The sequence below is a fragment of the Oceanospirillum beijerinckii DSM 7166 genome, from assembly GCF_000422425.1.
Lineage (GTDB): Bacteria > Pseudomonadota > Gammaproteobacteria > Pseudomonadales > Halomonadaceae > Oceanospirillum > Oceanospirillum beijerinckii.
The window spans coordinates 57,672-104,116 of the sequence record NZ_AULT01000023.1 but is presented as its reverse complement, the minus strand read 5'-3'; the positions used below and the strand labels follow the sequence as shown (position 1 = coordinate 104,116).

At 47.7% G+C, this 46,445-nt stretch carries 39 protein-coding genes; 20 read left to right on the top strand and 19 right to left on the bottom strand.

Annotated features, from left to right (window positions below; genetic code table 11):
* The 3 genes from H579_RS0108300 to H579_RS0108290 form a co-directional block, all read left to right on the top strand.
* Positions 1-618: RNA-guided endonuclease InsQ/TnpB family protein (locus tag H579_RS0108300; protein WP_028300286.1), on the top strand; the 618-nt coding region annotated here is incomplete at its 5' end.
* The gene (locus H579_RS29855; RefSeq protein WP_084624027.1) at positions 525-830 is read left to right on the top strand and encodes a DinB family protein; all 306 of its coding nucleotides are present in this window, start codon (positions 525-527) and stop codon (positions 828-830) included. The genes H579_RS0108300 and H579_RS29855, both read left to right, overlap by 94 nt.
* A gap of 194 nt (positions 831-1,024) precedes the next feature.
* A complete protein-coding gene (locus H579_RS0108290) occupies positions 1,025-1,795 on the top strand; it encodes a carbon-nitrogen hydrolase family protein (protein ID WP_028300285.1) in 771 nt (256 codons plus the stop codon).
* Between the two features lie 122 nt (positions 1,796-1,917).
* On the opposite strand, the gene H579_RS0108285 is transcribed toward H579_RS0108290, so the two are convergent.
* Together H579_RS0108285 and H579_RS0108280 are read right to left on the bottom strand one after the other, a co-directional pair.
* Positions 1,918-2,658: a sporulation protein gene (locus H579_RS0108285; protein ID WP_028300284.1), complete on the bottom strand. Its 741-nt coding sequence runs from the start codon at positions 2,656-2,658 to the stop codon at positions 1,918-1,920.
* Positions 2,659-3,000: 342 nt separating this feature from the next.
* Complete coding sequence (locus H579_RS0108280; protein ID WP_028300283.1) at positions 3,001-3,834, bottom strand: substrate-binding periplasmic protein; 834 nt, start codon at positions 3,832-3,834, stop codon at positions 3,001-3,003.
* A gap of 210 nt (positions 3,835-4,044) precedes the next feature.
* Here H579_RS0108280 and H579_RS0108275 point away from each other — a divergent pair, with 210 nt between their 5' ends.
* On the top strand, positions 4,045-4,332 hold the full coding sequence (locus H579_RS0108275; protein WP_028300282.1) for an HlyU family transcriptional regulator: 288 nt from the start codon (positions 4,045-4,047) through the stop codon (positions 4,330-4,332).
* A gap of 78 nt (positions 4,333-4,410) precedes the next feature.
* On the opposite strand, the gene H579_RS0108270 is transcribed toward H579_RS0108275, so the two are convergent.
* Complete coding sequence (locus tag H579_RS0108270) at positions 4,411-5,373, bottom strand: DMT family transporter (RefSeq protein WP_028300281.1); 963 nt, start codon at positions 5,371-5,373, stop codon at positions 4,411-4,413.
* Positions 5,374-5,544: 171 nt separating this feature from the next.
* Between H579_RS0108270 and H579_RS0108265 the strand changes: the two genes are divergently transcribed.
* On the top strand, positions 5,545-6,333 hold the full coding sequence (locus H579_RS0108265) for an AraC family transcriptional regulator (protein WP_036565767.1): 789 nt from the start codon (positions 5,545-5,547) through the stop codon (positions 6,331-6,333).
* Between the two features lie 474 nt (positions 6,334-6,807).
* Here H579_RS0108265 and H579_RS0108260 read toward each other — a convergent pair whose 3' ends face one another.
* Entirely contained in the window at positions 6,808-8,085 is a 1,278-nt protein-coding gene (locus H579_RS0108260) for an aromatic ring-hydroxylating oxygenase subunit alpha (RefSeq protein ID WP_028300279.1), read from the bottom strand.
* Between the two features lie 439 nt (positions 8,086-8,524).
* On the opposite strand from H579_RS0108260, the gene H579_RS0108255 reads away from it, so the two are divergent.
* The 4 genes from H579_RS0108255 to gbdR all read left to right on the top strand — a co-directional run bounded on the left by H579_RS0108255 (position 8,525) and on the right by gbdR (position 14,072).
* Positions 8,525-9,655: an FAD-binding oxidoreductase gene (locus tag H579_RS0108255; protein WP_028300278.1), complete on the top strand. Its 1,131-nt coding sequence runs from the start codon at positions 8,525-8,527 to the stop codon at positions 9,653-9,655.
* A 196-nt stretch (positions 9,656-9,851) separates the two neighbouring features.
* Positions 9,852-11,768: a DUF294 nucleotidyltransferase-like domain-containing protein gene (locus tag H579_RS24875; protein WP_051227443.1), complete on the top strand. Its 1,917-nt coding sequence runs from the start codon at positions 9,852-9,854 to the stop codon at positions 11,766-11,768.
* 12 nt (positions 11,769-11,780) lie between these two features.
* Positions 11,781-12,497 (top strand): 3'-5' exonuclease, encoded by a 717-nt coding sequence (locus H579_RS0108245; protein WP_028300277.1) that lies wholly within the window; start codon positions 11,781-11,783, stop codon positions 12,495-12,497.
* A gap of 456 nt (positions 12,498-12,953) precedes the next feature.
* Complete coding sequence (gbdR, locus tag H579_RS0108240) at positions 12,954-14,072, top strand: choline metabolism transcriptional regulator GbdR (RefSeq protein ID WP_028300276.1); 1,119 nt, start codon at positions 12,954-12,956, stop codon at positions 14,070-14,072.
* A 90-nt stretch (positions 14,073-14,162) separates the two neighbouring features.
* Here the strand turns inward: gbdR and H579_RS0108235 are convergent, their stop codons facing one another.
* Together H579_RS0108235 and H579_RS24870 are read right to left on the bottom strand one after the other, a co-directional pair.
* Positions 14,163-15,248: a TRAP transporter substrate-binding protein gene (locus tag H579_RS0108235; protein ID WP_028300275.1), complete on the bottom strand. Its 1,086-nt coding sequence runs from the start codon at positions 15,246-15,248 to the stop codon at positions 14,163-14,165.
* A gap of 178 nt (positions 15,249-15,426) precedes the next feature.
* On the bottom strand, positions 15,427-16,878 hold the full coding sequence (locus H579_RS24870) for an FAD-binding oxidoreductase (protein ID WP_084624026.1): 1,452 nt from the start codon (positions 16,876-16,878) through the stop codon (positions 15,427-15,429).
* Between the two features lie 358 nt (positions 16,879-17,236).
* Between H579_RS24870 and H579_RS24865 the strand changes: the two genes are divergently transcribed.
* The gene (locus H579_RS24865) at positions 17,237-18,220 is read left to right on the top strand and encodes a LysR family transcriptional regulator (protein WP_051227442.1); all 984 of its coding nucleotides are present in this window, start codon (positions 17,237-17,239) and stop codon (positions 18,218-18,220) included.
* Positions 18,217-19,035, top strand: a complete 819-nt coding sequence (locus H579_RS27775) for a helix-turn-helix transcriptional regulator (RefSeq protein WP_028300273.1) — start codon at positions 18,217-18,219, stop codon at positions 19,033-19,035. Before H579_RS24865 ends, H579_RS27775 begins: the two co-directional genes overlap by 4 nt.
* 101 nt (positions 19,036-19,136) lie before the next feature.
* Here the strand turns inward: H579_RS27775 and H579_RS0108210 are convergent, their stop codons facing one another.
* The 3 genes from H579_RS0108210 to H579_RS0108200 form a co-directional block, all read right to left on the bottom strand.
* Complete coding sequence (locus tag H579_RS0108210) at positions 19,137-20,297, bottom strand: alpha-hydroxy acid oxidase (protein WP_036565765.1); 1,161 nt, start codon at positions 20,295-20,297, stop codon at positions 19,137-19,139.
* Positions 20,298-20,445: 148 nt separating this feature from the next.
* Positions 20,446-20,988, bottom strand: a complete 543-nt coding sequence (locus H579_RS0108205) for a hypothetical protein (protein WP_028300271.1) — start codon at positions 20,986-20,988, stop codon at positions 20,446-20,448.
* A gap of 301 nt (positions 20,989-21,289) precedes the next feature.
* On the bottom strand, positions 21,290-22,867 hold the full coding sequence (locus H579_RS0108200; protein WP_028300270.1) for a BCCT family transporter: 1,578 nt from the start codon (positions 22,865-22,867) through the stop codon (positions 21,290-21,292).
* A gap of 733 nt (positions 22,868-23,600) precedes the next feature.
* Here H579_RS0108200 and H579_RS0108195 point away from each other — a divergent pair.
* From H579_RS0108195 to H579_RS0108185, 3 genes are all read left to right on the top strand, one after another.
* Positions 23,601-24,584 carry a TRAP transporter substrate-binding protein gene (locus H579_RS0108195; protein WP_028300269.1) on the top strand — a complete coding sequence of 328 codons (984 nt, stop codon included), beginning with the start codon at positions 23,601-23,603 and terminating at the stop codon, positions 24,582-24,584.
* Between the two features lie 192 nt (positions 24,585-24,776).
* Entirely contained in the window at positions 24,777-25,292 is a 516-nt protein-coding gene (locus H579_RS0108190; RefSeq protein ID WP_028300268.1) for a TRAP transporter small permease, read from the top strand.
* A 3-nt stretch (positions 25,293-25,295) separates the two neighbouring features.
* Positions 25,296-26,600 carry a TRAP transporter large permease gene (locus tag H579_RS0108185; protein ID WP_028300267.1) on the top strand — a complete coding sequence of 435 codons (1,305 nt, stop codon included), beginning with the start codon at positions 25,296-25,298 and terminating at the stop codon, positions 26,598-26,600.
* 350 nt (positions 26,601-26,950) lie between these two features.
* Here the strand turns inward: H579_RS0108185 and H579_RS27770 are convergent, their stop codons facing one another.
* From H579_RS27770 to H579_RS0108145, 8 genes are all read right to left on the bottom strand, one after another.
* Positions 26,951-30,061: an EAL domain-containing protein gene (locus H579_RS27770; RefSeq protein ID WP_028300266.1), complete on the bottom strand. Its 3,111-nt coding sequence runs from the start codon at positions 30,059-30,061 to the stop codon at positions 26,951-26,953.
* A gap of 47 nt (positions 30,062-30,108) precedes the next feature.
* The gene (locus H579_RS0108175) at positions 30,109-31,227 is read right to left on the bottom strand and encodes a substrate-binding domain-containing protein (RefSeq protein WP_028300265.1); all 1,119 of its coding nucleotides are present in this window, start codon (positions 31,225-31,227) and stop codon (positions 30,109-30,111) included.
* Between the two features lie 217 nt (positions 31,228-31,444).
* Positions 31,445-32,422: a 23S rRNA (adenine(1618)-N(6))-methyltransferase RlmF gene (rlmF, locus tag H579_RS0108170; RefSeq protein ID WP_036565761.1), complete on the bottom strand. Its 978-nt coding sequence runs from the start codon at positions 32,420-32,422 to the stop codon at positions 31,445-31,447.
* Between the two features lie 90 nt (positions 32,423-32,512).
* The gene (locus tag H579_RS0108165) at positions 32,513-33,481 is read right to left on the bottom strand and encodes a tyrosine-type recombinase/integrase (RefSeq protein WP_028300263.1); all 969 of its coding nucleotides are present in this window, start codon (positions 33,479-33,481) and stop codon (positions 32,513-32,515) included.
* Between the two features lie 359 nt (positions 33,482-33,840).
* A complete protein-coding gene (locus tag H579_RS24850) occupies positions 33,841-34,242 on the bottom strand; it encodes an NUDIX hydrolase (protein ID WP_051227440.1) in 402 nt (133 codons plus the stop codon).
* A gap of 11 nt (positions 34,243-34,253) precedes the next feature.
* On the bottom strand, positions 34,254-35,003 hold the full coding sequence (locus H579_RS0108155; protein ID WP_028300262.1) for a ParA family protein: 750 nt from the start codon (positions 35,001-35,003) through the stop codon (positions 34,254-34,256).
* Positions 35,000-36,502 carry a CHAD domain-containing protein gene (locus tag H579_RS0108150; RefSeq protein ID WP_028300261.1) on the bottom strand — a complete coding sequence of 501 codons (1,503 nt, stop codon included), beginning with the start codon at positions 36,500-36,502 and terminating at the stop codon, positions 35,000-35,002. Before H579_RS0108150 ends, H579_RS0108155 begins: the two co-directional genes overlap by 4 nt.
* A gap of 5 nt (positions 36,503-36,507) precedes the next feature.
* The gene (locus H579_RS0108145; RefSeq protein WP_028300260.1) at positions 36,508-36,696 is read right to left on the bottom strand and encodes a ribbon-helix-helix protein, CopG family; all 189 of its coding nucleotides are present in this window, start codon (positions 36,694-36,696) and stop codon (positions 36,508-36,510) included.
* Positions 36,697-37,086: 390 nt separating this feature from the next.
* Here H579_RS0108145 and H579_RS24845 point away from each other — a divergent pair, with 390 nt between their 5' ends.
* Positions 37,087-37,533: a bactofilin family protein gene (locus tag H579_RS24845; protein ID WP_051227439.1), complete on the top strand. Its 447-nt coding sequence runs from the start codon at positions 37,087-37,089 to the stop codon at positions 37,531-37,533.
* A 121-nt stretch (positions 37,534-37,654) separates the two neighbouring features.
* Here the strand turns inward: H579_RS24845 and nth are convergent, their stop codons facing one another.
* Positions 37,655-38,290 carry an endonuclease III gene (gene nth / locus H579_RS0108135; protein WP_028300259.1) on the bottom strand — a complete coding sequence of 212 codons (636 nt, stop codon included), beginning with the start codon at positions 38,288-38,290 and terminating at the stop codon, positions 37,655-37,657.
* Between the two features lie 261 nt (positions 38,291-38,551).
* On the opposite strand from nth, the gene H579_RS27765 reads away from it, so the two are divergent.
* The 5 genes from H579_RS27765 (at position 38,552) to H579_RS0108110 (ending at position 42,759) form a co-directional block, all read left to right on the top strand.
* Positions 38,552-39,163: a ZrgA family zinc uptake protein gene (locus H579_RS27765; RefSeq protein ID WP_028300258.1), complete on the top strand. Its 612-nt coding sequence runs from the start codon at positions 38,552-38,554 to the stop codon at positions 39,161-39,163.
* Positions 39,157-39,906, top strand: a complete 750-nt coding sequence (locus H579_RS0108125) for an ABC transporter ATP-binding protein (RefSeq protein WP_028300257.1) — start codon at positions 39,157-39,159, stop codon at positions 39,904-39,906. Before H579_RS27765 ends, H579_RS0108125 begins: the two co-directional genes overlap by 7 nt.
* Positions 39,907-39,918: 12 nt before the next feature.
* Positions 39,919-41,208 carry an ABC transporter permease gene (locus tag H579_RS0108120; RefSeq protein ID WP_036565760.1) on the top strand — a complete coding sequence of 430 codons (1,290 nt, stop codon included), beginning with the start codon at positions 39,919-39,921 and terminating at the stop codon, positions 41,206-41,208.
* A 257-nt stretch (positions 41,209-41,465) separates the two neighbouring features.
* Positions 41,466-42,077, top strand: a complete 612-nt coding sequence (locus H579_RS24835; protein ID WP_051227438.1) for a DUF3299 domain-containing protein — start codon at positions 41,466-41,468, stop codon at positions 42,075-42,077.
* A gap of 142 nt (positions 42,078-42,219) precedes the next feature.
* On the top strand, positions 42,220-42,759 hold the full coding sequence (locus H579_RS0108110) for a DUF924 family protein (protein WP_036565757.1): 540 nt from the start codon (positions 42,220-42,222) through the stop codon (positions 42,757-42,759).
* Between the two features lie 283 nt (positions 42,760-43,042).
* Here the strand turns inward: H579_RS0108110 and H579_RS0108105 are convergent, their stop codons facing one another.
* Positions 43,043-45,838, bottom strand: a complete 2,796-nt coding sequence (locus H579_RS0108105; protein WP_028300254.1) for a bifunctional aconitate hydratase 2/2-methylisocitrate dehydratase — start codon at positions 45,836-45,838, stop codon at positions 43,043-43,045.
* Positions 45,839-46,445 lie beyond the last annotated feature (607 nt).

Genomic DNA, 46,445 nt, shown 5'->3' with positions numbered 1-46,445 from the left:
CGTGGTCGCTGGTATTTCAATGTTGTCGTGGATGCCGAACCAGAGATACCGACAGGCCAGGATAGTATCGGTATCGATCTGGGCCTTAAAGATACGGCGACCTGTTCTGATGGCATCAAGCTGGAGGCGGGTCGGTTCTACCGGGATCTTGAGCCTGAATTGGCCATTGCTCAACGTGCGGGCAACAATAATCGAGTTAAGGCGATCCACGCCAAGATTGCCAACCGTCGCAAAGATGCCTTGCACAAATTCAGTCGCTCACTGGTGAACCGTTCGGGTGAAATTTATGTGGGCAACGTGAAATCCTCCTCATTAGCCAAAACCAAGATGGCCAAGTCTGTACTGGATGCAGGTTGGGCCATGCTGAAAACGATGCTGGATTATAAATGCGTTCACGCAGGTATTGTTTTCAAAGAAGTGAATGAGTCGTACACCACCCAAACCTGTTCGTGCTGCGGTTGTATTTCCGTCAGTAGTCCGAGAGGTAGATCAGGTTTGCGAATAAGAGAATGGACCTGCAGTGAGTGTGGTGTCACTCACGACCGCGATGTGAACGCGGCCAGGAACATTCTTGCGGTCGGGCATGGCCGTCTAGCTGTAGGAATCCCCGTCCTTTAGGGCGGGGAGGATGTCAAAAAGACCTGAGCTACAGCAATACCCAAGGTATTGTGAGCCAGCGAAGCTTTGCCGAACTGGTATCCCACCTGTTCAATCATCAAACACATCATAGAGGACAGGTGAGTACTCTGTTATCTCAAAATGGCATTGATATCGGTATAACCGACTTTCTGATGGAAATTCCCGATAAAAATACTCACTTGGAAAAGTAGATCTATATAGGCCACTTCGAGTGGTTTGAACAACAATCATGCTAATATTTCAAGGCTTTCATAAAAAGGTATTAGCATAGAATATTCCAATATAGATCAGTGAGTTACGGTGTGTTTTTTTAGGACATATTGTGTCTCATGGGTATTTTGACGCTATAATTTAGCGACTATATGCCAACAGAGCAGGAATACCTATGAGCCATTTTAAGTTGGCGGTTGCTCAAATAGCCGTTAAAAAAGGTGCCATAGCCACTAATATTCGTGAGCACTTACGAGTCATTCAACAAGCTTCTGCCCATCAGGTGTCTTATCTGGTATTTCCTGAGTTATCATTAACCGGGTATGAACCTGAGCTGGCCGGGCAGTTAGCGATAACGGACGATGACTCGTGCCTGGAGTTATTCAAAGGCGCCGCAGTTTTGCATCAGATGTTTATTGTAGTAGGCGCTCCTCTGAAAGGAGAAGGGAAGCCCTATATTGGCGCGTTGATCTTTACGCCTGAAGGTAACGTGCTCAGTTATCGCAAAATGAACCTGCATCCGGGTGAAGATCTGTTTTTCCAACCTGGTAAAGACTTACAGATCTTAAATATCAATAAGGTGAAAGTCGGCAACGGGATCTGTGCAGATATGAACTCTGAGCACCATGCGCAGCAATATGCAGTGTTAGGAGCTGATATCTATGTTGCAGGAGTGTTAATCACTGAAGGCGGTTATGCGGATGATACTGCGAAAATGGCAGCAGACGCAGAGCAATTTAATATGCTGGTGGCGATGGCGAACTATAATCACCCAACCGGCGGTTGGTATCCTATCGGATGCAGCGGCATCTGGAGTCCCGAAGGATTGTTGGTCAGTGCCAATGAGATCGATACAGCATTAGTGATTGCAGAAAAAACAGCTCAGGGTTGGCAGGGAGAAGTGCGGATTATACCCGATGCCGCAGTGTTAAACGATATCACCTGATACGCACTTATGGGTTATTAAAGACGCGTATAATCTGGATCAAATATATCTGGTTTGGGACATTGGTTGTTACAAGATAGAAGCAAAACCGGGAGCCAGCCCCGGTTTTCTTATAACTGCGTTTAACCTAATAAGCCTTTAATTCGGGCTGTCACTTCTTCCTGGCTTATATTGTTGCCCAGACTCAGACTCAGGTAGCTATCGCCACCAAAGTTACGATCCAGCTCCAGCAGGATATGCGTTTGGTCTGGCGTAGGCACAAAAGAGATTTCCACTTCATTCAGACCAAACAGCGCAAACTTATTAGGACGAAACTCAAGCTCTTGATAACAGCCGGTTGTTGAGACAAAACCATTGCCTCTCAGCTGCCCCTCTTCCACATCAGCTTTTACCAGAGAGTAGCCGCAATCGTCCATCGCCTGTAACACCTTACCCTGTGTAGAGGTTGCCACAACATGAAGAGGATCTTTATCACTGGCATCAATGGCCATATCAATATTCAGACCAGTCGCAATCCATACACGGGTCTGATTATTGCGGGCCTCATTAGCGCTAATCGGTGTTTCATGGGGCAGAGTACCCGTGAAAGGAATCTCTTTCACTTCACCGGGTTGAATCACAAACTTATCCGCAATATGCCAGTGAGCCAGAGACTTATTCAGCATCATCTCGGTATCGTCACGCTCGACTTTAACCCGGGTCATCAGAGCCAGATCCAGTCCAGATATCTCTTGTTCACTATCACCACCCACTACCACAATGTTGGCACTGATCGTATCGCCAGGGCTTACAATTTCAGTAGTCAAAATGGTATCCACTTTTGCACCGCCTATGCCGATAGTGGCCAATAGTTTTTTAAACATATTATTTCCTTAATGAGTGATGGTCCGCCAGATATGGGCTCATTATCACATATAGCCCAATTAGCCCGGTTATTTCGCCTGAGAGCTAAATAAAAACGGCTGAAAGCCTTATGGTTATTGATGTCTAGACAATAACCATAAGGCTTCAGCCGGGGGATAAAATGCTACCATACTCTTTGCCGTTTTCATCCCTTAAAAAAGCGTATTGTTCAAGCCAAATTTGCTAATAGTCTTTGAATGTCTCAGGCCTTTGAATATCTTAGATCATAGAAGCCCCTGCTTTTCTGCAAATCAGTACGACCTTAGGCTTGTGGAAATCATGCTGCATATGAAATATCAGAGCTAATCGGTCCCCATCGGGGCGCTGCCAAAATACTTGCCATAGATCACCTGGAAGCTGCCGTCTTTCTGCATACTACTCAGCGCCCGGCGCAGTTTCCAGGCAATACTGCTGGTACTGACACTATCCGGCGTATTCCCAGCAGACAAGGGTAGGTGACGCTGATAGTCGGCATTGTCGATCATCTCGGCATAAGCAGACTGTTTTGAAAAAGCCATATACATCTGCTCTGGTTCACTGCAACAGTACTCATGCACCCTGAGTTTTGCAGCTTTGTCAGGGTTATTACTCAAAAAGTGCTGCACGGCCAGTAGATTGTAGGCGTGAAAATCCGCTTTTCCCTCAATAATTAAATCCACAATCTGCTCAAGAGTGAAATCATAGGGCCTGCGTACATGAATGCCATAATCTTCAGCATTCAGGTCATAACCGCCAAAGGCCATCACCATCACCAGATTACGCTTAGCCACATCATTAAGAGAGAGGATTTCTGGTTCAGATCGGCGCGTTAACCCGATATAGCCATCTTTTAATCCATTAGGGATAAAAGTCACATATTGTGCACGCTCTTCAGAGAATGAGAGGCCCGGATAAAAATCGATATCGCCGTGTTTTAAGAGATGCAGGATTCTACCTTTGGGTTGACGCAGAACCGTCAAACGACAGTCAATGCGCCTGACTGCTTCCTGATACAAGTCGACGTACAACCCCGAATTATCCGGCGCTGTATTGATAAAGGGGGGCTTGGCATTCATGCGATACCCCATAACCAACTCACAGGCAGCAACGTTTTCTACAGCGAAAACCAGCAACAATGCCAAACAATGCTTCCACATAAGCGACTCTTTTTTCCTGTAACTACGCTCAGTTTAGTCTTTTTTTATCATGCCATGCTAAGCATCATGTTTAACTATTTAATGAATGAAGCCCTGTCCAAACACAATAGCATTAGATGCGCCCCTCATCTCAGGCTAAAATAGGCTCTCTTGCCCAGTTGCCGGGCATCCGTTTTTTTATTTCTATCACTGTAATAGTAAGGGCTCTGTATGGGACTGTTTGATTCGATTAAATCCATTTTTTCCGGTGAGAACAAAACTAAAGAGCCGGAAGCCCTACCCTCCGTGGAATATAACGGTTACACCATTACCCCGGCACCGGTGCAGGAAGATACTGGCTTTCGCATCAATGGCACGATCACCAAGGGCGAACAAAGCCATACCTTTATCCGCGCCGACAGTCTGCCCTCTGCGGATAGCTGCGCCGAAGAGATGATTCGCAAAGCCAAACAGATGATCGATTTTCAGGGTGATGATATTTTTAACTCCCAGCGCTAAGCATCTGTTTACACTTCTCCGGACAATATCCCGGCACTGGAACCCGTCGGGATAAGTCAAGCACCTGGAGAAGCAAACCTATGCTCTCACCCGTCGTGCTTTAAACCCACTCAGCCAAGGCGCACAACTGACCACCAGAATACCGGCAATAATCAAAACCGCCCCGGTAATAAAGTGACTTTCAAGCGGCTCACCCAGCAACCAACTGCCCAGTAAAACGCCATAAACAGGTGTCAGAAATGACAGTACCCCCAGCTGAGAAGCCTTATAGCGCGTCAACAGCCAGAACCACACCAGAAAGGCCAGAAAAGACACGACCACACCATGAAAAACCAAACTCGCCGCCACATCAGAGGTAAAATTAATCGACGTTTTATCCGTCATCCAGGCCCATAACGTCAGAATAATAAAAGCGCCAATCAGCTGATAGAGCAGCGTCTGCCGGGCAGGCAAAACACCTAAACCAGTCGAGCGAACCACCACCGTCGTCGCGCCCCAGGAAGCTCCCGCCAAAAGCGCTAAAAAATCGCCCCACAACATGCTTTGAGCACTGAGTCCACTGTTTCCACTACCGCCAGCCCCTAAACTATCAACACCAGCCCCCTTACCCAAAAAAGCCAGCATAACACCGCCAAAGGCCAGCAAGATGCCCAGCCACTGCAAACCGCTCATGCGCTCTGCCGCAACTTTCCAATGCAAACCTAAAGCCGCAAAAATTGGTGAGGTATAAAGAAAGACAGTAGCATGACCTGCTGAGGTGTATTGCAATGCCTCGCCCAGGAACAGGTATTCAAACGAGAACAACACACCGATTAATACAGCAGGGATACGGTTCTCATCCGCCAAAGGCATCTTCTGACGCTGAAGCACAATCAGCGCCAACAGCAACACACCCGCAATGCCGGAACGTAGCGCTATCTGAAATACCGCCGTGATATCTTCCGCCACCGCCTTCAACACCACCTGTTGAGAGGCCATCACCAGGCAAAACACCAGCATAATGCCGACCGCAAGCAGATCCAGAGGTTGACGACTGCCCATAACGACTCCCATAGACACAATAATAAAGGGGGGCTATTATCTTTTGTCAGAAATAAGAGATATAGCTAGAATCAGACATCTGATACCACATATCAGCCAGCGCTGTTTTTATAATCCCCCTAACTCTTTAAAAAGTCCCCCCTCTCTGACTCACGACTAAAAACCAGTATTATGACTCAGCCCTTTATCCATAAGCCCCACAATCTGGCAAGCCTGCCTCATCCGATCTATTTTCAGGCACGCACCATGCCATCGGATACCATCTATCCGGCCCACAAGCATCAAAGCGGAGAGTTTGTTTATTCGTTCAGCGGTGTTCTGGAGTTACAGGCCGAAGGTGCACTGTTTCGTGTGCCGCCCAACTATGGCCTTTGGTTACCCGCAGGAGTGGAGCATAAAGGGCTGAACCGCAGAGCCTCATTGCATTGTTCGTTTTATATCGAAACGGCATTGGCCGCGAGAAAAGGCCTCTCAAGCGTCACCTGCGCCCTGACCATCAATGCGATGGTGCGTGCTATGCTCAATCACCTGCGCATACAGCCACCACAAACACCCTACAATGATGCAGACAGCCGCTTGCTGGAAGTGGTGATTGACCAACTGGCGATAGCTCCTTGCGCAGGCAGCTATCTGCCGGTATCCGATGACCCACTCCTGGCAAGGGTGCTGTCTTACCTGGAGCAATGCCCCGGTGATAACACCTCAGTAAAAGATTTAGCACAGCAAGCGGGTAGTTCAGAACGAACTCTGGCTCGTAAGGCGCAACGGGATCTGGGTATGCCCTTAAGCGAATGGCGACAGCGCCTTAAAGTGGTACGGGCCATGCCCATGCTGGAGGAGGGAGAAAAAGTTGAAACCATCGCTCTGGATCTGGGTTACAGCACTGCATCCGCCTTTATCGCCATGTTCAGAAGGTTGGTGGCGATGACCCCGGATGAGTATCGCAAACAGGCAGGATAAATATCATAGGCAGACAACCAGGTATCGGCCTCTTTACTATTGGCTCCTCGACGTTAGGAGTAAATAGCTGTTAACTTGGCAACAATGGAAGTGTGCACCATGCAGTTGCTAAGCAAGTAGTACGTCTCACTTTCGTCCCTGAAAGATAGCTGTTTTTGGCGATCATCAAATTTTAGAGTTCGTTGTCAATGCGTAAGTCCTAATAAAATACAAAACCAAAAAAGCCGGTAAGATACCTTACCGGCTGGTGAGCTGACATCAGCTCAAGCTATAGGGAGCGTTTAACCAATGCGGTAGCAAACGCCCTCTAGTGCACAACAAAACCTAAACAACAGTGTGCTATATGATTTTGCAAAGAACTGCTGTTTAGGTGCTCCAACAACTTACAACTCACTTTGCTTGATGCGCTCCGAAACAAAGGCCCTGGATATTGCTTAGAGAAACCTTTGTTTCGGTACTTGAAGAAATAAGACTTTATTTCTTCTTCAGGTTTTCCTGAACAGTAGTGCTGTACCAATCCAGGAAGTTGATTACACCAAACTCGAATGTTTCGGAGTAAGGTCCAGGCTCGTAGGCCAGAGAGTTGATACCGGATTGGTTGTCTTCACCCAGTACACGGTCCTGATCGTTGGTGGCATCCCATACCAGGCGCAGGCGCTCAACGTCGTAATCCACACCTTCTACCGCATCTTTGTGTACGAACCATTTGGTTGTCACAATCGATTCCTGAGCGGAGATCGGCAGTACACGGAACACGATAAAGTGATCAGACTGCATGTGGTTCCAGGAGTTTGGCAGGTGCAGGATACGCATGGAGCCCAGGTGCGGGTTCTTAATGCGGCCTAGCATCTTCTTACAGCCTGCCTCACCGTCCAGGGTCATTACCTTTTTGCCTTCCTGCAGCGGCATACGCACGATACGGTTACGGTGATGACCGAAGTCACGACGCTCGTGTGGAATACCTTCTGCTTCCCACTCAGCAGACTGGCGGGCGTATTGATCCAGGAACTCCTGTGGTGCACGCGGATCGTTGGTGTCATCCCACTCCAGTAGGGTGTTCAGCAGCTCTGGGTGGTTACCGCCGTGACAGTGATAACACTCACGGTTGTTTTCAATAACCAGTTTCCAGTTGGCTTTTTCGTACATGTTGGATTCCACCGCCAGCTTGGTGTTTTCCACATCGTACGGTTCCATGTATTCGTCCATGGTCTTCAGGTACTCATCAAAATCATCGCCTTGTGGCGCTTCTTTCGCCAGACAGATAAAGATGAAACCACCGCCCACTTTAGTGTGTGCTTTTTTCAGACCATGCTTCTTCATATCAAAAGCGTCGCCCATTTCGGTACCGGCAAACAGCAGGTTACCTTTCAGGTCGTAAGCCCACTTGTGGTAAGGGCAGATCAGGTTAGCCACTTTACCACGGTGTTCCAGACACACTTTAGAACCACGGTGACGACAGGTGTTGTGGAACGCTTGTACGTTGCCTTCGTCATCGCGTACAACCAGTACTGGGTTCTGGCCGATTTCAACAGTGAAGTAATCACCTTTAGAAGGGATCTCACTGGTCATACCCACGAACAGCCATTCTTTCTGGAAAATCTCTTCCATGTCGACGCGGAACATATGCGGATCATTATAGAGTGACTGTGGCAGTGAGTAGTTAGGCTCACGACCTTCCAGCAGGTTAGCCATCTCTTTACGTGCCTCTTCGATTGTAGGGCAAGTGGTGTTGATCAGATCGCTCTCTTTCATCGTGCTCATCTCGCTTTTATCCTCATATGCCAGATAGGCGTGGAGGGTATTGTTGTTCAGCTTTTTAACTTAGGCGTTTTTGATTATTACCGTTGTTCAACGCTTAAGTACGGGCTGTTCCTGTTGCTCTGTATCTATGAATCTTTTTTGTTGTCAGACCCTGCATCGTTCTTTGTTTAGTAATTAAAAAAAAGCCGCTTTACTGCGATTACCTTACAAAGGGTGAGGCATTGCTGATGGACTGTATTCTTGCTCAAGTTCTCTGACTGGGAATGACCAAATACGACACAGGAAAGTACGTAAATCGACCAGTGCCATCTGGAGAGTTGCAGGATGGTCGGTTTAAGCAAGTATTTGTCGCTAATGGTTAATTTAGTGCTTTCAGGAGGGAAGAGAATAGGCGCTATGGGTGTTGCCCACTTTTTGAGAGAGAACTAAGATGACTACAAATACAACGCCAAATACTGTGAGCTCTGATAGCTTTATTCCTGTTAACACCCAAACCTGGGTCAACGGTCGCCATGTGGTCCGTTGTGTAAAGGTGATTCAGGAGACCAGAGACGTCCGAACCTTCTGCTTTATGGCAGAACAACCGGTCATGTTCTTCTTCAAACCCGGTCAGTTTGTGACCCTGGAGCTTGAGATTGATGGCCAACAGGTGATGCGTTCTTACACCATCTCCAGTTCTCCTTCTGTACCCTATAGTTTCTCCATTACAGTAAAACGTAATCCGGGTGGTCTGGTTTCCAACTGGTTACATGATAATCTGGACGAAGGTCAGGAACTGGCGGTACACGGCCCTGTCGGTCAGTTTAACTGTATCGATTTCCCCGCGGACAAAGTACTGCTGTTATCCGGTGGCGTGGGTATCACTCCGGTTATGTCAATGGCTCGCTGGTGGTTTGATACCAATGCCGATGTAGATATGGTTTTTGCTCATAGCTCCAGAACACCGAGTGATATCGTTTTCTGGCGTGAACTGGACCATATGGCTTCGCGGGTGAGTAATTTCTCATTACACCTGATTAGTGAACGAATTGAAAATGGCCAGGCCTGGCATGGTTACCGCGGTTATCTGGATCAAGCTAAGCTTGAAATGATGGCCCCTGATTTTATGGAGCGGGAGGTATACTGTTGCGGCCCTACGCCGTATATGAAAGCGGTGAAAAAGCTGTTGCAAGATAACGGTTTTGATATGACCCGTTATCATGAAGAGTCCTTCGGTGAGGCACCAGAAGGTGTTGAAGAGCAAGCTATCGAGGCGGCCGAGATCGCGCAGGAAGAAGCGGATGCACTGACTCAGTCTGATATGAGTTGGGTAACCTTCAGCAACAGTGGTCAAAGCGTTCAGATTGCACCAGGGGAAACCTTGCACAGTGCGGCTTCTAAGCTGGGTATCAATATCGCAAAAGCCTGTGGTATGGGTATCTGCGGAACCTGTAAGGTACAAGTCAAAGAAGGTACTGCGTCTATGAACCATAACGGCGGTATCACTGATGACGATATTGCTGCGGGTTATGTACTGTCCTGCTGTAGTGTGCCGGATGGTGATGTCGTCGTAGAATATTAAGGCGGTTTACAACACTGAAGCAGTGACGATGAAGTCCTGTGACGGTGCGTATAAAAAACGGGTGCTGGGAAGCTGATTCGTTTTGGCTTTCACACCCGTTTTGTGTACCTGTGATGTGTGTTAATACCCCTGCCTTTTACAACTTGATTTATACTGTTTTAACCTTAAAAGCAGCTAACCTTGTGGAGCACAGAGAGTGGAATCCGAGCAGATTGAAATTGCCAGTTTTCTGGCCCAGTATCCACCGTTTAACGAACTGCCTGAAGAAGAGGTGAATCGTGTGGCCTGCCAGGTTGAGATCAGTTATTACCGGGCAGGAACAGATGTCTATCAGTTCGGCGATGAAATTAAAGATCTGTGCGTGATTCGCAGTGGAGCGGTAGAGATCTATCGTCGTAATGGCAACCTCTATAATCGTTTAAGTGAAGGTGATCTGTTTGGTCAGCTTGGCTTATTAATGGGCAATAAGATCCGCCTGCCCTCACGGACGATAGAAGACTCTCTGCTCTACTTTATTCCCGAAGCGATCTTTTCAGAGCTTTGTGAAAAGTTTGAGGCCTTCTCTGATTTTGTTGAAGTTGATGACCGCTCCCGTTTAAACAATGCCGTAGCCCGGCAGAAAGAAAGCAATGAGCTGATGATCTCCAAGGTCACGGCTTTGATCAGTCGTGGTCCTGTGTGTATGGAAACCAATGCCACGGTGCGTCAGGCTGCTCAGAAAATGTCAGAAGAGTCGGTGTCTTCATTACTGGTGATGCGTCAGCCGAAAAATGAGGATGAAACGGGACTTCAACTGGCAGGAATTATTACCGACCGGGATCTGCGTAACCGGGTCGTCGCCACAGGTTTAGATCTGGATACACCGGTCACAGAGGTGATGACTGATCAGCCGAAGACTTTGGACGATGACGCCTACGCCTTTGAAGCGATGCTGACCATGTTGCGCTACAACCTGCATCACTTGCCAGTATTGGATAACGGCACACCGGTTGGTGTTTTGGCAACCTCAGATATCATCCGCTACGAATCCCAAAGCAGCCTATATATGGTGAGCAATATTCTTCGCCGACAAAGCGTGGATGAGTTGGCTCAGTTAAGTAAGGATATTCCCGCTTGCTTTGTGCGTATGGTTCACGAAGATGCCAATTCCCATATGATCGGCAGCGCTATGTCTGTGATTGGACGGAGCTTTAAGCAACGCCTGCTGGAGCTGGCGGAAGAATCCTTGGGTCCTCCACCTATCCCTTACTGTTTTCTGGCATTGGGCTCTATGGCGCGGGATGAGCAGCTATTGGCTACCGATCAGGATAATGCTCTGATTCTGGATAACCGGTACAACAAAGAGAAACATGGTGAGTACTTTGAGGCGCTGGCACAGTTTGTCAGCGATGGCCTGGATGCCTGCGGTTACCGTTACTGCACCGGAGGCATTATGGCGACCAATCCCCGCTGGCGTAAAACCCGAGTGGAATGGGAGCAGTGTTTTGCGCAATGGATTGATGATCCAGACCCGGAAGCCTTGCTTAATAGCTCGATCTTTTTTGACCTGGATGGTGTTTGGGGCAAAACCGACTGGGCTAACCAGTTGAACACTTTTATTGTGCGTAAGACCCGGCGCTCACCACACTTCCTGGGCTGCCTGGCCCGAAATGCCCTGAGTCGCACGCCACCACTGGGATTCTTTAAAGACTTTGTCATGGAGCAAGATGGTCAGCACCGAAACTCCATGAACCTGAAACGGCGCGGTACAGCGCCAACCGCTGACCTGGTCAGGGTGCATGCGCTGGCGGTAGGCTCAAGAGCCCAGAACTCTTTTGAGCGTCTGGATGATGTCATTAAAGCAGATATTTTGCCAAAAAACCGTGGCCGGGATATGAAGGATGCACTCGAATTTATCTCCATGGTACGCATTCGTCATCAGGCGCTGGATATCGAAGCGGGACGTAAACCAGATAATAATATTGAACCGGAAAACCTAACCGACTTCGAACGTCGCAATCTGAAAGAAGCGTTTCAGGTACTCAGTAACGGCCAGCGATTTTTGAAGTTCCGTTATCCGTATACGAGTAAGAGTAGTAGTAAAAGCAGTCATAATAAAAGCAGCAATAAGTAACTGGAGTCGTTTATGCCACGGACAGATCCACCGGAAAATATTGACTGGTCCAGTCACTTTCAAGCATTAGCGTTGACAAGTATTGAACCCCAGTTACAGCTGTTCTATCAGCAGGGATGTATCGCCTCAGATACCCCTCTGGCTGAAGTGCCCTTTGTTGCGGTGGATTTTGAAACCACAGGGCTGGATGCGGAGCACGATGAGATCATCAGCATTGGCTTAGTCCCCTTTGATCTTTCACGCATTCGTATACGTGAAGCGCGACATTGGTTACCGAAACCCCGACAAAAATTAGCCTCAGAGTCTGTGGTAATCCACGGCATCACGCATTCGGATATTAATGATGCCCCCGATCTGGAAGAAGTATTAGGTTCAGTACTGGAAGCCATCGCCGGTCGTATTCCTGTGGTACATTACCGCTATATCGAACGACCTTTTTTGGATGCAGCGCTAAAACGTCGGGTCAACGAAGGCATTCAGTTCCCCGTGGTGGACACTATGGAGCTGGAAGCCCGTATGCATCGCCAGGGTTTTGCTCGTAAACTGTCCCGCTTTTTAGGTCGAAAACCTGTCTCTATACGACTATCAGACAGCCGTGTACGTTACAGTCTGCCTCGTTACAGCCAACATCATGCCCTGACGGACGCTATAGCTACTGCAGAATTGCTGCAGGCTCAAATTCGCTATCATTACTCGGAAGACTCTCCGATATCTGAGCTGTGGTGCTAATGATCACCTCCACATAAAAGATTATAACAGATTGATATATATGACTTTTTTGGTGCAAAACTAATTTATCACGCCTCTTTTTAGTGCAAACCTTCCCTTTATAGGCGATAAACCTGCGCCACCGCAATCGGGCGGGGTTTATCTTTAAAAATACTAAACACAAACGTTTCCCTCCTGACTCTTTGAAAAAAGAGTCAATGCACAAAAGTGACGGTGTCGCTTTTAGATCATTCACTCTGTGAAAATGTCGCTGTCAGCGGAGTGGTGAAAATCAATTGGCATAATAATGTGCCAACCGTATCCCATGACTATATCGTCAACAGGGAAACGCTTGATGAAAAGTGCACAACAATCTGACGTTAAGTCCTACATAATAAAAATCACAACGTTGCTGCTTATCTGGCCCATTTATTGCCATTTAAGGTAAGTAAGATAACGTTTTAGAGGGCAATTGCTATGTTAACAGCAAAAGATTTACACCCTGCACCCGGTCAAAAAAATGTGACTCGAGTCGGTTTTCTTCTGTTGGATCACTTCACCATGATGGCCCTGGCTTCTGCAGTTGAGCCCCTGCGTATGGCCAATCAGTTATCTGGTGAAGAGTTGTACAGCTGGCATATGGTGACGGAAAAGGGTGAGGCCGTTTCTGCCAGTGATGGCATCAGCTTTAATCCTGATTTCTCTATTGTTGAAGCAATCAATCTCGACTTGGTGATTGTGGTCGGTGGTGTCGATATTACCCGCAGCTTTACCCAATACCAGATACAGTGGCTACAATCCCTGGATCGTAAAGGCATTAGGTTAGGTGCAATCTGTACCGGTGCTTATGTGTTAGCTCATGCCGGTTTACTGGACGGTCACGATTGCAGCGTACACCGGGAGTGTATGGCGGCTCTGCAGGAACGTTATCCCAAGGTTCATTGTAATAATCGCTTGTTTACACTGAATCAAAAACGCATGACCTCCTCCGGTGGTAACGCCCCGCTGGATATGATACTGAGCATGATCACCAATGATCACGGCTCCAATCTATCCCGTGCCGTATCCGATATGTTTATCTGTGACCGTATCCGTAGCGATCAGGATCAACAGCGGGTTCCACTACGTCAGGTGCATAAAGCCGGTGAATCCAAACCGAAACTGATCGATGTGATTGAGCTGATGGAAAACAACCTGGAAGAACCCATTAGTCTGGACGAGTTAGCCAGTTTTGTGAACGTATCACGCCGTCAACTGGAGCGGATGTTTTTAAAATATCTACACTGCTCCCCATCACGCTATTACCTTAGATTACGTCTGGATAGAGCCCGTCAGTTACTGAAATTATCGAGCCTGTCGATTGTTGAGATCGCAGCAGCCTGCGGCTTTATCTCAACACCTCATTTTAGCCGCTGTTACCGTAAACATATCGGTATTTCACCGCGAGATGAGCGAAAAGTAGCTTGGGATACAGGCCCCAGTCAAAGCCTTGCGACTTTGGTGGATGAAGTTTTAATTAAAGGCTCTGATCGTGCGAGAACGGCTCTGCTCAGTGCTCAGGTTGAGCCGAGTTTTGGCTCTGTGTCACTACAGTAATCAACAGAATTAATACTTCCCTAACTGGCAAAGAAAAAATCCGCTATCTGTTTAGGGCAGACAGCGGATTAAAATCGATATCAGTTCAAATCAACGCTCGCTGACATTCCTTGGCAGGAACGCATGTTTTTCCCAGATATCGTAACCTTCACGGAAGGTTTTCAGGTCCTGCCATACCTTATTAAAGAAAGGATTTTCGGCGCTCTTTTCAGTCACCACTTCATCCCAGGCATTCTGGTAAGCAGACAAAATTTCATCACTCCAGTAACGGATCTCAACCCCACGTTCTTTCGCGGTTGCCAGCACTTCAAACTGCTTGGCTTCACCTTCTGCCAGCGTATCAGCGATCACAGACTTACAGGCGGTTTCCACCAGGGACTGCTGCTGCTCGCTCATATCATTCCAGGTGTTCTTATTGATCAGCAGCTCTTGCATAGAGGTCTGCTGATGCCAACCAGGGAAATAGTTGTATTTAACGATCTTATTAAAGCCCAGCATCTGATCCACTTGAGGCAGGGAGAACTCTGCAGCATCAATCGCACCTTTCTCCAGTGCCGGGAAGATCTCAGCCGGTGGCAGCTGAACCGTGCCCACGCCCAGCTTATCCATCACATTGGCACCCAAACCGTAGAAACGCATATTCAGACCTTTCAGGTCTTCTACAGTATCAATGGGCTTAGCGAACCAACCTGAGGTCTCCGGTGGAATCATGCCACACGGAATCGCTTTCACGTTATAGCCGGATTCGTCGTACATCTCCTGGTGCAATTTACGGCCATTGCCGTAGTACATCCAGGCCAGAAACTCACTGGCTTCCGGGCCAAAAGGCACAGAGGTAAAGAACGCCGCCGCAGGCATCTTGCCCTGCCAGTTAGCCGATGCAGCAAAGCCAGAGTTTACCTTGCCGGCAGATACCGCATCCAAAATTTCAGAGGGTGCAATCAGTTTACCCGGCTCATAGATTTTCATGCGAATACTGCCGCCACTGGTCATCTTCAGAGTATCAGCCAGTTTGACTACAGGGGTGCCCACTGCAGGCAGTTTGCTTGGGAAAGCCGTGGGCGTTTTCAGCAATAGTTTATCGGCTGCCTGCACCTGCGCCGCACCCAGGGTAGCAACGGCCAGGGCTAAAGGGGTTAAAACACTTAGGGCATTCCGTTTGTTCGGCGTTCTCATTCCGGGTCTCCAGCGTTAAGGTCAAAAGTTTGCTCTTGTTATACAGTGCTTCAGTTACCATAAGCACCTGTCTCTATTAATGATCCACTCAGTTGGCTTCTACGAGCCGTTGATTTGAGCAGATAAGCAAGGTGTCGATCAGTCATTTTTGATCCAATAGACTGTATTCAATAGGGTATTAATCAAACACCTTGCCGGGATTCATAATGCAGTGCGGGTCCATCATAGCCTTCAGGCCTTTCATCACCTCAACCCCTTCACCGTGCTCCTGTAAAAGGTATTCTTTCTTGCCGAAACCGATACCGTGCTCTCCGGTACAGGTGCCCTCCAGCTCCAGCGCTTTTTTCACCAGGCTTTGAGATAACTGTTTGGCCTTGGTTTTCTGCTCCTGATTCTGTTCATCAAACAGAATTAACATATGGAAATTACCATCCCCCACATGCCCGACAATCGGGCAGGTCAGGCCTGTCATTAGTGCTTCTTTCTCAGCAAAAAGAATGGCTTCTGCCAAAGCGGAAATCGGTACACACAAATCAGTGGTCAGTGCCGAGGCTCCCGGCAAGAGTGATAAGGCAGCAAAATACGCCTGATGGCGGGCTTTCCATAACGCATTACGATCTTCGGTACTTTCCGCCCAGTTAAACTGGCTGCTACCAAAGGATTCGGCGATCTCCTGCAGCAGATCGATCTGCTCTGCCACAGAGGCTTCGGTGCCATGGAATTCAAAAAACAGCGTCGGTTTAGCGTCAAAACCGGTCAGATCGGAATAATTGATACAAGCTTGCATCTGCAGATGATTCAGCAACTCGATACGCGCCACAGGAATGGCGCACTGCATGACAGAGATCACAGTATCCACTGCACTGGCCAGATCTTCAAACTGACAGGTCGCCGCTTTAATCACCGTTGGAATCGGATGCAACTTCAGCTGAACCTCGGTGATCACACCAAGGGTGCCTTCAGAACCGGTATAGAGGCGGGTCAGGTCGTAACCGGCGGAACTTTTACGAGAACGGCCACCGGTTTTAATAATACGGCCATCCGGTGTCACTACGGTCAAACCCATCACATTGTCACGCATGGTGCCATAGCGCACCGCATTGGTACCGGATGCTCGGGTGGAGACCATACCACCAATACTGGCATTGGCACCGGGATCAATCGGGAAGAAGATCCCCTGATATCGCAACTCCTGATTCAGGGCTTCACGGGTGACACCGGTTTGCACACGACAATCCATATCTTCGGCATTCACCTGCAGCACCTGATCCATCTCAGACAGATCAATGCAGATACCGCCATGCAGCGCCAACAACTGCCCCTCAACCGAACTACCCGCACCAAACGGGATCACAGGCACACGATAGTGGTGACAACGCTGCATCAGCTCTGCGACTTCTTCCGTCGAGTGCAGATACACCACAGCATCCGGTGGATAGCAACCGTAACTGTCTTCGCCCTGACCGTGCTGCTCACGCACCGGCAATGCGGTATGAACACGCTCACCGAACAACTCCGTCAGTTCTGCAATCAGTTGCTGACGCTGTTCCTCATTAGCATATAAAGCATGCTTTAAAGGCTGTTGGCTTTGGCCTGATAAAGGCTTCGGTGCAGACGGCTGGCTCGACATGGTGGACTCCACTATTTTTATTGTGAGCCCCGCTGTCTCTGAATATCGACGTTCGGGGGCGATTTATAAAATGAATAATGCTGATAATAGAGCTGTAACCAAATGGAAAAAAATTATTTATTTGAATCCAGTCATTCAAAAAAAGAATAACACTCATCACAAAAATAGTGCATTAGCAGAAATACACATGTATCCAAAGCACATAAATTGTGCAAAAAAACGACAAAAAGCTTAAATAACGATTGTCTAGCCAAAAAGCCCTATTGTCATATATAGTGAATCATTCAAAATTCAGATAACACTAAACAACAATAACAACAGACAACTGACGTCCGATAACTCTGTAATAGTGTCCGCAATGAAAGACAGCAACTGTTTAAGCAGCCGGTTAAGCCGGGTTAATCTCAATCTGCTGGTGGCTTTTTACGCCCTCTATCAGCAGCGCCATCTTACCCGTGCCGCTGAACAGGTGAATTTGAGCCAACCGGCCATGAGCCATTCCTTGAAAAAGCTGCGTTTACAGTTTGAAGATGAGCTATTCACCAAAACTGCTGAAGGTATGTTACCCACCCCGATGGCGAAGCAGATCTTTCAGCTGATCGAGCAGGGATTACTTCAGCTTGACCAGGCGCTGGCCAGCGCTCACAGCTTTGAGCCTGAAAAAGCGGTACGGGAGTTTCGTGTCGGCATTATGGATTTTATGATTCATGAATTGGTGCCCTATCTGGTAAAAACGGTCAATCAAACCGCCCCAGGCATCAGCTTTAATATCCTTTATGCCAAAATATCCAGCCCTGAAATAGCCTATAAACTCCTACAGGAACAATCACTGGATCTGGCTTTGACGCAATTTGAATATCAACCCAACGATAAAAACTGTGAGCTGCTTTATAGCGAAGAGTTGATGTGTATCGCCGATAGGGACCACTACGGTGAAAAAGATGAGTTAACGCTGGAGGAGTTTTTGGACGCGCCCCATGTTGCTCTGTCGCACCGGGAAGATGAACCGATTCTGGTAAATAAGAGGCCGGAGTCTTTGGGCATGAATCGTAAGGTGATCGTAAAGACCCCTTATGTCACCACCCTGCCATCACTGTTATCCGGCACCAATATGGTCACCGTCATCAACCAGTATGCAGCGGATTTGATTATCCCAGGCACCCGGCTTAAGACTTATCATCCTCCGATAGCGTTCAGCAACCTTCAGATCTGCCAAATCTGGGAAGAGCGTAAGGAACACGACCCCGGAATTCGCTGGCTAAGAGGCGTAATTCAACAGTGCATGCAAACCCGCATTGCACCTCAAAACCCAAGCACATCGCAAACAGGTAAAACACAATGAACAGTTATCTGAAGCCTGTTTCCAAAGTGCTACAGCCCGACTCGCCCAGTATGATTCAACAACCGGATTGGTCCCAGATCACAAGCCGACACCAACTGGAACAGACTCAGACAACACTGATTCAACAACTGGGTTATGATGCTGGCAGCCTGATCTACGCGCCCATTGGAAGGCTACCTAATAATACACCGGGCCCGGTTTATGCATTGATCAGTACGGGATTAGCAGAAAATGAACTGATTCCAAACTGGAGTGCCCAAGCCGAGCAAAACCCACTAAGCCATGTGATCTCTCCTACCTGGCGTATGACCCTGAGCCAAACGTTACCCAGACAGTTTGATTTGCGAAAGATGGTTCAGGATTCACAGCAGGACTACTCTATTGCAGAACAAAACTGGTTGCAGAGCCTGGTCGACCAGGGCTTTAAAGAGCTTACCGTTACCCCGGTACACTTTGCTGACAAACGTTACTTTGCCCTCTCTTGCTTAAAGCGCCGGGATAATCCATCACCAACAACACATTTTTCATCTCAAACCCAGGCCGAACTTCTATTTTTCAGCCATAAGCTGGCGCAGTTGTGCCAGGATCTGGGGTTAGTGACAGACTTGAGCCAAAATAACCTCTCGCTCACGCCCAGAGAACAGCAGTGCCTGCACTGGTCCGCACAGGGCAAATCCGCCATTGAAACCGCTGAGATTCTGGGAATCAAGCAAGAAACAGTGCGCAGCTATATCAAGTCACTTCTAAAAAAGCTTAACGCCGATAATAAAACCCAAGCCGTGGCGATTGGCTATGAGTTGGGTTTGTTGGGGTGAACATTACCAAAACAGATACCATCTGCTTTAAACAGGACTACTTCAGACAATCAACCCAGCCTTCCGATTTAACTTAAGGCTGAGCCTGCCCCTTAAAATGCTTAAGCCCCTATTTTACGCACATGCTCAGGACCAATTTGGTCAATAGAGGAGCACCCCGCCAGTATCATGCAGCGTTTAAACTCCGCTTCCAGAATCGACAGGGCTTTTTCAGCACCCGCCTGTCCCCCAGCAGATAAACCACGAACATAAGCCCGGCCCAGACTACAAGCATTAGCTCCTAACGCCAGTGCTTTAAAGATATCCGTACCACGACGAATGCCGCCATCGACGATAATTTCCATTTCAGGGCCAACAGCTTGGCGCACCTCTTCTACCAGCTCGATGGGCGATGGCGTGCAATCCAGCTGACGGCCACCGTGATTGGATAAAATCACCGCACTGGCACCGGCTTCTTTCGCACGCAGTGCATCCTGTACTGACATAATGCCTTTAATAGCAAAAGGGCCGCCCCATTGCTGGATCATATGCTCCGCATCAGCCCAGGTCAGATCCTTCTTAAACAGCTTGCTCATCGCTTCAACAAAAGCTTTTGAATCACCTAAAGTGACCTTTGGCATCTCTGGGAAATTACCCATATTGGCACCATCACCGCGCAGGTAATGGAATAACCAGACCGGACGCAACATATATTGCAGAGTGGATTTTACGGTCAGACGTGGTGGGATAGATAAGCCACTGCGGGCATCGCGTTCACGGTTACCACCAACAATAGTATCTATGGTAAGTACCATGCCTTTAAAACCGGCATCTTTAGCTCTTTGATTCAATCGGGTCGCCAGCTCGGCATCATCCAGCACATAAACCTGAAACAGCTTATCACTGTGACTGGCCTGAGCGATCTCTTCCAGGGAACGATTCGAGAAAGTGGACGCTGTGTAGAGAGTCTTAAACTTAGCCGCGGCACGTACCCCCGCCAACTCTGCATCCGTCGGACACATCATGCCAGAAAAACCAGTGGCTGAGATATAGAATGGCAGCTCGATATCGCAGCCCATGACATGGGTTTTCGTGCAAATTGAACTCACATCCTGCAGTGCTTTAGGCACAATCTGATAATGACCAAAACCATCGGAGTTACGCTTTAGGGTGACCTCATCATCTGCGCCCCCTTCCACATAATCATTCACCGGAAAAGGCACCTTACGTGCCGCCAGGCGACCCAGATCGTCAATATTGATACAGGATTTTAACGTCAGCATTTCCGGCACTCCTCAACAGCACGCTAACCGACAGCCATGGGCTGTATTACATAATCATTAACGGGATCATACTGCGATAAGCGCACTGGCAGGACTCCCCTGTTTGGGGGGATGACTATAAAGGGATAGCTCAAGCCAACCAACAAGGTTACTTCAGTGTATCGCCATCCTGAAACAGAGATTCATTCACACCTTTTGAGAAGGTGACTTTATCAAAAAACTTCTCTGCTTTTGAAGCAAACTCAATCATCTCTTCTTCCAAGCTCGACTCTTTTTTCTCTGCTTTGGCTGCAGTTTGCTCAGCCTGCCCCTCTGGTTTACTCTCTGCTTTTGGTACGGCAACCGTTTGCGTTGCAGAAGCCTCTTCGGGCGTACCAACAACGTCGGCTTCCTGTTGAGGCTCTGTGGTCTCAGCTTTAGACTCAGTTGTTTTAGATTCAACTACTTCAGACTCGACCGCTTTAGTCTCTGCTGCTTTGATTCCAGCACCCGGTACAGATGCTTCTACTGCATCTTTCTCAGATTCATCTTTACCACCCCAGCTAAAGCTCTTCATCTTATCGCCTGACATATTACCATGCTGAGATGGACCTGCAGGCTCCATCGCTGCAAAAGGGTCTTTTGAAGCCGCCATAGTCTGAGCGGAAACAGCTGCCGCTACAACGATGGCCAATTTTGCCAGAGTTTTCATGATCGATTCCTAAATAAAACAGTAAGTCTTTTCGCAATAATGGCTCATTCTAATCTGTTTGAATTTTTTAGAAAGTCTTTTGCCTGATTGCAAGAGCATTAACCACCAGAAGCAATCAGCATGTTTCTCTTCAAACGCCCCTTAGGGAAATCAAGTTATGTTCATCAAGGGATTAAGCCTGACAAATAGTTCCCTTATTTCTCCATATCGATATAAAAAGGGCACGGATTCTCACCCGTGCCCCTTTGCTGCCAGCTTATTCAGGCTGACTGATGATCTGAGTAAAAACGATTATTCGTATTTACACCTCAGACTTCAGGCCTTTATAGATGCTGACACACATCAGCAGCAGAATTGCAGTAAATGGCAGGCCTGTGGTAATGGCACCGGCTTGCAGGGCTTTCAGCGCTTCTGAACCGCCGCCGTACAGCAGAACACCCGCGATCAGGCCTTGCAGAACGGCCCAGAAGATACGCTGAGGTACAGGCGCGTCGACTTTACCACCGGCAGTGATGGAGTCGATGACCAGAGAACCTGAGTCCGAAGAGGTGATAAAGAATACCAGTACCAGTACAATAGCGATTGCCGAGGTAATCTCAGCCATTGGCAGGTTTTCCAGCATCTGGAACATCGCCAGAGACACATCGCCCAGACCATTCGCCAGCTGACCAACACCACCCTGAATCTGATCCAGCGCTTGCGCACCGAATGCAGCCATCCATACGGCAGAAACCAATGTTGGAATCAGCAGAACCGCCACCATAAACTCACGAACCGTACGACCTTTCGACACACGAGCAATGAACATACCTACGAATGGCGACCAGGATACCCACCACGCCCAGTAGAATACAGTCCAACCCTTATAGAATTTCTCGTCCTCACGATCAACCCAGTTACTCAGAGGCACTATGTCCTGAGCGTAAGCACTAACAGTGCCGAACAGATTACCGAAGAAACCTGAAACGGAACCTGCAAATACCACAAACAGCAGCAGAACTGCTGCCAATGCCATATTCAGGTTACTCAGTACCTTAACACCACCATCCAGACCACGTACCACAGAAAAAATGGCAATCGCTGAAATAGCAACAATAATCCCTATCTGTGTAGAGATATTGTTTTCGATACCAAACAGGAAATTCAGACCACCCGCTGCTTGTGAAGCACCCAGGCCCAGTGACGTTGCCAGACCAAAGATCGTTGCCAGTACCGCAACGATATCGATGATATGCCCCAACAGCCCCCAGACACGCTCACCAAACAGTGGGTAGAACGCAGAACGAATCGTCAGAGGAAGGCCTTTGTTATAGGTAAAGAAACCCAAAGCCAGCGCCACTACACCATAAATAGCCCACGGATGCAGGCCCCAGTGGAACATGGTAGCACCCATCGCAGCTGCCGCACCTTCTGGTGTTTTCGCAGCAGCATTCAGCGGCGTACCCCACCAATCGGTGTAGTAAGCCACAGGCTCTGCCACACTCCAAAACATCAGACCGATGCCCATACCCGCAGCGAACAGCATGGAAAACCAGGACATGGTGCTGAAATCAGGCTTTGCACTGTCGCCACCTAAACGCACCTTGCCCACGGGCAGGAAGATTAATGCCAGACAGAAGATAACAAAGATGTTACCGCCAATCATAAATAACCAATCAAAGGTTTCGATTGACCAGGTACGCGCCCCTGTCAGCATCTTATTGGCTTCAGTAGGAAAGATCAGAGCCAGAACAATAAAAGCCACAATGGCCAGCGCACTGGTGGTGAAAACAGGATTGTGAATATCCATCCCCATCACCTGAATATTGTCCTGCCCCGCTTTATAGTCAGAGGTATAGTCCTGCGACTTATTCGGCGGTTGCTTTACAGCTTGGTTCATAGAGTTGACTCCGTTTATTGTGACACCTTTCTTCAGAGACCCGGTCCTTTATGAGGAATCTTTGTCCTGAAGAGAGGCTTCCGTTTTTGGGAGTCTCTGAAAAAGCCATTGCAGGCCTTGGCGAACCTCAACCAACTTACTCAGAAACGCCCTAGCGGAATAGCATTATTGTTATTAGTGAGTACGTCTTTAACAGCCAGTACTTATTGCAGGCCGGGTAGCCTGAGCTGATCACGGGGGCAGGAAAGGTTGTCTCTTTTCTTTACCCGAACCAACGTCATTCAATAGTACGAGCACTCTTGGAACATCAGCTGACTTATAACGACATTTAAACCGGGAAAATGACCATTATCGACAAGGTTCCAAAGTGACATTTTTTCCGGAGTGCAAGCTATTAGTGCAAAAACACTTTTACGTCACTTACCTTCCCCTTAGCGACATACAGGCCATTTGAAAACAAACAAGCACGTACAAAACCTGATATCACGAGGCTATAGAGCCATCGGAAAGAAATCATCCGTGGGTCAAAGGTGACTCATCCGCCTTAAATCCTGCGAGTCAAAACCAACTCAAAATCCATTATTCGAGAAACACATCAAAAAATAACCTACTGTTTATTAACAACTTTTTTACTATTTTCCAGCTTGGTATACCCCTTGCTTTATCTCTATAAGCCAATGCCAAACCCATTTCAGGGTTGCAGGCTGATAAACCTTATAACTGGAGAATAATAATGAAATTTATCGCCAAAAAAGCTGCCGTTCTATTCGCATCAGCCCTGACATTGGGGGCCAGCAGTTTGGCTTCCGCCGCCCGTTGGGATATGCCGACGCCTTACGGCGATGGTACCCATCAGACTCAGGTAGCACGTAGCTTTGCGGAAGAGGTGAATGCTAACGCTCAGGGCAAACTACTGATTAAGGTTCACTCCGGTGGCTCCCTGATCAAGCATCCTGAAATCCACCGCGCAGTAAAAACCCGCCAGGTCCCCATTGGTGAAGTTTTTATTGGACGCTTAGGTAATTTGGACCCTATTTTTAAACTGGATAATATCCCTTTCCTGGCCACAGACTTTGACAGCGCCGAGAAACTGTACCAAGCGTCTAAGCCAGCACTGAACAAGGCCCTGGCAAAAGAGAACCTGATTCTGCTGTATACCTCTCCATGGCCTGCGCAGGATCTGTATTCCAACAAGCCGATCAATAGTCTGTCTGACCTGTCCGGTTTGAAGATGCGTTCTTACAGCCCAACCACATCCCGTCTGGCAGACCTGATGGGCACCACGCCGGTGAATATCCCGTTCAGCGATGTGGCGCAAGCCTTCACCACCAATGCGATTGATGCCATGGTGACTTCACCTAGCACTGGCGTAAACAGCCAGAGCTGGGACTATATCTCGCATTTCACTACCATCCACGCCTGGATTCCAAAGAACATGGTCTTTGCTAATAAGCGTATGTTTGACCGCCTGGATAGCAAGACTCAGCAAGTGGTTCTGGATGCTGCAGCCAATGCCGAGAAACAAGGCTGGGCGCTGGGACGTCGATTGGCCGTGACTCACACTGAAACACTGGCTAAAGAAGGCATCAAGGTGTCTGCGCCTAGCCAAACTCTGCTGTCTGAGCTGGAAGCGATTGGTGACACCATGGTCAATGAATGGCTGCAGGAAGCAGGGGCCGATGGAAAAGCAGTATTGCAAGCCTACAAGGCTCACTAAGCCTTTTCTGGCTTAAGTGATAGCGGACTGCGTTCACTTTCTCTGTTTTTAGAGAAGACGTTTCACCCTGATTGCATCACCTATGGCTTACCCCCAGAAATGGGTTTTCCCCTGAAAGCCGGACGGTGTTGCAATCGGGGACACCAGCCTGACAAGACTGTCCATCAAGCTCGGTCATCGGATAACAATAAAATGAATACTGTAAAACACTACTTTTACCTGACCTCTGCGGTGCTCTCCGGCAGCTGCCTGGTGATTATGACACTGCTGATTCTGGCCCAGATTGGCGCGCGTATGCTGGGTGTTATTATCCCCTCCTCAGAAGATTTTGCCGGTTGGTTGCTTTCCGCCACCATCTTCTTTGGTCTGGCCTATACCTTTAACTCTGGCGGGCATATTCGCGTCACCATTCTACTATCCCGCCTGAGCGGTAAAACCCGTTTTATCGTTGAGTTGTTTAACCTGCTGGTTGGCCTGGCGATCTGCTCGTATCTGGCTTATTACACCGCTTATACCGCCTACGAATCCTATATCTACGAAGACGTTACCGACACCTATCTGGCGGTACCGCTCTGGATTATTCAATCCCCTATGGCTCTGGGTTCTCTGTTTCTGGCTCTGGCCATGAGCGACGGCTTAATAACAGCACTGAGTGGAAAAGTACCGGGGTTCGCAGCCCAGGAAGACAACGCGCTGAGCGTGGAGTAAATCATGGATATCACATTAACCGGCATTATCTTAGTCATCTGTATGCTACTGATGCTAACCAGTGGTATCTGGGTGGCATTAACCTTAACCGGTGTGGCTATTGTCGGCCTGCAACTGATTGGCAATGAAAGTATTGGCTTGCTGCTGGGCACCTCCTCCTGGGGAGCAGTGACTGGCTGGTCGCTAACCGCACTGCCACTGTTTATCTGGATGGGCGAGATCCTGTTTCGCACCAGCCTATCTAAAGATCTATTTGAAGGCTTGTCTCCGCTGCTGTCCAAGTTTCCGGGCAAACTGCTGCATGTGAATATTCTCAGCTGCGGTATTTTTGCAGCGGTATCAGGTTCCTCTGCTGCAACGGCTGCCACTATCGGTCGTATGACACTGCCGGAACTGTCCCGTCGCGGCTACGACGATACCATGTCTATCGGCACTCTGGCCGGTTCAGGTACTCTCGGTCTTTTAATTCCACCGTCAATTATTCTGATTGTCTACGGTGTCTCTGCCGAGGTCTCTATTGCCCGTTTATTTCTGGCTGGAGTGTTGCCAGGCGCACTGCTAATCGGTCTGTTTATGGCCTTCACAACCGTCTGGACACTGATGCAGAAACGCGCAGGCAACAGTGCCGATGAAGCGCAATACACTCTAAAAGAAAAGCTATTTGCCTTAAGACGCCTGATTCCTATCGCACTGCTGATCAGCTGTGTACTGGGTTCTATCTATCAGGGCATTGCCACACCGACAGAAGCAGCCGCATTTGGTGTCGCAGGTTCTCTGCTGTTATCCGTGGTGATGGGCAGTTTTACTCTGACAGGCTTTATCGACAGCGTGGCCGGTGCGGTGAAGAACTCCTGTATGCTGGGTCTGATCCTGGTAGGGGCACACTTTTTGACCCTGGCTATGGGCTTTATCGGTATCCCTAATGCCCTGGCGGAATGGATCGCCTCTCTGGGTTTAAGTCCGATTCAGCTGATCCTGTGTCTAACGCTATTCTTTGTCGTAATGGGTTGCTTCCTGGATGGTATCTCGGTAATCGTGTTGACCACCTCTGTGGTACTGCCGATGGTGACTCAGGCCAATATCGACCTGATCTGGTTTGGTATTTTCCTGGTGCTGGTGGTTGAGATGTCGCAGATTACACCGCCCGTGGGCTTTAACCTGTTTGTGATTCAGGCCCTGACCGGGAAGAATATTCTTTATGTGGCTAAAGCGGCACTGCCGTTCTTCTTTATGATTGCGCTGGCGATTGTACTGATTACCGCTTACCCGTCCATTGTACTGTACCTGCCAACCTTGATGACCTCATAGGCAGTTCTAAGGGCTATAGTTTCAGCCCAGATCCGAGCCTAAAGAATTGGAAGTCGTGCTAAACAAGGATGTTCTCACTCACACTTCTAAGTCAGTAAAACCTATTAAAGCTCTCAGGAAGCGATACCTGTGCCGTAATACCCCATTATCATATTGGAAAGTGACGGCATATCATATCGGCCGGTATTGTTTGGCGCTGAATGATCCCCCTCACCGGCAGCCTACTTCGGACTACTAAGGTCAAATAGCAGGTCAAACCAGAGGCATAAACCCGCTTAAGATGCAGTGATTTAACCTGGTTAGGACATAGCCTCTCAAGAGCAAAGTATACACGGGTACAGTGTGCTGACTTAATGAAGAGATCCTTTATACTGCTCTTCCAAAAGAGCCAGGAAGGCCTCCTGAGGGATCGGCTTACTCAACAGATAGCCCTGCAGCTCATCACAATCGTGCTTTTGCAGGAACTGTTGCTGTTCCTGAGTTTCGACACCTTCAGAGATCACCTGTAATCCCAGGGAATGGGACATGGTGATAATCGCTCGAATCAGGCTTTCGTCATCTGGATCACCCGGTACATCGTCCAGGAAAGAACGATCGATTTTCACAGTATCGACGGGTAAACGCTTTAGATAGATCAAAGAGGAATATCCGGTACCAAAATCATCAACAGAGATGCGAATGCCCATATCCCTCAGCTGCTGCAGGATAGTGATAACGCGCTCAATATCTTCAATCACTACCGTTTCTGTAATCTCCAGCTCCAGTAATTCAACAGGTAACCCTGTAGACTCCAGTGCAAAAGCAATATCCTCAAACAGATGGCTGTCCAGCAATTGACGAGGAGACAAGTTCACCGCAACCGGCACCCCAAAGCCTTTATCCTGCCATTGTTTAGCCGCCTGACAAGACATCTGCAAGACTTTACGCCCGAGATCGATGACTGAACCATTTTCTTCTGCAATTGGAATAAAGTGATCAGGAGGAATAAAACCATCTTCCGGGTGAATCCAACGCACCAGAGCCTCTGTACCAATAATGCGTTTACCATCCACCGAGTACTTAGCCTGGTAGTGCATAAATAACTGATCATCACTTTTTAGTGCGGTCAGCAGATCCCGTTCGCGGCGCAGACGTTGCTCGGCTTGGGCATTCAGTGTGGTATCGTAGAACTGGAAACCAATTTCCTGACGGGGTTTAACATGATAACGGGCTACATCCGCGTGACTGACCAACGTCTGGGCATCTTCACCATCATTAGGATAAAGAGCAATCCCCATACTGAGCGAAATTTTAATCGTAACACCACTGCCCAACGAAATAGGTTCGTCAAACTGAGCCAGAATAGTAGTAGCCAGCTGTTCAATAGGAGCCGGGGCACTGGACTTGAGCTCGACCAGAGCCAGGAACTCATCAGCATTAATACGGGACAGAGTCGCACTGCTATCCAGCTGACTTCTGACCCCTTGCGCGACTTCAAGTAGCAAGAGATCACCTACCTGATGACCATGCTGTTCATTAATTTGTTTAAAGCGATTAATGTCCATATTCAATAACGCCAGAATCTGCTGATTGCGAGTGACCCGCACCAGACTTTGTTCCAGACGATCAAAGAAAAGACTTCGGTTGGGCAGATTAGTGACCGTATCGTAGTTAGCAATGCGAACCAAACGCTCTTCGGCATCACGCAGACGACTGATATCACTCATTACGACAATATATTGCTGCATACTTTCATCGACCGCTTTATGCAACAAACTATAACGATTGGATGATTGCTCCTCAGCTGACATATTAACCACTGAGATTGAGACCCAAGCTGGAAAAGCGCTACCATCTCTACGACGCTGCAGAATCTCGCCCTGCCAGTGCCGATGGTGGATCAAGCCTCTTCGAATTTCATTATGTTCCTGCATCAGGTTACGGGCAATTTTATACGCTTCTTCTTGCTCATAACCTGTCAATTCAGTCAGCGAACGGTTACATAATAAACTTTGATTTTGCTCATCAAACACCAAGATACCTTCAGCAGTGTCCTCAAAGACTTGATTCACCAATTCTAAACGCCGCTGATTTTGTCGCTGCTCGGTGATATCCGTAGCGATACTCCCCATCGCATACACCTGCCGCTGTTCATCCAGCAGAGGGAATTTACTGGTCAGATACGTACGTATTCCCGTCGGTGTTGCCAGGTCCATCTCATACTGACAAGGTTTCCCCGTTTCCAGCACCAATTTATCGGAAGACTGCAGAAAATCGGCAAAGGCTTTCGGAAAAATATCACGATCCGATTTGCCAATAATCTCATCATGCCCTGTCATTTCACTAACCTTGGCATTGACGCTCTGATAACACATATCGGTGCCCTTAATGGCTACCAAGCCCGGTGCGTTTTGAATCACCGCCGACAGACGCTGCTCCCTTTCCCGAATATGCTGAGCCATCTGGTTTACCGCATTACCCACGCGGGCAAACTCTTTAAAGCGCTCATTGGGATAAGCCTGCTCATGAGCCAAAGAAGCCGTTTCTTCCGCGTAGCGCACCAAACGATGCAGGGATCTTTGTAGCAGGCTACGCAGGAAATAAAAGATGATAAAAGCACTGCCGAGAATAATCAGGGCACTGATCCCCAAGCGCCCCGTGTAGGCCTCTTCCAAAATCTGTAACCCTGTGTCGGGTATTAAGGCTCTGATTTTAAAGTGCTGATCCGCAATCACCAGATCATACTGATAAGCTATACCTTCGGGTACACGTTGAAAAGGCTGGTTAGAAAACTGAGCCTGATGCAACAGCTGCACCTGCTCATTATGCGGACTGATCTGAGCCAGAACCTGGTTATCCTGCATCAACAAGACCGCTTGTGTGCCGGTTAGGAGTTTAATCTCATTCAGAATCCAGAAGTTATCGTTTAGCAGCACATAGACATATAAGTGGCCAAGTACTTTACCCAGATCAGAATGAATAATAGGCAACTTAAGCTGCAAAAAACTTTGCCCATCAGCCGTAACGCGGTTTTGCCACTGTTCAGTCAGCGCGGGCCGGTCAGCCAGCTCATTAAAATCGATATCCAGATCGAGAAAGGAAAATGGCGTTGTTGTAATGCGCTCACCCTGAGCATTCTCCAGCACTAACAGATCAATTTGATCCCCTGCCTGGCTTTGCATGCTGTCATCCATCTGCATCTGAGCGGACATCATATCCCCAGCCAACAAGCTGGATTTAATACTACTACTTTGGGTTATCTCATTACTGATGCGGGCAATGTTACTCAGCTGTTGCTCAAACAGGTAGTTCAGCACACGTTTATCCCGTTGCTGCATCATGTTGATCTCTTCAGACAGCGCTTTTTGAGACCCCTGATACGCAGGTACCAGTAGAAGAGTCACAACAGTGATCAGAGTCACCACTACCACTGAGAATAAAACCGTCGCAAAGCTGAGCTGGCTTCCTTTCGAATTTTGCATATGGGCCTACATATATTCTCTGTACGATCATCCACGTACAGTTTTTATTATTGTTGATTGCTATAACGAAACGCTTGCTGCTGTAAAGCTTTTAACTGACTGTCCGACATCCCTTTTTCAATCAGACGAATATCACCAGAGTAAATATGGGGTACTTGGAGAGAGTTCTGCTCCATATCCAGGCGAATAGCTTCTGCCATCGCGACACCGTTGTCATCATTTAAACGCATCACGGTAAAGTCAAGCTCGCCTTTCTGGATAGCCTCTAGCTCTGCGCTACCACCACCCCAGCCGTTAATCTGAATTTTCCCGACTAAGCCCTTCTCGCGCAATGCGTCTAAAGCACCAAGAGCAATATCCGTCGAACAGGCATAGATCAGCTTAAGGCCGGGGTACTCTTGCAGGGTATTCAATGTCGCGTGATAGGCTTTTTGACGGTTGCCATCCGTGTAATAACTGGCCACTTGTTGAATATTGGGATATTCCATCATCTTATGGACAAAAGTGTCTCCACGCATCTGGCTAACATAGCCCCTTGAGAAGTAGAGCATCAGATACTGGCCTTTTCCCTGCATATCATCCGCAATTCGATCCGCTAATATATTAGAGCCCAGTTCATGGTCAAAACCAACATACAGGAAAGGGCGACGTGTCTGCCAAATCTTTAACGGCGTTGTGACATTTTGCAAAATCAGCTTAGGCTTACCCCGTAGCAAAATGCGCTCAATCATACTTCTATGGCGCAGAGCATCCATGGTAAACACCAGATAATCCGGTTGCCACTTGATAGCTTCAGCAAGGTGTTCTGCCTGTAGGCGCAGATCGACAGAGGGGCGGGAGTAAAAAGTACGCAATTGATAAGGCAGTTTCAGTGCTTTTAAACGAGCCTCAAATGCAGAGGTGCTTCTTAACCAATAATCAGAACTTTGGATTGCTGGATAGATAACAGCAATACGAACAGGCTTGGCGGCCTGAATTTCAGGAGCCGCAGTAATCGCAGGCGCTCTGACCCGCTCAGAAAACGCCTGCATTATTCGTGTCTGATCTGGATGTTGCTTTAAGTATTCGCTGACTCGAATATACTCCTGTTGGGCATGAACAGATGTGATACTCAATACGACCAAAAATGTACAAAGCAAGGACACGACATATCTGATCAATCTCATTTTTTCTCCCTCAAAAACAACAGCAACGTCCCTATTCGACCTACATAACTGCTTAAGATCAAATAAAAATTACCGAAATCCCCACTTAATTAACATTTTTTCGACCCCGATTACTCTAACACACAAAAGCTTACATTAAAGACCAAAAGCCTGCAGGTATTATCTTACAGAAAGACAACATAAAAGCGACACTATGTGCCGCAGAAAACCACCAACGTTAACGACCAGACCAGTAAAATTCAGCCCAAGCGGCATGCTCGTCAGGGGATAGAAAGCTCCACGCCAAAATACGGCTGATCTTATTTCCCTGAGACATATTCAGTGTTTTTACCTGACAGACTTTAACTTTTTTCAAACGCTGATACAGCTTAGGCAGGTTGTCTTTTTTCGATACCAGGCTGGTAAACCACAAACACTGCCCTGAAAACTGTGCACTTTCATCGATCATCTTGCCCAGAAAAGCGATCTCACCACCATCACACCACAGCTCAGCATTTTGACCACCGAAATTGAGTGTGGGTTTCTGCGGAGGATAAGGCGACACAGATTTACCGGGCTGGCCTTTGCCCTTGGAAAGATTCCGAACTTTCCGTTGTGTCCCCCTGTTTGCCTCATTAGCAGACATGTGAAATGGGGGGTTACACAAGGTGAGATCAAATTTCTCATCAGCTTTAATGATATTGCGAAAGATAGCATCGCTGTCTTTCTGCAAGCGACAACGAATCTTTGCTGAAAGATTGCGGTTCATTTTCACAATCTGCTCAGAGGTATTCACAGAAATGAGATTAATATCAGAACCAACAAAAGACCAGCCATAGCTTTGACTGCCAATAATCGGATAGACGCAGCTGGCTCCTGTACCGATATCCAAGACTGAAACCTTCTTCCCCTTGGGTACCTTACCGCCATTTTTTTTGGCCAATAGATCAGCAATGTAGTGAATATAATCCGCCCGTCCCGGTATCGCAGGACACAGATACCCTTCGGGAATATCCCAAAACTCGACGCCATAAAACTGTTTTAACAGCGCCTTGTTTAGAAGCTTAACGGCTTGAGGATTGCTGAAATCCATCGACACATCCTGTCGAGGCGTGAGTTGGGTAAAGGCCTCCAACTCAGGTTCCAAAGTCGTCAGTTTGGCGAAATCGTAGGGGGCATTGTGCGGGTTACGTGGGTGCAGATTGGTTTTTTTCATCAACAACTCATCAAGATAACAGGCTCAAGGGGCCATTGTACCCCGGCTGTGTCTTTATTGTCTTAGAATCAACGGTTGGCATGAATCGCACTAACTTTTCTTCAGCCCTCCCCTTAGCCCGGCCGCTGAAATCTGGTACTTCAGTTCCTCGTCGCTGACATGGGTATAGCGTTGTGTGGTGGTGATGCTCTGGTGGCCCATCAGCTTCTGTACAAAGCGTATATCAACCCCAGCATTTAGCAGTTCTGTCGCGGTGGAATGGCGACACATATGGGGTGTGGCGTGCTCCCCCATGCCACAGCGTTCACTCAGTTCTTTGAGCAGCTTGCGGATAAATTGCGTGGAGGCCGGTTTACCCCGGCTATTAAGCAGGAATTCTGAATGGTCTGGGAAAAACAATCGGCTGCGCAGGTATTGATAGGTGCCCAGCAGACGAATCAAGTCCTGATCGGGCAAGAAAACCTTGCGCTCTCTATGGCCTTTGCCTCTAATTTTGATCTGGCCATTAACAAGATCCAGATCTTGCAATGTAATCCCTACAAGCTCCCCTACTCGAATACCGGTACAGTAAAGAATCTCCATAGCACAAAGTGTTGTGAACTGATTAAAGTTGCCTTTCGATACAACACTATCCAGCTTCAACAGTTGCCTTTCGTGATAGGTACGCAGGCCGATATCCTGTCGTGCGCGGGTCATCAGAATCTGCAACTGATCAGTACTCAGGTTGCGTGGTAGCTGGTGAGGCAGCTTGATACGCAGATCGACTTTGTGGAAGGGGTTTATTTCGATCTGCTCATCAAACTCCAGCCAGCGAAACATGGCCTTCAGACAAGCAATACGACGTTTAACCGAACTGCTTTTCAAGCCCTCTTCAAATAGGTGCTGCACATAACCTGTAATCACATGTTTATCGATACGACGGATGCTTTTTCTGGCTCCGGCATAAGCGACAAAACGCTTCAGGTCAATCTCATAGGCTTTCAAGGAAAGATCTGACAGATTTTTATGGTAGCGGCAATAGGTCAGATATTGCTGAGTACTGGTGTGTAGGGTAGTCATCGGTATTTCAGGCTGATGTGACGGTATTTGTCGCAATCTTAGCTTCTTTATGAGCAAATATACAGTTCCTGAAAATAAAAATTAGAAAAATTAACTTTAATACACCTTTAGAGCCCCATACCGCTGTAAAATAAATCCTGAATAGGGAGTTAGGGTCTTAAATATGACAAAAAGTGAGTTACAGCAGGAAAAAATCAGGAGTTAAGGTTTGGGTATGTGGGCGTTTTGGTTTCAGCCTTGATCCCATTGCTCAACCAGTGGAGAAACTGGCGGGTATAAGTAACGCTAAGCCAAAATAGCATGCAAGAGGATGAACAGGACCAAATAAATAGGAAATAAGTGATAGCACACGGGAAGCATCACTTCCCGTATTGTTTGGTAATGGCCTTAGCCAGATTTTTATCAGATAACAGTTTGCTGAGTTTTTTAATCGAGACCCAGCAGCGCTGGCGCTGTTTTTTCTCCGGCCAACGCTTTAGCTTACTGCGCACCTCCATAGGATAGATAAAGACGCAACGCTTCTTTTTTTTGTGACCAGAGCAGGTATTCACCTTTAGGGTGTTCTTCTTATTGAGCCGACCTAACACTCCGGCTTCTTCATAAGCTTCCAGACGTGCGACGTCGGCATTGGAGAGTTTTTTCTCCTTTTTCCCCATTGGAATCATCCAGTGACCGTGACGTCTGGAGGTGACCAGGCACACTTGCGGTGCCTGGTTTTTCCTTTTCTTCAGGGGTAAGGCTGCAATGCGTTCTTTTACCATTGACTCAACCCTTAGCCGTTGTCGATCACCTGACCAATCTCGTCCCACAGCCCTTCGTAAGCTTTGCCGCCCGGAGTGCGTGGTGCAAAGCAAGCGACAGGTGATCTGTGTTCACCCATTTTTTCAATATCACTGGAGAAAGGAATCTGGCTCTCCAGCATATTTTTATAGCGGGTAGTCATGCGTTCTATGGTGTTTTTATGCAGATGCTTGGAACGCTGCACCATAGAGAAAAACGGATATACCGACTCGACCGGCAGATCTTTGTCACGGAAGAAATCCAGCAGCTGCTCATAGGTACGCTCCGACAGCGTGGTTGGAATAACCGGTACCACGATCATGCTGGAAGCTTTAAACACGGCTTCACTCAGGTAGCTCAGCGTCGGCGGACAATCCAGAATAATCAGATCATATTCATCTTTCAGGCCTTTCAGTACCTGTTTCAGGCGACGCTGACGCTTTTTCAGATCGCTTAACAACGGATCAAAATGACGGAAAGATTCATGAGCAGGAATAATATCCAGGTTGTCGTAATCCGATGCCTTAATCTGTTTTAACAGCTCTTCATAGGTATTAAAGAAGCGTTTGCCCCAGTTCTTTTTACTGGAGCGGACACGGAAATAGAACGACGATGCACCCTGGGAGTCCAGGTCAATCAACAGAGTACGCAACCCGGATTGTGCTGCCCAGTACGCCAGGTTTACTGAGGTTGCGGTCTTACCAACACCGCCTTTGATGCTATAGCAGGCAATAATCTTCATTGGGCACATCCTGTAGTTGTTGTCAGTTGCTTAACCAGTTGTTGTACATCGTCTGCCAGGAATGCTGCTAACTGATCGCATACCTGATCCCGTTCTTTTTGCTGTTTAATAAAGAGCACACCGGCCAGAGCGTGAACGGCAGCCTGAATCTCTTCGGATACTTTGTGGCTTTCCAGATACAGCTCCAGACTTTCCCTTTGCACCGAGTAATCGTTAAAACGGCCCAGATTATCCTGTAGACGTTTTAGCGCGCGTACCACGGTTTTGGTCTGCTCCTTGTCAAACAGCGGGCCAAAAAACTCCAGTAGGTAGCGCAGCTTTTTACAGTCCAAACGAATTTCATGCACTTCTTCATCCGGTGTCTGATCATGAACCTTCGCAGCATCTTGAGCGATCTGCTTATAACGCTTCAGAATGCGTTTGGCTGCAACGGCCTGAATACCCAGCTGACCTTTTTCGGTCGGGTTGCCTGGGCAAGCAGATAGGGTTTCTTCCAGTGCCTGAACCTTATTTTGATAAACCTGACTACGTAACGTGTTTGCAACCCGACGCTGTTCAGTGCGGCGCTCCTTGGCAAAGTGATCAAATAGCTCGTTCAGACCACCATGGAAATTCTCTGGCAGCAGATCCAGATAGTAATCCCGATCTTCCAGATAAACGTCCAGATCTCTCAAACGATTAGTGTTGCGGGCCAGATCCCCTAAAGCCTCCTTAAACCACTGGCTTTCATCAGTACCAACAAAGTTTTTCATCTGAGTAAACAGTGCACGCATCCGGCGTAAAGCTACGCGATATTGATGCAGAAACTCGCTATCCAAATCCTGAATAATACCCTCTTCATTGATGCGCACATTTTTCCACATTTTTTGCGCCATCTTGGCCACGGCCTCTGCGACAGGCAGCTCAGGTGCAACCTTAACCTTTGGCTTAGAGCGATATTTGCTGGGCTTAATCCCCAAGGATTGCAAGCTTAAGCGATACAGGTGATGCTGTGGGGTTTCCGGCTCCGCTTCCAGAATACAGCTGAGAGCCTGGCGATAGTCTTTGTCGTAGCCGCGCATACCGGTTAGTTGCCAGGTATCAGCATAACCGGAACGGGTAATCACCAGTTTGCAGACTTTTTTCTCATCTTCAAAATTACGCAGCGCAAAGTGGCGAATATTGGTTTCGACTTCCGCAATGGGTAACAAACGACGAATATCGAGCAACTCATACAGAGCACTTTTTAACTTAGGATTATTAAAGTCATTGGCAAATGCCGGATTAACTTCATCGGGGTAAACAGCACTGTCGTCACCTTGAATAAGGATGACTTGATTCTGCGGGTCACTGGCAAACAGCGCGTTGTTGCGCCACAAACGCCATTCAAAATCATCGTAGAAAGTGAGCGTATTATGTTCTTGCCCAGTAGGTTCCAGCAGAAACTGCCGTGTAAGTTGTTCTAGAATCTGGTCGCTTTTATCGGCGTCCTGAATCAGCCAGCTGGATTGTTTAATCATGGCACCTACTTCCGTTTTTTAAGTTTGATATGGCCGTCAAGATAATCTTCGATCAGTTGTTCAACAATTTTCTGAACACTGGTCTCTTCCTCAATTGCCTTGATCTTAAGGGCCTTCAGAGTCTTGCTGTTTAAGCGTAGAGAAGTGTTTTTCTTCCTTTCTGACTCTGTATTATCTGTATTTTCTTTACTCATGAGAGTCGACCTTTGCAATCATGAAAGAATGACGTCACCTATTATGCTAAAAAAAGCTTTGACTTCAAATTAAATGATTATGACAGCATCAGTAATTACGACTAATTGGGTTAGCATGGTTAACCACTGGATTAGTACGGTGAATTATTGGATTAGTACGGTGAATCATTGGATTAGCATCGTGAATCTTTGGGTTAGTATGGTGAATAAGGTGAGCCAACCCAATAATTTGGCACCTAATTATTTTACTTCGACTCATCGCCGCATCTCTCGCTTTAATCACGCGAATTGACGACTATCAGTAGACTCAATCCTTCATTCGACTAATATGGAGAAAAACTCTACTACTATAGAGAAAGACCCTTCTACGCCAGAGAGAGAAAATAAGATATGGCAAAACGTAATGGCGTTAACGATTCCAGCACGATTATTTCTACTGGTACAGAGATTGTTGGGGATTTGAGCTTTCGTGGCCATCTTCAGATCGATGGTTCAGTTTTCGGTAACCTGATTGCGGATGATCGCTCAAAAGCATCCGTTACTGTTGGAGATAAAGGGCGTGTTATCGGTGAGATATCAGTGCCTACGGTCACCGTCTCAGGCAGGATAACAGGGGATGTTCATTCTTGTGAAAACCTGGTTATCAAGGCTTCGGCTAATATTCAAGGCAATATGTATTGCAATATTATTGAGGTTGCCAGCGGCGCTGTTCTTGAGGGCAAGATGGGTAATATTTATCGAGGACTACCGGAAGAATGTCCAGCCATGCCTAAAAAAAGAACGCGTCCAAGAGACGTTGTAGGCTTTGACTTTAGCACTGCGTCAAAACATCAATAGCCCCAATCTACACCTAGCCTCCCACCAAAGGAGGCTAGGTGTCACAAATAGACCACAGAGCCATAGCTCTCATGGAGTACATTAAAACGATGCCAGACAAACTCTGTACTAGCTCAAACCGCTAGATCTCTGTCTTATCTTTAAAATCACACAGGTCCTCGATAATGCAGGAACCACAACGGGGCTTTCTGGCAACACAGGTGTAACGGCCGTGCAGGATCAACCAGTGGTGGGCGTCCAACTTAAATTCTTTTGGCACGTGGCGCAGCAAACGTTGCTCAACTTCATCAACATTTTTCCCCTTGGCAATACCGGTACGGTTAGAGACACGGAAGATGTGAGTATCTACGGCGATGGTTGGCTGGCCAAAAGCGGTATTGAGTACCACGTTAGCCGTTTTTCGACCAACACCCGGTAGTGCTTCCAGGTCCTTACGATTTTGCGGCACCTCTCCCTGGTGTTTGTCTAACAGGATGCGACAGGTTTTCATTACATTTTCGGCTTTGCTGTTATACAGGCCGATGGTTTTGATATAACTTTTCAGGCCGTCCAAGCCCAAATCTAAAATCGCTTGCGGCGTATTCGCGACAGGATAGAGTTTATCGGTGGCTTTGTTTACGCCCACATCGGTGGCTTGAGCAGACAGCAATACGGCAATCAGTAACTCAAACGGTGTACTGTAGTTCAGCTCGGTTGTAGGGGTTGGATTTTGATCTCTCAGGCGAGCAAAAATCTGCTGACGTTTTTCCGCGTTCATAATCTTTTTGGGTCTTATGCTGGGCACACTATCACTTATCTGGAAATGATAAGGCAACTATTGCTGCCTCAGGCAGTCAGATTAGGCGCATAGGCACCGCTTGGGTTCAGGTTGGCGCTATTATCTCAGTCCAATGGATGCGATCCAAGCCTGCGCTTAACAAAGTTGTTTGTTATGGTATAACATAGCTTTTTTACTGATGTATAATTTAGCTGGCAAATTTACCCCGTTTACAGCCCGTCCAATGGCAGGGAATAGAAAATGTTTAAGAAAGGTTTAATAGCGCTGGCTTTAACTGCCAGTGCGGGAGTACATGCTGAGAATTTTGCTGCCCACGAACATGGTGTGGCTAACCTGATGCTGTCTCAGGAAGGCAATGAAGTGATGGTAGAACTGGATGGTGCAGCTGATAGTCTGTTGGGCTTTGAACATCAGCCTAAGACTGAAGCACAAGAGCAAGCGGTTATTAAGCTGGTCAAACTACTGAATACTCCAGACAAGCTGACCTCTCTGGCCCAGAAATGCAAGCTGGTTGATACCCGTCTGGAGCTGCCGTTTGCTGTAGCTGAGCACAGCCATGATGATCATAAAGGGCATGATGACCACGACGAACATGACCATGATGAACATAACAAAGATCATGACCATGACGAACATGATCACGATAAACATAACCATGCCGGACACAAAGACACAACTCACTCCGATATCCGTGTCAGCTATCAATTTGATTGCAAAGGCCAGGATGTAGAGAATATCCAGATTAATCTGTTTGCAAACCTGCCTCACCTGGAAGAGTTAAGAGCTGAGGCTGTATCAGAGCGTCGCATTATGGTGGCGAATATGGATAAGGATGGAATGTTAAAGTGGTAAAAAAGACGGATTTAGATCAGGCGTTGATTCAATTAAAACAGATTTCCTTTGCCTGGCCTGGGTTAAAAGAACCCGTGCTGGCGCTGGATCAACTTGAGGTTATGCCTGGCGAACGTCTTTTTATCTATGGTCCCAGCGGCTGCGGAAAAAGCAGCCTGCTGTCGCTGTTAGCCGGTGTGGTTAAACCGGATCAGGGGCAGGTTAGGGTACTGGGACAGGCGCTTACCAACCTGTCCAGCGCTGCCCGGGATCGCTTCCGGGCAGACCATGTGGGCTTTGTTTTTCAGCAGTTTAATCTACTGCCCTATCTTTCAGTATTGGAGAATGTCACCCTGGCCTGTGACTTTTCTCCAGCGCGCCGAAACTATCTGAAGCGAAATAAGCTAGCAGCATTTGATGAGGCCAAACGCTTACTGACAAGGCTAAATCTGCCGGAGTCTTTATGGCAGGCTTCGGTGACTCAACTCAGTATCGGTCAGCAACAGCGTGTGGCTGTGGCCCGGGCCCTGATCGGTTCGCCGCCGATTATTATTGCTGATGAGCCAACTTCGGCACTGGACCGAAACAGTCGGGATCAATTTCTCGATCTGTTAACCACTGAAGCAGAAGCCAGTGGTGCCAGTCTGATCTTTGTCAGCCACGATGAACAGCTACAAAGCCACTTCTCCCGTATTATCTACCTGCCTGAGATTAATCAGGTTACGTCATCCTATATTGATAATTCTTCAACGACAGCACGTTAGATCGGACCTGATATGTTAACTACCTTACTGAATCTGTCGTTTAAAAGTTTGCTTAATCGACGTCTGACAGTTTTGCTGTCAGTGATTACCATCGCTTTTAGTATCTGTTTGCTGCTTACCGTCGAGCGGGTACGCACAGAAGCCAAGCTGAGCTTTAAGCAGACCATCTCAGGTACAGATCTGTTGGTGGGTGCGCCCAGTGGCGATATCCAGCTGCTACTCTACTCCGTATTTCATATGGGCAACGCCAGTAAAAATATCAGCTGGCAGCAGGTGGAGCAGATCCGTCAGATGCCAGAGGTGGCCTGGAGTATTCCGTTAGCATTAGGAGATTCCCATAGGGGATATCGGGTAGTAGGTACGGAAGTAGGCTATTTTGAACACTATAAATACGGTCGTAAGCAGTCGCTGGAATTCGCTGAAGGTAAAACCTTTGATGGTCTATATGAGGCTGTAATCGGTGCAGAGGTAGCGGATAAACTGGGCTATAAACCGGGCCAATCCATTGTGATCGCCCATGGCGTCGGTCGTACCAGCTTTAAAAACCACGACGACAAACCTTTTACCGTGGTCGGTATCCTCAAGCGAACCGGAACACCAGTCGATCGTAGTGTCTTGGTTAGCCTGGAAAGTATTGAAGCGGTACACGTGGGCTGGGGCGCACCGGATACGGGGCAGGATATTCGTGCCCGTTTAAGTCAACGCTTGCCTAAAAATCAGCAAGTGCTGACTGAAACTCAGCTGCAACCGCAATCGGTAACAGCCCTGATGGTCGGGGTGAAAAAGAAAACCCAAATCTTCCGTGTGCAACGCAAGCTGAATACGCAAAAAACAGAGTCACTACAGGCGGTGATTCCCGGCGTGGCACTACAGCAGATATGGCAATTGGTGTCGGTTGCTGAAAACGCCTTACTGATTGTGGCGGGCTTTGTGGTGGCCAGTGGTTTAGTCGGTTTAATGGCAGTCATTTTAACCGGATTAAATGAACGTCGACGGGAGATTGCGATCTTACGTACGATCGGGGCACGCCCCATTCAGGTGATGGGCCTGCTGGTGACCGAATCCTTGCTATTAACGCTAATGGGTATTTTACTGGGCACTCTGGTGTTTTATCTATTATTGCTGGTAGCCGCACCTGTGGTTTATCAGCAGTGGGGAATCTGGTTGCAGTTAGCCGGACTATCCTGGCGCGAGTTGCAGCTGCTGGGATTGATTGCTGCTTGTGGCATTTTAGTTGGAATCTGGCCAGGTTGGCGAGCTTATCGTATCTCGTTAACAGAAGGCCTGGCAGTGAAGCTCTAACAGTGCAGCTGCAGGAGACAAAGAGAACGAGAAAAAATAGCAGCAGGCTGAGACCAAAACCTGCTTCTTTAGGCACGCTAACATCAATATTTCTACCCTCTCCGGCCAGTGGCCGGAGAGGGTAGGGTATCAATGTCGAAAAACTTTTGTGCAGGTACTGAGAGGCTCAGGTTTATCTATTAGTGCTTTGTAATTATTATGTGCTTAAGTTTTGATCCGCCAAGTGCTGAGTCCATTTTTCTCTAAGGGTTATTATTTTGTTGCTATCGTTTATTCGCCAGATCGCTGTAAGCACTGCCTGTCTCTTATTGGCAGCGCTAATATCCGTATCATCCCCGGCTTATGCCACCTCTAAGCCGGAAGGTTTTGATCAACTATCCGAGCGTATTCAATCCCGCTGGAATAATAAATTACTGGATCTGGAGTGGGATGATCTGGTGCCTGATGGCTTTAGAGCCGATGCTATTCTGGATCAGTATGATCCAGAGAGGATCGCGCAGCTGACTGATGATGACCCTCTTATTCAGGAGATTATGGGGAAACTGGAAGAAGCTTATCGCTCTGCACCTGTTGTGGGTGCTCTGGACAGTCAACCTGTACGCTTAGGCGGCTTTGTTGTACCACTGGAAGTGACACCTGAGGGCATTACCGAATTTCTTTTAGTGCCATTTTTTGGCGCTTGTATTCACGTACCACCGCCACCATCAAACCAGATCCTCTATGTTAAAAGTGAAATCCCTGTCTCTGAAGATACACTCATGGATGCCGTATGGGTTAGCGGACGCATCTCTGTAGAAGGTGCAACCACTGAACTGGCACAAGCGGGTTATACTCTTTATGCCGAACATATCGTTCCAGTGGAATATTAACCTCAGCATAATAACCCGACAGGCCTTCACCTGAATCCACTGACGCCAACAACTCAATAACAAACTTTATCTGGCACAGATGGAGTATAGCTCTTACGCTAAAAGCTAAACTTCATAGAAAATAAATGACCAGGAGGTCTGTATGTTGTGGCAGCCGGTAATTGAATTCTGGTTTTTTGAACTCAAGCCTGAGCAGTGGTGGATAAAGGATTCAAAGCTCGATCAGATGATCAAGCAGCGTTTTGAAGCCTATCTTAAAGCCGCAATCAGTCATGAACTTGTCACGTGGCGGGATCAACCAAGAGGGCGCTTGGCAGAAGTGATTGTTTTGGATCAGTTCTCCAGAAATATTTATCGTGATACACCACAGGCCTTTGCCGCTGATGAGCAGGCCGTTGCCCTGACACTGAAAGCTATTGAGGTGGGCGATGACCAGTCCCTAACGGCTAATGAAAGATCTTTTATCTATATGCCGCTGATGCACAGTGAAGATCCTGATATTCATACCCTGGCAGTTGAGATGTTTACCCGATTAGGCAATGAAAATAATCTGCAGTTTGAACTTAAGCACAAAGAGATTATCGACCGCTTTGGCCGTTACCCCCATCGTAATGAAATACTTGGACGGGAATCTACACCAGAAGAGATTGAGTTTTTGAAACAACCGGGCTCTTCGTTTTAGTCATTTAATTTACCATATCAACTTGAGGTCTGAACAATAGATATAAATACACTTTTAACAGACTCTCTAACCAATATATTTGGAAGAGCGACTACAGCTTAAGCCACTGCTAACATCGTAAAATCAAGTACCTTTCCACTCTATCTTACAATCCTGCTGAACAAACACAAAAAAGCCCGGCATCAGGAAACCAGATACCGGGCTTTGTTTTTTCCGCTGGCATTCAATGCTTAAGTGAATAGCATTGAATGCTCAGGGTTGTAGCCAGTCACTTTATCAGTGATTAGATACGTGCAGCTGGGATAGCTTGAGGTGAAACGCTCAGATCTTCGCTTGGTGGAGCGAAAGACGTCAGGTTGATACCTTCAACGGCAGCTTTGTACTCTTCCAGAGTCGGGAAACGACCCAGGATAGTAGACAGTACAACCATTGGCGTAGAGCCCAGCAGAGACTCACCTTTCTTCTCAGTAGTATCTTCTACTACACGGCCCTGGAACAGACGGGTAGAAGTCGCCAGCACAGTGTCACCAGGTGCCGCTTTCTCCTGGTTACCCATACACAGGTTACAACCAGGGCGCTCCAGGTAAAGGATGTTCTCGTACTGAGTACGCGCTTCTTCTTTTGGATTTTCATCATCGAAAGTGAAGCCCGCGTATTTCGCCAGGATATCCCAGTCGCCTTCTGCTTTCAGCTCATCAACGATATTGTACGTTGGTGGCGCAACAACCAGAGGTGCGTTGAACGTGATTGGACCCTTTTTCTCCAGGTTACGCAGCATAGCAGCAATGATCTGCATATCGCCTTTGTGAACCATACAAGAACCCACGAAGCCCAGATCAACCTTACGGCCGTCGTAGTAAGACGCCGGACGAATCACATCGTGCGTGTAACGCTTGGAAACGTCTTCGTTGTTTACGTCAGGGTCAGCAATCATTGGCTCGTCGATTGCGTCCAGGTCAACAACCAGCTCAGCGTAGTACTTAGCGTTGTCGTCTGGAGCCAGAGCAGGTGCTTCACCGGATTTAACTTCAGCGATACGCTTGTCAGCCAGATCGATCAGACCTTGCAGCATGCCCGCTTCGTTTTCCATACCCTTGTCGATCATGATCTGAATACGGGACTTAGCCAGCTCCAGAGATTCGATCAGGGTTTCATCGGTAGAAATACAGATAGAAGCTTTCGCTTTCATCTCTGCAGTCCAGTCGGTGAAAGTGAAGGCCTGGTCAGCCAGCAGCGTACCGATCTGTACTTCGATGACACGACCCTGGAATACGTTTTCGCCGTTGAACTTCTTCAGCATCTGCGCCTGAGTGGCGTGTACGATGTCACGGAAGTCCATGTGAGGCTTCATAGCACCTTTGAAAGTTACTTTCACAGACTCAGGGATTGGCATTGCCGCTTCACCCGTGGCCAGAGCGATTGCAACAGTACCGGAGTCAGCACCAAACGCAACACCTTTAGACATACGGGTGTGAGAGTCACCACCGATGATAATCGCGCGGTCGTCAACGGTGATGTCATTCAGTACTTTGTGAATAACGTCAGTCATAGAGTGGTAAACGCCTTTCGGGTCACGTGCAGTGATTACACCGAATGCGTTCATAAACGCCATCAGCTTAGGCGTGTTTGCCTGAGCTTTCTTGTCCCATACAGACGCCGTGTGACAACCGGACTGGAATGCACCATCAACGCTTGGAGAGATGGTAGAAGCAGCCATCGCTTCCAGTTCCTGACAGGTCATAGGACCAGTAGTATCCTGAGAACCTACGATGTTCACTTTAACACGAACGTCAGAACCGGCGTGCAGAGGCGTTTTAGACGTTACACCCACCGCATTACGGTTGAAGATCTTTTCAACAGCAGTCAGACCCTGACCGTCATGAGAGATCTCTTTAGACGCAGCATAAACAACAGGAGCTTCGACACCCAGAGTTTCAGCAGCGAAAGTTTGCAGTTTCTTACCGAAGGTTACTGCATAAGAACCGCCCGCTTTCATAAATTCCACTTTTTGTGGTGTGAAAGCATCAGATACGTCAACCAGCTCTTTATCGCCGTTATACAGCTTCTTAGCTTTAGTATCGATCGTCAGAACGGTGCCTGTTGCAACGGAGTAGGCCTCTTCCAGTACTGGATCGCCATTTGCGTCACGTACGATTTCGCCGTTCTCGTCAGTTTTCTTAACCCAGTTTTTCAGATCCAGACCGATACCGCCGGTTACACCCACAGTGGTCAGGAAGATAGGTGCGATACCGTTAGTACCCGCTACAACCGGCTTGTTGTTAACAAACGGGATGTATGGAGAAGTTGGCTCACCCGCCCACAGTGCAACGTTGTTTACACCGGACATACGGGAAGAACCTACGCCCATGGTGCCTTTCTCAGCGATCAGCATCACTTTAGCATTAGGGTACTTCTTGCCTAACTCAACGATCTCTTGCTGAGCTTCAGGAGAGATCATGCACTTGCCGTGTAATTCACGGTCAGCACGGGAGTGGGATTGGTTACCCGGAGACAGCAAGTCAGTAGAGATATCACCTTCAGCAGCGATATAGGTCACTACATCGATCTTCTCTGGGATATCATCCAGCTTGGTGAAGAACTCAGCTTTTGAGTAGCTTTCCAGAATCTCTGTCGCGATGGCATTACCCGCTTTGTAGGCGTCTGCCAGACGGGTTGTATCAGAGTCGTACAGGAATACCTGAGACTTCATGATTTCGCCAGCCGCTGCCGCTTGAGCGTGATCAGACAGTGCGATATCCAGCAGCGCTTCAACAGAAGGGCCGCCTTTCATGTGAGACAGCTGCTCCAGAGCAAACTCAGGAGAGATCTCTGCCACTGTTTCAGCACCAGTAACGATGTCTTTCAGGAATTTAGCTTTAACACCTGCTGCAGGTGTCGTACCTGGCAGAGTGTTGTAGATGAAGAAGTTTAGAGAAGCTTCGCGCTCTGCATTACCAGTGTCTTTGATCTGGGCAATGATTTCAGATAGCAATTCCGCGCTGTCGATTGGCTTAGGGTTCAGGCCTAGGTCGTTTTTACGAACCTCAATTTCTTCCAGGTAATCAGAATAGTAACTCATAGCGTCAAACGTCTCACTTAAATCTAGTTATGATTTGTGGAGCGGATTATAAGAATAAAGTGGCTATCAGCTCAATGAAAACTCTTTAAATGAAGCGAAAAGTCGACAAATTTTAGACAAAAGTACTAAAACTCCGTGCGTTCCAGACAGGTAATTTAATTAAGATCTAAATAAAAACTCACTGAAAGCCTTAAGGGCATAGAGGCCTGTAGCCTAGCCTGAAACGCTCAATCATGTACTCAATGCGACATAGCCTTTGCCGCTTTTATCGCTTAAAAACGCACCTCAAAGGATTCAAAGCACACCTCTCAAGCCCTAGTTTATAGCAATCATACGGATGATAATCCGTATTGAAAAAGCCTTATTTCAATGCTGTTCATACAAAACTCTCCAGTCACACTGAGCTATATAAATCCATTCAATCCGCCTTCAAAATTATTCAAGCAGACGCATAAACACTAGAAAATAGTCTTAGATTGTATGAAGTTCAGACTAAAGTCTGCCGTCAAAACTTGCTTTAAGGCATTTTATGGCTAATATTGTCGACAATCTTGACGTGATAATAATTTATGTTGCAAGACATAGCGGTTCGTTTGACGGCTGAAAA

What these genes read in the sequence shown, in the direction of transcription:
- H579_RS0108290 (WP_028300285.1), top strand. Translation starts at nt 1,025, where the DNA reads ATGAGCCATTTTAAGTTGGCGGTTGCTCAAATAGCCGTTAAAAAAGGT.
- H579_RS0108285 (WP_028300284.1), bottom strand. Translation starts at nt 2,658, where the DNA reads ATGTTTAAAAAACTATTGGCCACTATCGGCATAGGCGGTGCAAAAGTG.
- H579_RS0108280 (WP_028300283.1), bottom strand. Translation starts at nt 3,834, where the DNA reads ATGTGGAAGCATTGTTTGGCATTGTTGCTGGTTTTCGCTGTAGAAAAC.
- H579_RS0108275 (WP_028300282.1), top strand. Translation starts at nt 4,045, where the DNA reads ATGGGACTGTTTGATTCGATTAAATCCATTTTTTCCGGTGAGAACAAA.
- H579_RS0108270 (WP_028300281.1), bottom strand. Translation starts at nt 5,373, where the DNA reads ATGGGCAGTCGTCAACCTCTGGATCTGCTTGCGGTCGGCATTATGCTG.
- H579_RS0108265 (WP_036565767.1), top strand. Translation starts at nt 5,545, where the DNA reads ATGACTCAGCCCTTTATCCATAAGCCCCACAATCTGGCAAGCCTGCCT.
- H579_RS0108260 (WP_028300279.1), bottom strand. Translation starts at nt 8,085, where the DNA reads ATGAAAGAGAGCGATCTGATCAACACCACTTGCCCTACAATCGAAGAG.
- H579_RS0108255 (WP_028300278.1), top strand. Translation starts at nt 8,525, where the DNA reads ATGACTACAAATACAACGCCAAATACTGTGAGCTCTGATAGCTTTATT.
- H579_RS0108245 (WP_028300277.1), top strand. Translation starts at nt 11,781, where the DNA reads ATGCCACGGACAGATCCACCGGAAAATATTGACTGGTCCAGTCACTTT.
- gbdR (WP_028300276.1), top strand. Translation starts at nt 12,954, where the DNA reads ATGTTAACAGCAAAAGATTTACACCCTGCACCCGGTCAAAAAAATGTG.
- H579_RS0108235 (WP_028300275.1), bottom strand. Translation starts at nt 15,248, where the DNA reads ATGAGAACGCCGAACAAACGGAATGCCCTAAGTGTTTTAACCCCTTTA.
- H579_RS24870 (WP_084624026.1), bottom strand. Translation starts at nt 16,878, where the DNA reads ATGTCGAGCCAGCCGTCTGCACCGAAGCCTTTATCAGGCCAAAGCCAA.
- H579_RS24865 (WP_051227442.1), top strand. Translation starts at nt 17,237, where the DNA reads ATGAAAGACAGCAACTGTTTAAGCAGCCGGTTAAGCCGGGTTAATCTC.
- H579_RS27775 (WP_028300273.1), top strand. Translation starts at nt 18,217, where the DNA reads ATGAACAGTTATCTGAAGCCTGTTTCCAAAGTGCTACAGCCCGACTCG.
- H579_RS0108210 (WP_036565765.1), bottom strand. Translation starts at nt 20,297, where the DNA reads ATGCTGACGTTAAAATCCTGTATCAATATTGACGATCTGGGTCGCCTG.
- H579_RS0108205 (WP_028300271.1), bottom strand. Translation starts at nt 20,988, where the DNA reads ATGAAAACTCTGGCAAAATTGGCCATCGTTGTAGCGGCAGCTGTTTCC.
- H579_RS0108200 (WP_028300270.1), bottom strand. Translation starts at nt 22,867, where the DNA reads ATGAACCAAGCTGTAAAGCAACCGCCGAATAAGTCGCAGGACTATACC.
- H579_RS0108195 (WP_028300269.1), top strand. Translation starts at nt 23,601, where the DNA reads ATGAAATTTATCGCCAAAAAAGCTGCCGTTCTATTCGCATCAGCCCTG.
- H579_RS0108190 (WP_028300268.1), top strand. Translation starts at nt 24,777, where the DNA reads ATGAATACTGTAAAACACTACTTTTACCTGACCTCTGCGGTGCTCTCC.
- H579_RS0108185 (WP_028300267.1), top strand. Translation starts at nt 25,296, where the DNA reads ATGGATATCACATTAACCGGCATTATCTTAGTCATCTGTATGCTACTG.
- H579_RS27770 (WP_028300266.1), bottom strand. Translation starts at nt 30,061, where the DNA reads ATGCAAAATTCGAAAGGAAGCCAGCTCAGCTTTGCGACGGTTTTATTC.
- H579_RS0108175 (WP_028300265.1), bottom strand. Translation starts at nt 31,227, where the DNA reads ATGAGATTGATCAGATATGTCGTGTCCTTGCTTTGTACATTTTTGGTC.
- rlmF (WP_036565761.1), bottom strand. Translation starts at nt 32,422, where the DNA reads ATGAAAAAAACCAATCTGCACCCACGTAACCCGCACAATGCCCCCTAC.
- H579_RS0108165 (WP_028300263.1), bottom strand. Translation starts at nt 33,481, where the DNA reads ATGACTACCCTACACACCAGTACTCAGCAATATCTGACCTATTGCCGC.
- H579_RS24850 (WP_051227440.1), bottom strand. Translation starts at nt 34,242, where the DNA reads ATGGTAAAAGAACGCATTGCAGCCTTACCCCTGAAGAAAAGGAAAAAC.
- H579_RS0108155 (WP_028300262.1), bottom strand. Translation starts at nt 35,003, where the DNA reads ATGAAGATTATTGCCTGCTATAGCATCAAAGGCGGTGTTGGTAAGACC.
- H579_RS0108150 (WP_028300261.1), bottom strand. Translation starts at nt 36,502, where the DNA reads ATGATTAAACAATCCAGCTGGCTGATTCAGGACGCCGATAAAAGCGAC.
- H579_RS0108145 (WP_028300260.1), bottom strand. Translation starts at nt 36,696, where the DNA reads ATGAGTAAAGAAAATACAGATAATACAGAGTCAGAAAGGAAGAAAAAC.
- H579_RS24845 (WP_051227439.1), top strand. Translation starts at nt 37,087, where the DNA reads ATGGCAAAACGTAATGGCGTTAACGATTCCAGCACGATTATTTCTACT.
- nth (WP_028300259.1), bottom strand. Translation starts at nt 38,290, where the DNA reads ATGAACGCGGAAAAACGTCAGCAGATTTTTGCTCGCCTGAGAGATCAA.
- H579_RS27765 (WP_028300258.1), top strand. Translation starts at nt 38,552, where the DNA reads ATGTTTAAGAAAGGTTTAATAGCGCTGGCTTTAACTGCCAGTGCGGGA.
- H579_RS0108120 (WP_036565760.1), top strand. Translation starts at nt 39,919, where the DNA reads ATGTTAACTACCTTACTGAATCTGTCGTTTAAAAGTTTGCTTAATCGA.
- H579_RS0108110 (WP_036565757.1), top strand. Translation starts at nt 42,220, where the DNA reads ATGTTGTGGCAGCCGGTAATTGAATTCTGGTTTTTTGAACTCAAGCCT.
- H579_RS0108105 (WP_028300254.1), bottom strand. Translation starts at nt 45,838, where the DNA reads ATGAGTTACTATTCTGATTACCTGGAAGAAATTGAGGTTCGTAAAAAC.